Source organism: Nocardia niigatensis NBRC 100131 (genome assembly GCF_000308655.1).
In the GTDB taxonomy this organism is placed as follows: Bacteria; Actinomycetota; Actinomycetes; order Mycobacteriales; family Mycobacteriaceae; genus Nocardia; species Nocardia niigatensis.
The window spans coordinates 1-51,014 of sequence record NZ_BAGC01000047.1 but is presented as its reverse complement, the minus strand read 5'-3'; the positions used below and the strand labels follow the sequence as shown (position 1 = coordinate 51,014).

Sequence of the window (51,014 nt, the reverse complement as noted above, 5' to 3'; positions counted from 1 at the left end):
GGGGGCCGGAGCGACGACGGCGGCGGCCGCCTGGCTGTTGTTACCAATCTCGGCAGTGTTCTCCGGCGTGTAATCCGCCAGGAACTCGTGCCAGCTCTCATCGACGGACGAGGGGTCTTGCTTGTACTTCTGGTACATCTCGTCGACAAGCCACTGGTTCTGTCCGAACTGGTCTGTTGAGCTGCTCACAGCAGGTGTTCGCCTCATTTCGTTCTTCGCGCTGCGACGTTTGTGACGTGCCCGGCACGGGTAATCGGCGGATGCGCGCCGATGCGCCCCCACTGAGGATATGCCCACCCCTGTTCGCCGTCGGGCATGGCTACCATCGAGCGGACACATTCTCTCGTGACGACTCGTCCTCGCTCGAGAATATTCCTTCCGTCGCCTGCGCCGCAGCCCACAACCGGGAGTACGGGCCACGGGCCGCGAGTAGTTCGTCGTGAGCGCCGATTTCGCTGATCCGCCCGTGCTGCACCACCGCGATCCGATCGGCCTGCGCGGCGGTCGCCAACCGGTGGGCCACGATCACCGAGGTGCGACCGCGGGTCACCGATTCGCTCGCGACCAGGACCGATGCCTCGGCGGCCGGATCCAGGACGGCGGTGGCCTCGTCGAGCAGGAGCAGATCGGGGCGGACCAGTTCGGCGCGCGCCAGCGCGATGAGCTGCCGCTGCCCGGCCGACAGCCCGCGGCCGCGCTCACCTACCGGTTGCCGCATGCCCTGCGGCAGGGCCGCGATGGCGTCCAGCGCCCCGACCGCGGCCGCGGCCGCCTCGATTTCCGCGGGACTCGCAAATGGTTTGCCAAATGCAATGTTGCTGGCGATGTCGCCGGTGAACAGGTGAGCTTCCTGAGGAACCACACCGAGCCGCGCGCGGAACTCGGCGAGCCGATAGTCGCGAATGTCCACGCCGTCCACGCGAATTGCGCCGGCGCCATCCGGATCATGGTCGCTGTCATGCATTTCCGCTATGGATAACGGTGCGGCGCCGTCGGAAAGTTCGTGATTGCCGTCACCCGCGGTCCGTGGCATGTCATAGAGCCGGGCCAGCAGCTTCACGATGGTCGACTTGCCCGCGCCCGTCTCACCGACCAGCGCCAGGCTGCCGCCCGCCGGGATGGTCAGGCTGACGCCCTCGAGCGCCGGCCGCACCGCGCCCGGGTACTGGAAACGCACATTGTCGAAGACGACCTCCCCGCGCAGCCGCCCGTCGATGGGCACCGCGTCCGCGGGATCGGGGGCGATGGAGGAGCGGGTGCGCAGCAGCTCCCCGATGCGCCGCAACCCGACTCGCGCCTGCTGGTAGCCGTCGAACAACTGCGACAGCTGCATGATCGGCCCGAACAGCAGCTGCAGGTAGAGCACGAACGCCACCAGCGTGCCCGGCGTGGTGGACCCGTGCGCGACCGCCCACGCCCCGGTGAAGACCACCGACGCCAGCGCCAGATCCGCCCACATGCCGACGAAGGCGAAGAAGGTGGCGATGGCCCGCTGCGCCCGCAACCGGCTGACCCGGAAGTTGTCGGAGTAGCTGGCGAACCGACGCGCGGACTCGGCCTCGTGCCGATTGGCCTGCACCACGCGCAGTCCCGCCACATTCTCGGCGAAGTCGGCGTTCACGGTGGCCGAATGTTCGCGTGCCGCACTGTAGGCGGAGTCGGAGACCTTGCGGAACCACCAGGTGGCGAGCAGCAGCGGCGGCAGTGTCACGAACACCACGACCGCCAGCTGCACGTCGATCACCAGCAGCGCCACCGCGATACCGGCCACCGTCAGCAGCGCGACCAGCGCGTCCGGCAGCCCGGTCTGCATGAAGGTGGACAGCGCGTCGATGTCGGTGGTCATCCGGGTCATGATGCGGCCGGACAGTTCTCGCTCGTAGAAGTCGAGCCCGAGTCGCTGCAGGTGGGCGTAGCTGCGGACCCGCAGCCCGAACAGCACCCGCTCCCCGGCCCGGTTGCTCCAGACCAGGGACATCGAGGCGACCAGCCAGCCGAGCCCGACCAGCGCGGCTCCGATCGCGGTCGCCCGCACCAGCGCCCCGCCGTCGTGCTCGCCGACGCCCGAGTCCACCGCGTACCGCACCACGGACGGGAAGCCCACGCCCACCGCCGCATTCAGCGCGAGCAGCACCATGGTGCCGGCGACCAGCCACTTCACCAGCCCGAGCGCGTGCCGCAGCTGGAATCCCGGGTCCGGTTCGCGCAGCTCGGCCGCGTCCAGGCCCGGCTGCTCGGTGGCCGGCGGCAGCTTTCCGAGCACCCGGCGGACTTCCTCCGGGGTGTCCCGGTCGATCGAGTTCCGGCCGCCGGCAAGCGTTTCCGCGGTCGAATCGGTTGCCGCGGTGAGGTCACCGGCGATGACTCCGGGGCGCGTCCCGGATTCCGGTGCGGGCAGGCGGATCACGCGATCGGCGTGCGAGAGGGTGGATTCGCGGTGCGCCAGGATGAGGGTGGTGCGGCCGGAATCGGTGGGGAGGGAAGCGAAGATGGCGGCCTCGGTGACGGCGTCCACCGCGGAGGTGGCGTCGTCGAGGATGAGGACGCGCGGGTCGGCGAGCAGGGCGCGGGCCAGCGCGATGCGCTGGCGCTGGCCGCCGGAGAGGGTCAGGCCGCGCTCGCCGACCACGGTGTCGTAGCCGTCGGGCAGGGCGTTGATGAAGTCGTCGGCCGCGGCCTGTTTCGCGGCGGCCTGGATCTCGGCCTCGGTGGATTCGGGCCGGCCGAGGGCGATATTGGCGGCGATGGTGTCCGAGAGCAGGAAGGCCTCGTCGAAGACCACCCCGACCGCGGTGCGCAACTCGGCGGCGCGCAGCTCGGCGATATCGGCGCGGGAGTCCTTGCCGTACAGGGTGATCCGGCCCGAGTCGGGGGAGTAGAAGCGGGGCAGCAGCAGACTCAGGGTGGATTTGCCGGAGCCCGCCGGGCCGATCACGGCCACCGTCTCGCCGGGGGCGATGTTCAGGGTGAAGTCGTGCAGCACGGGCCGGTCGGGCTCGAAACCGAAGGTGAGAGCATCGATTTCGATGCCGAGCGGTCCCTCGGGCACCTCTGCCGTGTGCTCCGGATCGATCCGCTCGGGCGCGCTGTCGATGACCTGGTTCACCCGTTCGGCCGCCGCGCGCGTCAGCTGCGCCATGACCACCACGTAGGACACGATCCGGGTGGAGTTGGTCATCGTCGACACGTAGGCGACGAACGCCAGGAAGGTGCCGAGCCCGATGCTGCCGTGGAAGGCGAGCAGCCCGCCCGCCGCGATCACCGCGACCAGACCGGCCTGCGGAATCGACCCCAGGGTGGGGCTGAAGCGGGCGTCGATGCGGGCCGCGCGCATGCGCTCGGCGTACAGCCCGCGGCCGTGCCGCTCGAGCACGTCCACCATGCGGGCCTCCTGCCCGAAGCCCTTCACCACCCGCACGCCGGTCACCGTCTCCTCGACGTGCTGGGCCAGGTCGGCGGCGCGCTGCTGTGCGGACCAGGTGGCCGCGTACAGTCGCGGCCGCACCCGGTAGACCACCAGCCCCAGCACCGGCACCACCAGCAGCGCGGCCAGGGCCAGCGGCGGCGAGAGCCACAGCATGATGCCCGCGGCCAGCACGAATTGCAGTGCGGCGACCGCGGACCAGGGGCCCATGGCCAGCAGACCCTGCACCAGCGTCAGGTCGCTGATCGAGCGTGAGATGACCTGCCCGGTGCGCAGCCCGTCCTGTCCTGGACCGTCGAGTCGTTGCAGCGCGGACAGCAGATCCACCCGCAGTTCGTGCTGGACGTCGAGCGCGAGCCGCCCGGCGAGCATGCGCCGCCCGAAGGAGGCGCAGAAGCGGCTCACCGCGAGCACACCCAGCGCCGCGGCCATGGCCGCGATGATCCCCGTGTCGCCGGCGGTCGCGCCGTCGAGGGCCCGCTTGGCCAGCAGCGGCCCGGTCACCTCCACCACCGCGCCGAGCACGATGGCCAGTCCCAGCCCGGTCAGCACCCACGGGTGCTGCGCGCACCGTTCCCACAGCCTGCGCAGCCAGCCGCGCACCTGGTCTACATCCTTCGAAGTCATCGCGGAGAACAACTGTCTCCCCACCCCCACTTTGTTCCCGACGTGGTGCCCGCCTGTCCAGTGTGCCGTCGCCGACGCCCACCGCGCCGGGGCGGCTGTCCGACGGGCCGGGACGGCGGCTTGTGCGGCACGCCCCGCCGTGGTCGGCTGGAAGGGTCACAGTCCTTCGAAACGGAGCCGCTCCCATGCCGATTCAGCGTCTCAACCACGCCGTCCTGTTCGTCTCCGACGTGGAGCGCTCGGTCGCCTTCTACAGCGAGGTGCTGGGTTTCCGGCGGCTGCCCGGTGGTTTCCCGGGCGGGGCGTTCCTGCAGGCGGCCGGGTCGGCCAACGACCACGACCTGGGCCTGTTCCAGTCGCCGGACCCGTCGATCCCGCATCGCACCGGCCGGGTCGGCCTCTACCACCTGGCCTGGGAGGTGGACACGCTGAGCGAACTGCAGCGGGTGCGCGACGCCCTGGTCGCCGCGGGCGCGCTCACCGGGGCCTCCGACCACGCCTCGACCAAGGCGCTCTACGCCGCCGACCCAGACGGCATCGAATTCGAGGTCTGCTGGCTGGTTCCCGACGCCGCGGTGGAGGCCGAACTGGCCGCCATGACCGCGCCGAGCCTCCCGCTGGACCTGCCGGGCCTCATCGCGAAGTACGGCGCCGATACCCCGGGCGGCCCGCGCACCGATCACGAGGTGTGGCGGCGGTTGTTCGCCGGCCGCGACTGATCAGAGGTCGCGGCGGGTCAGCATCCACCAGGCGGCCGCGCCCGCTGCGGCGCTCCACAGCACCAGCAGCGCCATCGCCGCCGGGGTCGGCGCGATGAGCGCACTCTTGGCGTAGCGGCCGCCGCTGATCGCCCCGACCGTCGAGGACACCGGCAGAATGGCAGCCAGCCCGCCGAATCCGATGGCGCGCGCGGTGATCCAGATCAGCGGCTCCAGCACCGCCCAGCCCAGCACCGCGGCCAGCGCCTGGGTGGGGGAGCGCAGCACGACGCCCATGGCCGTGCCGATCACCGCCCAGCACACCGCCGCCAGCGCCACCCCGATCAGCACGCCGAAGAAGCCGCCGTCCATGGGCACCCGGGAACCGCCGGCCAGCCGCATGGCGGCCCCGCCCAGCACCTCCATCAGCAGCACGGTGCCGAGCGAGAACGCCGCCGCCACCGCGAGTTTCGCGCCGAGCAGCAGGGTGCGGTCGGGGGTGAACAGCGAGCTCATCGCCATCGATCCGGACTGGGACTCCGCGCCCGCGCCGATCGCCCCGAAAGCGGCCGCCGCCGCGACCGTGAGCACCAGCACCCAGGTGGTCAGCAGCGCCGCCCAGCCGGATCCGGAGCTGAAGCTCTGCGCGTGCTCGTCGCCGGGCTGGAAACCGGTGCCCAGGGCCAGGAACGCGATCACGCCCGCCGCGATGACCCCGCCGCCGATCAGCCAGTTCAACCGCACCGAAGTCACCTTCCGCACTTCGGAATTCGCGGCCCGGGCCACCACCGGCGGCACAGTGAGGATCATCGAATGTCCTTTCGTGGGAACGTCACGGGCCGGGCGGCTGTGCCCGTCTCAGGCCGGAGATCGTTGTGGCGCAACGACTTCACCGATAGGACCGGTAGGCGGCCGGACCCGGGTACGCGGGCGTCGGGGGCCCACTGTGGGTGAGGGCGGCCAGCACCTGATCGGGGTGAATGTGTTCGGGAGTGATCTCGGTGAGCTGCACCCGAGCCGTCGATGCGGCCGATTCCAGTTGCGAGAGCGAGGCTTCCGCGATGGCCAGGCGGCCGTCGGACCGCATGACCGCGTCGGTGAAACCCTGCGCGGCCAGCGTGGTGGCCAGCGCGATCGGACTGGACGCCTTGACCAGCAGCCGGTCCGGGTGACTGCGGCGCAGCCGCGCCGGACTGCCCTGATAGGCGATGCGGCCGCGATCCAGCACCATGAGCTCGTCTGCGATGGGCAGCACCGTGCTCAGCGTGCGCGAAGTGAGCAGCACGGTGCCGCCGCGGCGCGCGTGCCCGCGCAGATAGTCGTTGAGCCACGCGGTCTCCGCGATATCGAGCCCGGCGGCCGGATCGTCGAGCACCAGCAGCGGCGGCGCACCCAGCAGCGCGACGGCCAGCGCCAGCCGGGTCCGCATGCCCTCCGGCAGACTGCCGATGCGCTGGTCGGCGGCGTCGGTGAGCCGCACCAGCGCCAGCAGTTCCTCCGCCCGGGCATCGGAAACGCCTGCCGCGGCGGCATAGACACGCAGCTGCGCTGACACCCGGCGGGCCGGGTGCAGGCCGCGCGGAGTCAGCATGGCGCCCACCACCTGGCGTCCCGCCCGCACCCCGGAGCCCGGACCACCCACGCTCGCGGTGCCGGAGGTGGGGGTGAGCAGCCCGAGCAGGATGCGCAGCACCGTGGACTTGCCCGCGCCGTGCGGGCCCACCAGGGCCGCCACCGTGCCGGCGGGCACCACGAAACTCACGTCCTCGACCGCGGTGACACTGTCGAAGGTCTTGGTCAGGCCCCCGGCGGCGAAGGCGAGCGGCCGCGCGTTCATGGCCGCGTGTTCCAGACCGGCGCCTCCACCGCGGGCAGCGGATCGGCGTCGATGACCAGGGGCTGCGGCCAGGTCAGTGGCGGCGCGCCGAAGGCCTTGCGGGCGTTGTCGACCACGCCGCGGCCGATCGCCCGGTTGCCGAATCCGCCGATGGCCGCACCGATTCCGGCCGGTATCACCTTGCCGACCATGAGCGCGCCGCGTTTCGCGATGAACTGGATCATGAACCGTTTGAGCAGCGAATCGTTCATGGCGCTCAGGCCCGGGATCTTGCCCGCCAGCATCCCGCCCCAGTTCGCGGCCGAATGTCCGACGCTCTTCTGCACGATCTCCATGCCGCTCTCGCCGAGCACCACGGCCAGCACCAGAGCGCGACGGCGCTCCTTGTCGTCGGGCGCGACCCCGTGCACGGCCGCCACCGCGAGAGTGAACACCGCGGACGCCTCCAGGAAGAACGCGGTCTCCGCACTCATGGCCGCCACCGAGGCCACCGTTCCGACGCCCGGCACGGCCGCGGTCGCGCCGACCGCGGTACCCGAGGTGGTCACGGCGTTGAGATAGAGCTTCTCGATGCGCGCGATGATCTGACCGGGCGTCTCACCCGGATGCGCATCCCGCAGCTTGCCCACGTATCTCGTGACAGCCGGGGCCTGTACCTGGGACCCATTGTCGAGTAGCGAGACGATCGCCTTTTCGAGCCCGGTCTTGAACATCGGCGACAACCCCTTCTCCGTGCGGTCCTCCGACCGAAACCTTATGGCACCGGGACAACGATTCGCGAGATACACAGGTTCCGGACGGGAGGTTCCCGGTGCGGGCGCGATCGGCCTAGGGTGGACGACGTGGCAGGCGTGTCCGAAGGCGCGTCGGGAGTGCCCGACCCGCGATTGCGCGCGTATGTCCTCGGATACGAGGGCTATCTGCTGCGCGGCTTCGCGCCCGGCACGCACGTGGGGATGCCCGGGTCGATGCTGACTGTGATCGTCACCATCGACGAGCCGATCGCGGTGCCGGTGTCCTCACATCCGGAGCAGGCCGGCGGCCACTGGGACATGCTGGCCAGCGGGCTCACGGTGCGGCCGGCGGTGATCGCGCACAACGGGTTCCAGCACGGGGTGCAGCTGAACCTGACACCGCTGGGCTGCCGGGCGCTGTTCGGGATGCCCGCGGCGGCGCTCGGATCGTGGATCGTGGACCTGACCGACGTGCTCGGGCCGCGCGCGACGGAGCTGCGGGAACGGCTCTCGCTCGCGCCCGCATGGCCGCAGCGCTTCGCCGTCATCGACGAGATCCTGTTGCGTCACGTGGCACCCGTGCACTGGGACGCCGAACTGACCCGCGCCTGGAGCCTGCTGACCGGTCCCGACCCGGCGGTGCGGGTGGCCGCCGTCGCCGACGAGATCGGCTGGAGCCGAAGGCATCTCGGCACCCGGTTCAGCGCCGAATTCGGCATCACACCCAAGGATGCCGCCCGGGTGGCGCGCTTCGAACGCTCGCACCGGCTGCTGCGCGAACCGATCCTGCCGCCGCTCGCCGAGGTTGCGGCCACCGCCGGGTACTACGACCAGGCGCACATGGCCCGCGAATGGCGGGAACTGGCCGGCATGCCGCCGTCGGTGTGGCGGGAACGCGAGGAGTTCCCATTCGTCCAAGACCAGCAGGCCGCCGAGGTCGGAGGCTGGAACCCATGAGCGAAACGACAACTCCCGCCAAGACCGCCACCGTCGTCTGGCCGACCCTGGTCTACCGCGACGCCCCGGCCGCCATCGCATTCCTGGAGCGGGCCTTCGGCTTCCAGATCACCGCCCGCTACGACGAGGGCGACACCGTCGCCCACGCCGAACTCACCTGGCCGGGCGGCGGCGCCATCATGCTCGGCGGCGTCCGCGAGGGCATGGCGCTGTCCTGCCAGCCGCCCGGCGTCGGCTCGGTGTACATCGCCATCGACGACGCGGACACCCTCTACGCCCGGGCACAGGCCGCGGGCGCGACCATCACCCGCGAGCTGCGCGATGAAACCGATTACGAGTCACGGGGTTTCACCTGCCGCGACCCCGAAGGCGTCTACTGGAGCTTCGGCACCTACCGGGGCGCGGCGAGCGAATAGCCCGGTCAGGCCGGGGCGTGTCCGGCGGGCACGCGCTCGGCCCCGACCGGCGGAGGCGGCGGGGTGCCGTCGCCGAAGGGCCTGCCGCCCAAGGCTTCCCGGCCGTGCGGGGTGAGCCAGTTGCCGAGCTCGGGTCCCCTGGGGACCACGCGCGTCGGGTTGATGTCCGTGTGCACGATGTAGTAGTGCTGCTTGATCTGCACGAAGTCGATGGTGTCGCCGAAGCCGGGGGTCTGGTACAGGTCGCGGGCGTAGGCCCACAGCACCGGCATCTCGGTGAGCTTCTCCCGATTGCACTTGAAATGGCCGTGATAGACCGGGTCGAACCGGGCCAGCGTGGTGAACAGCCGCACGTCGGCCTCGGTGATGGTGTCGCCCACCAGATACCGCTGCGTCGACAGCCGCTCCGACAGCCAGTCGAGCGCGGTGAAGAGCCGGTCGTAGGCGGCGTCGTAGGCGTCCTGCCCGCCCGCGAACCCGCACCGGTACACGCCATTGTTGACCTCGGTGTAGACCCGGCGGTTCACCGAATCGATCTCCGCGCGAAGGTCTTCCGGATACAGGCGCGGCGCGCCCGGGCGGTGGTACTCGGCCCACTCGGTAGAGAAGTCGAGGGTCATCTGCGCGTAGTCGTTGGTGACGACCGCGCCGGTGCGCTCGTCCACGATGGCGGGCACCGTGATGCCGCGCGGATAGTCGGGGAAGCGCTCGAAGTAGGCGTCCTGCAGGAAGTGGATGCCCAGCACCGGATCGACCCCACCGGGATCCAGATCGAAGGTCCAGCTGCGCTTGTCGTGGGTGGGCCCGCACAGCCCCAGCGAGAGCACCGGTTCCAGCCCGAGCAGCCGCCGCACGATGAGCGTGCGATTGGCCCAGGGACACGCCCGTGCGGCCACCAGCCGGTACCGGCCGGGTTCGACGGGAAACCCGTCGCGCCCGTCCGCGGTGATCCGCGTCTCGATGTAGTTCGTGTCCCGCTTGAATTCGCCGGGTTCGACGTAGGTCCCCGGCTCGGATTTCGAGGTGGTCACTCGCTCAGGCTAGTTGTCTCGGCGAAATTTCCCGTCCGGTCTGTCGGAAAAGTAAGCGTCCGCATACATTCAGGGTCATGACTGACTCGAAGCCCACCCGCCTGGAGCGCATCGTCACCGACGGCGGCGCGGACGCGGCGATCCTCACCATCGACAATCCGCCGCTGAACCTCTTCGACAAGGCCCTGATGGACACGCTGGCCGCGGATCTCGAGGAGCTGTCGGCGAATCCGCCCCGCGCGCTGCTGATCCGCGCCGACGGCAAGCTGGTCTCCGGCGGCGTCGACGTGCACGTCTTCGAGGGATTGTCGGAGCAGGAGGGCGCGCATCTCTGGGAGACCCTGTTCGCGCGCATCATCCACCCGCTCGAGGCGCTGCCCTGCCCGGTCATCTTCGCCGCCCACTCGCTCACCCTGACCGCGGCCTTCGAGATGTCACTGGCCTGCGACATCATCCTGGCCGCGCCCAAGGCCAAGTTCGGCCTGGTGGAGACCGTGGTCGGGCTGACCCCGTCGATGGGCGGCCCGCAGCGGCTGGCCGAGCGCGCCGGCTCCGGCCGCGCCCGCGAGTTCGTCATGACCGGTGACACCTACTCCGCCGCGACCATGGCCGAGTGGGGCGTGGTCAATGCCGTGCATGAGGATGTCGACGGCGCGGCCCGGGCGCTGCTGGCCCGGCTCGCCGAGGGCCCGACCCGCGCGCACGCCGCCACCAAGGCGATCATCGAGGCCTGGCGCTCGGGCGGTGTGGCGCACGCGGATTCGGTGACTCCGGAGGTGTCCGGGCAACTTTTCGGCACTGCGGATCTGAAGGGCGCGGTGCGCAGCTTCCTCGAGGTCGGCCCCGGAAAGGCCACGTACACAGGCAAGTAGGCGCACTGCCCGAACCGAGGCCGATCGACTACTGCACGTCCGGGCGTGTCTTACTCCGCCCGGGCGTGTCAAGCCTGCTATCTGCGCTGGTGTGATATTGGTGGCAAGACGAGACCGCCCGGTGGGGATTCCCGGTGCGACTGTTCCGAACACGCCGAAAAATCGATATTTTCGCAGGCTCGGTCGGGGGAAGACGGGGTTGACCGGGCGGCGATCTGTTTCCGTGGTGTCAAAGCCTGACATCCGTTTGCCGACAATCCGCCCGCCGATGTGATCTGCATCATATAGTCACTCTTGCTTGGAGGGCTTCGAGGTACTCGGAGGGACGACGATGTCGCAGTTACTCGTGGAATACCCAGAGATGCGAAACGGCTGGTGCGACGACCCGCTTGCCCGCGCCGCCGACGGCATCCTGCGGTACGGCAACCTCACGCCCGCGCTCACCGAACTCCTCGACATCCAGGTCCACGCCTTCGCCGCCCGCGAGGCCGTGGTCGAGATCGGCGGCCCCCGGCTCACCTACCGCGAACTCTGGTACTCGGCCTCCCGCATCGCCGGCGGCCTGCAGGAACACGGCATCGGCTACGGCGACCGGGTGGCGGTCCGCATGCCGGTCGGCGTCCGCTGGGTGCAGGCGTTCCTGGGCGCGCTGCTCTCCGGCGCGGTGCCGGTCCTGGTCCACGACGGGCTGCCGGACGCGGTGGCGGACCGCGTGATTCACGACGCCTGCGCCGACTTCGTGCTCGACGGCGGCGGCAGCGCGGCGGGCTTCGGCGACGCGTTGCCCGACGGCGCGGCCTTCATCGACGACGGCGCGTCCCTCGGTGAGCTGGCGCTGCTCAGCTACACCAGCCCGGGCGCCGAGGCGGCCCCGCGCGGGGTCGAGCTGACCAACGAGAACCTGCTCTCCGCGGTCCGTTCCGTGGTCGGCGCGCTGGATCTGCCCACCGACGGCCTGCGCAATCTGGTGCTGCTGCCGCTCGCGCACGCCAGCGGTTGCGTCGACCAGCTCCTGCCCACCTTCGCGGTCGGCGGCACCGTGGTGCTCACCCCCGACCGGTCCGCGGTGCCGGAGGCCCTGGTCGCCGAACGCATCGACATGGTCGCCGCGACCCCGCGCATCTTCTCGGGCCTGCTGCCCGGCCTGGCCGGACTGCGGGTGGAGCGGGTGCGGCAGGTCTGCAGTGCCGGGCACCGCGCCGAACTGGCCGCGGCCGACCCGGCCACCTCCGAATCCGTCGGCGACAGCCTGCGCCAGGTCTTCCCGAAGGCCCGGCAGTGGTCGGTGTGGGGGGCTACTGAGACCTCCGGCATCGGCCTGGCCCGTGACGACACCGCCCGGGGTCAGGACGCGCTCGGCTTCGCCTTCGGCGGAACCGAACTGGCGCTGTGGGGTCCGCGCGCGGGCAACGGTCACGGCGAGCTGCTGTGCCGGGGGCCGAATGTCAGCCCCCGCTACTGGAACGACCCGCAGACCACCGAGTCCCGCTTCACCGGCTCGTGGTTCCACACCGGAAATCAGGTCAGCATCGACCGGAACGGTCTGGTCCGGCGTTCGGCAGCGGTCTGATTTCCGCCGAAGCGGTCAGGCGAGCATCCGGGCGCGCAGCGCTTCGCGCAGTTCCTGGGTGATGCCGATCTCGGCGAGGTAGCCGTCCAGGCCGCCGTACATGGCGTGCATCGAGGAGGTGGCCGACTCCAGGTAATCGGGGCGGACGCCGAGCAGATCGTCGGACAGTTCCTCGTTGGAGTCCTCGGTCATGAACGCGCGCAGCGTCGGGACCGCGTCATTGCTGAGCAGGTAGTCCTCGTAGATGTCCTCCTCGGTGACGTCGACCGCGCGCAGCAGGGTGGCCACGGCCCAGCCGGTGCGGTCCTTGCCCGCCGCGCAGTGCACCAGCGCGGTGCCCTTCAGCACGGAGTCGGCCAGCGATCGGATGGCGACGTGCGCCTCGGGGAGGGCGGGGAAGAGGCGGTAGACCTCGAGCATGTGCCCGGAGGCGGTGCTGTGGCGGCGCGCCTCGTGCGGCGGCGTCTCGCCGATGCGGGAGTCGAAGGGGGTGACGTTCAGTCGCACGCCGTCGGGGACGACGTCGTGGCCGATGAAATCGATCTCGGCGAACCCGCGCAGGTCGTGGACGTCGGTGACGCCCAGTCCGGTGAGGGTGCTCAGGCCCGCGTCGTCGAGCCGGCTGAGCTGAGCCGAACGCAGTAGCACTCCCTTCCGCACGGTCGAGCCGCCCGTGGTGCGGGCGCCGCCGAGGTCGCGGAAATTGAAGGTGCCGGAGATCAGGAATTGGTCGTGGCGCGCTGAAGTCACCCGCTCAGGCTATAGGTGGGCGGGTAACCGCATGGTGTCGAACAGTCGAGCGTTGTGAGTTCCGATCGCACGGTTGCGGGTTCCTGTCGAGCATTGTGGGTTCGCGCACACCCACTATGTTTCGCGGCGCACCGGCCGATAAAATACCGTGCGGTCCCAACCTTGGCTTTACCAGGCGATCGTCGAATTTGATCATTCCCATTCGATTGCGGGCCCGTTCCAATTGGGTAACAAAACAATCCTGAGGTACGGAATTGGCTATCAAAGCTGGTTGCGAGGCCAGAAAACGACGTACCATCGAAACCCGTTGAACGGGTACGTCGGCGTACAAGCCGGAGATCACTGCCGATCTGCAACACCCGTTGAGCGAGCCGCGCAGGCGAGGTGCGCGAGTTCTTTCGCCAAAGGGAGTCGTCGTTGAGCGCAAGTGGAGAAATCACCCAGGTCGGACTTCGTTCGGCCATGACCGAGGCCATCGAGACCGCGGCCGGGTCGCTCGATTTCAGGGGTAATCGCGCGCTTCGTATCCTGCTGCACGCGGGACTCAGCACGCTGTGGCCGATCTTGAAGTCCACGCCGGACCGTCAGCTGCGGGCCTACGAGTCGACGCTGGCGGTGCTGCGGCGGCGCTGGGAGAGGCAGACCGCCTGTGTGCCGGATCCGGACGCCACGGCCACCTTCCGGGAACTGGACGCGGCCGTGACCGATTTCCTGGATCTGTGTGCCCGCCGCTCGGGTACCCAGTGGCTGGAGCCGGTCGACGCCATCGCCGCCTATCTGCTGGCCGTCATTCAGGGCATGGTGCTGCGCTGGCTGGCCGACTGTGATGACGAGATCTCACTGGTGGTGCTGGACGACCTGGTCTCGTACCTGTCGACGAAGGCTGTCGACCTGCCCTGAAACTTAATGCTGGACGCATGACCAGGTTCGTGGTCGAATGATCTGGTGACCGATTCGTCGCCGATCAGCGGGCTGCACGCGGCCACCGCCGACCTCGAACCTCCGCTGGCCGCGGTCGATATGACCGCCCTGCGGGCCAATGCCGCCGATCTGGTGAGCCGCGCCGCCGGCGTGCCGATCCGGGTGGCCAGTAAGTCCGTGCGCTGCCGCGCTGTACTCGAGGAAGTCCTCGGACCCAAGCTCACCGCCTCCGGCGGCTTCGCGGGCATCATGGGTTACTCACTGCGCGAAGCCATCTGGCTGGTCCGGGAGGGCGCGCGCGATGTGCTGATGGGCTATCCCACCGTCGACCGCCACGCCCTGGCGGAACTCGCCTCCGACCAGGTACTGCTCGACGCCATCACCCTGATGGTCGACGACACCGCCCAGCTGGACCTGATCCGCGATGCCGTCGGCAGCGAAAAGGTCGCTCCCCGTGTGTGTCTGGATGTGGACGCCTCCCTGCGTATCGGCCCGCTGCACCTCGGCGTGCGTCGCTCGCCCGTCCGTACCGCCGAGCAGGCCGCCCGGCTGGCCACCGAAACCCGTTCCCGCGGTTTCCGGGTCGTCGGCCTGATGACCTATGAGGCCCAGATCGCGGGCCTGCCGGACACCAATCCGGCTGTGCGCCTGGTGAAGTGGGCCTCTGCCGCCGAGATCGGGAAGCGCCGCCGCCAGGTGCTGGACGCGGTGCGGTCGGCGGTCGGCGAGCTCGAGCTGGTCAACTCCGGCGGCACCGGGTCCATCGAGGTCAGCATCACCGACCCGGGTGTCACCGAGGTGACCGCGGGATCGGGCCTGTACCTGCCGACGCTGTTCGACGGCTACCGCAATCTGGCGCCGCGGCCGTCCATGTACTTCGCCACCCCCGTCCTGCGCCGTCCCGCACCGGGTATCGCCACCGTCTTCTCCGGCGGCTACATCGCCTCCGGGCCCACCGGGGCCTCGCGGGTGCCGAAACCGGTGTGGCCCTTGGGATTGAAGCTGATCGGGACCGAGGGCGCGGGCGAGGTGCAGACCCCGCTCGCCGGCGCCGACGGCCTGGAGATCGGCGACCGGGTGTGGTTCCGGCACGCCAAGGCGGGTGAGCTGTGCGAGCGCTTCACCGAGGTGCACCTGGTCGAGGAGGACGGCAGCCGCACCACGGTACCCACCTATCGCGGCGAGGGACACTGCTTCGGCTGAGCCGACAACCGGGCTAGACCCGGTCGAGCTGCAGGACCGCGGCCAGATCGGACAGTTCGGCCGTGGTGGCCGGGAGGTATTCGGTCAGCAGCGGTGAGCGCACGATGATCGCCGACCACATGGCCCGCGAGATCGCGCTGGTGAGCCAGTGCCGGGACAGCAGCGCGCCGATGCCGTGCGGGGCGTCCTCGGGCGCGGAGGTGGTCATGGAGACCAGCACCACCGCGGCCTCGCGACCCTGGAAATGGTCGGGCGTGCCGACCAGGACGTCCTCGATGCGCGCCCGCGACAGCAGGGTCCGGATCCGTGCCACCTGCGCGTGGTAGGGCGCCACCACCAGGATGTCGTGCGGGTGCAGGCGGCGGGTGAGCGCGCCGGTGTGCCAGGGCAATCCGAGCAGCGTGCGCACCTGGCGCACGATTTCCCGGGCCTCCTCGGCGGATTCGGTGCTGTTGCCGTGATGCTCCACCGGCACGGTGCGCACGCCGGGCGGAATGCCGTCGAGTTCCCGTGCGAGGGTGACGGTTTCATTCGAGCGCAGCCGGTTGTCGTAGCGCAGCCGCGACACCGGGCCGCACATGCGCGGGTGCATGCGCCAGGTGCGGTCCAGGAAGTAGCCGTAGGCGGCGGGCAGGGTGCGGTGCGCGCCGAGCAGCCGGCCCAGCACGGATTCGGCGATGGGCTCGGGATGGGCGCCGTGCCCCGACGGCGGCGCGGGGTCGCCGACCAGCAGCAGATTGCGGGCGCACACGGCCACCGCCACCGCCTCGGCCAGCGGGAACTTCCCGGCGTCCACGATGACCAGCAGGTCCAGGCTGTCGCGGGCGATGCGCTCGGGGTCGGTGAAGTCGCTCGAAAGCCCGCCCACCACACAGCCGTTCACGGCATTGTCGAGGAAGCGTGGATAGCGGTCGGCCTCGATGGGCAGCCATTCCGGCGCCACCGCCCGGCTGTCGGCCTTGGCGATCAGCTCCGGCAGCACACCCACCTGCACCACGGCGTCGAGCACGTGCTCGACCGCCCGGTGCGAGCGGGCCACCACGCCGACCCGCCACCGGTAGCGGGTGACGAGCCGCTCCACGGCCCGCGCGGTGGTCTCGGTCTTGCCGGTGCCGGGCGGACCCTGCACGGCCACATACGAATTGTCGAGATCGAGGACGGCCGCGGTGACGGCGGCGGCGTGGTCGCCGAACACCTCGGGCAGCGCCGCGCCCGCGCGCAGCCGGGGCGGGCGGCGGCACAGGATGTCGAAGACGGCGGTCTCGGGCACCTGGGGGAGGGTCACCAGCAGCTGATGTGCGGTGTCCTCCAAGGCTTCCGCGAGGTGGACGTCGTGGCCGGGCGGGCAGGGCGCGATGGCGGAGGGCAACTCGTCGTAGGGTTCGCAGCCCTCGGGCAGCATCTCCACGACCCGCACGACGTCCTCGAAGTTGGTGTCCAGCGCGCAGCCGAGCACGGTGGCGTGCGCGGTCGCGCGCAGGCCGGGGGTGACGGACATGCCGGGCGCGGGGCGGTCGTAGAGGGTGAGCACGGCGGTGCCCGGGGGCGGCGCGTTGCCGGTGCCCAGCCGTCCGACGAGGGTCAGGTAGCGCCGCATGGGCCGCTGCCCGGTGCGGTGCCAGTCGGTGTCCACCGAGCCGGAGTCGGCGACGAGAACGCCTGCGGTGTCGGCCCATTCGGCCACGGGGTGGTCGAGCCGGTCGTCGTGTGCCCAGCGCAGCGGCCGCCGCTCGCGGCGGTGATAGCCCAGCGCGGCCGCCGCGAGTCCGGCCGCCTCCTGGGCGGGGCCGCGCTCCGCGCCGTCGCTCTCCGCGAATTCCCGCAGGGCGGCCTCGATTTCGTCGGGACCGGTCTCGGCGTAGTCGTAGGACCAGCGCCGACTGGGCCGGACCTCGTGCGCGGCGGCCAAATCGAGCAGCCAATCCCGCAGTCGCAGTACGGCTTCCGCGCCGCCGTCGCTCTCCTCCTGATTGGGCGGCAGCTGGTGCAGGTCGTAGGAGCGCTCGCCGACCACCAGGGCCGCCCGCACCACCGGGTAGAGGTCGGCCAGGGCGGGCAGTAGCTCGGCCACCACGTCCTCGCCCTCGGAATCGCGTTCGCCGATGCTGTCCAGCAGGCCGCGCAGGTCGCCGCGATAGTGGTGGATCCGCAGATCCGGGTATTCGCGCTGGCGCTCGATCAGGAACTCCAGCAGCGTGTCCGCGTCGTCGCGACGGCGGGAACGGCTCCCGTGCCCCAGGGCGTCGGGGCCGTCGGCGCGAATTGTGAAGGTGCGCTCGGGTTTCGGCACGGCGGGAGCGGGCACGAACCCGAGCGCGACCGTGCTCACTCCGGGCCCCTGCTCGAAGGTGGCGACCGCGGCACTGCCGCGCTGCTCGGCGAACTGCTCGCCGTCGGCCGATTCCGTCGGCTCCGGCACGAATATTCCCGGCGTGGACGAGATTTCGGTGAGCCGGTGCAGCGGTGCGGTGGGGAAGTCCGCCCGCGCCTGGTCGGCTGGTTCGAGGGCGCTGATCTGCACGAGCACGTCGCCCGCGGTGCCTGTGACGCCGGACCCGGTGCGCGGAAGGGCGGCGGGGTCGGGGGGATTGACGGGGGTGACGGTGACGAACAGGTCGCCCCGGGTCGGCGCGGGCAGGGCGGCCAGCGCGGCCGGATCGATGAGGGCGTGCACCGGGCGGCCGGTGCGTTCGCGCAGGATCTGGACCTCGGCCTGGCGGCGCAGGGTGGTCAGGGTGGCGGCCGGGATGCCGGTGACGGCGGCGTCGGCGACGGCCAGCCGGTCCACCGTGGTGATCCCCGCGTCGCGCAGGTGGGCGCGGGTGGCCGGGCGCATTCCGGCAACGAGCAGCAGGTCCCGGCGGGTCTCGAGTTCGGTTGTGCAGGTGGGGCAGTGGCCGCAGGCCAGGAAGCGCCGGTCGCCCCACTGCACCGGCAGTAGCTCGCCGAGCTTGGTCTCGACGATGAGGTTCAGTCGCGCCCGCCGCGCCTGGTAGACCACCGCCATATCGGCGAGCGTATGGGTGACCGGGACGCCGTCCTCCCAGATCCTGGCCTGCGGTGCGGCCCGGAAACCGTTGCGCCGCAGGGCCTCCGCCGCCGCGGCCAGTTCCATCAGGGTCGCGACTCCGCCGCGCCGGCCGGCCACCCCGGCCACCAGGTAGTCGTGTCCCTCGGGGGCGTGATCGCGGACCAGCAACTCGCAATGCGCCACGAAATCCCCGTCGAACACCACACCGCCCGCGACCGCGTCGGCGTCCGCGCGCAGCGCCGTCAGTGTCTGCGTGTGCGCCTCCCGCAGCGCGGTCAGCGCCCGCTCGCGCAGGTCCTCGGAGACGAGCATGGTCGTCGCGAGGGCGTCGGCCGCGGGCCCGGGTAGGCGGATGCGGGTGACGCCCGGACCGTAACGGTCGCGGAGATCGGCGAGGCGGTGTTCGACCGCCGGGTCGGGGGTGCACGCGAGCGTGCCGGGCGACGGGAACTCGACCGGCGTCACCAGTCCCAGTTCGGCGTCGAGCGCGCGCAGCAGCGCGAACTCACAACGCGCCGCCGCCACCAGGTCTCCGGTGCTGCACACGACACGATCACCGAACAACATCAATCGCGGCCCTCCTGTGCCTCTCCTCCGCCGACACCCGCACCCGGCCGGGGGTCGTGATCACATGGCCGAGTCGGGCCATAGCGTAATGACTGCGGGCGGGGTGATGTGCTGCCAGGTCGCGGCCCGCGCGCCGGTCCGGGCCCGTCGTGACCTGCCCACGTCAGCGCGCGTTTGCGGGCGATGTTGGGAGACAACGCGACTCGCGCGCACCGGATTCGCCGCTGACGGCCCGAGGCCCGGTCGGGCCCCAGAAATCGCCTCGTGATTCCGGCGTGTCGCCAGCGGGGTGGCCGAGCGGACGGGCGGCCGTTCGTCAAGTCCGCTCGTTACTCGCCAGTCGCTTGTTTCGAGCAGCCCCGCGAACGGTCCGCGTCTGTCACAATCTGCCGATGCTTTACCTAGCGGGCGCTCGCGGCCGTCTTCACTACCGTCGATGGCAGCTGAACGATGCGCAGGCCGTCCTGGCGTTCTTACCCGGAATCGGGCAGCACAGCGCGCACTATCACAGATTCGCCCGGGCGCTCGCCGCCCAGGGCATCGAACTCTGGGCCCTGGACACCTCCGGGCACGGTCTCAGCGAGGGAGATCCCGAGCGTCCGGGAACGATCCACGAGCTGGCCGACGACGCCCGGTTGTTCCTGGAACAGGTGCACGCGCACGCCGATTCCACCCCGTTCCTGATGGGCCACTCACTGGGCGCGGCCACCACGCTGGCCGTGCTGCGCGACGCCCAGCCGGGCGACTACGCCGGGCTGGTGCTGTGCGGGACGCCCAAGGCGGTGCTGGAGGGCCGGTCCCCGAAGTCCGCCCGCGGCGCCGAGACCGCGAATCGTGCTCGCGCCGAGGGCGGTTCCCGCTCGCGCGCCGCACTGGCGACCGAGCAGGAGTCGGACTGGCCGGGACCCCGGCTGCCCGAGGGCCTGCCGGTGCTGGTCGTGCACGGCGCGGACGACCGCCGGGCGCCGGTGGAGCCGGTGCGCGAGTGGGCGGCCCAGGTCGGCGCCGGTTTCCACACCTACCCCAACGCCGGCCACGACCTGCTGCACGAGCCCGCGCACGCCGAGGTCACCAGGGAGATAGTCGATTTCGTGCATGCCCGCTCGCTGGTCTGAGAGATTCCGGCGGTAACGAGGTTCACTGATCCCGGGAAGCGGTAGGGCGCAACAGCTCCACCACCTCCTGGTCGGTGAGCTGATGGAAGTCCCGGTATGCCCCGCCCACACCGCCGAGAGCGCGCGGGACCAGCGGGCACACCACCTCGTCGGCGACCGCCTGGATCCGGTACAGGGCTTCGGCCGATGACACCGGCACCGCCACCACCAGCCGGCGTGGCTCGTGCAGTCGCGCGATCTCGCAGCCGGCCGCCATGGTCGCGCCGGTCGCCATGCCGTCATCGACGATGACCACGGTCCGGTCCTTGATGGCGATCGGCGGCTCGGCCCGCAGCGTCCGCCGCCGGCGCTCCAGCTCGGCCCGCTCGACGGTCTCGGTATCCGTCAACTGGTCCCGGGTCACGCCGGAATGCCGGATGACTTCGTAATTCAGCACCCGGACGTCGTCCTCGCCGATCGCCCCCATGGCAAGCTCCGGCCGCCACGGCACCCCGAGCTTGCGCACCAGCAGCACATCGAGGTCACCGCCGATCATCTCGTGCACCGCCACGGCCACGGGAACCCCGCCTCGGGGCAGCCCGAGCACCAGCGGATTCGCCGCGCGCAGGTGCCCCAGCACCTCACCCAGCGCGCGCCCCGCGGCCGCCCGATCCGAGTAGATCATCGCTCTGTCTATTCTGCCCCTCCGCTTCGCTCCGGGGCGGGTTCTGAGCGTCCCTACTCGCCGCGGATCGTGTACCGGCGCAGCGCGAGGCTCGGATTCGTGGCGCGGACCTCCGTGAGGTGCCGCAGGTCGATGTGGGCGGTGGCGATGCCCGGCTGATCGCCGAGTTCGGCCAGTACCGTGCCGGTGGGGGAGACGATCATGGAGGCGCCGGAGCCGCGCGGAGCGGCCTGGTCGGCGGCCGCGACGTACATGGTGTTCTCGATGGCCCGGGCGCGCAGCAGCGTGGTCCACTGATCGACCTTGCCGGATCCGGGAATCCACTGGGCGGGCAGCAGCAGCACGTGCGCGCCCGCGGCGGCCAGCCGCCGAATGCCTTCGGGGAAGCGCAGATCGAAGCAGGTCTGCAGCCCGAACACGACGCCGTCCACGGTGAAGGTCTGGGCCTGGTCCAGCGGGCCCGCGATGAGCAGATCGGATTCGCGGGAACCGAAAGCGTCGTACAGATGCACTTTCCGGTAGACGGCCGCGAATTCGGCGTCGGGGGAGGCCGCCACGAGGGTGTTGTAGATGTGCCCGGCGGGCTCGTCGGGACCACCGGTCTCGACCACGCCCGCGACCACGTGCACCCCGAATTCGGCTGCGATGCCCCGCAATCCGGTGACGAATGGTCCGGTGAGCGGTTCGGCGGCGGCCAGAACCCGATCGTCCAGGCGCTTGGTGGCGAACATCGAGTACTCGGGCGCCACCACGACCTTCGCTCCGAGTTCGCTGGCGGCCTTGACCTCCGCACGCAGGGCGGTGAGATTGGCCACGGTGTCGGTGTACGGATCGAACTGCACCACCGCCACATCCACGGATCCGGCCGGTTCGGTCCCGGTGGGCAGCTCGGCCGCGGCAGCCGTTTCGTGCACGGCCGTCACCACTGCTCCCGAGCTGCCCGCATCGGCGGTGGCCAGGGTTCCGGTGACGTAGTTGCGGGCGGGAGTGGGTTCGGAATTTCCGAGTCCGGATGCGGAACTCGAGGGCGTCGGGACGGCGGGCGCGGGCGGGTTGTCCGATTGCACGACCCCCAGGGTATTCACCCGATGGTCAAGCCCGCAGCTAGCAGGCAGTAAAATCCCTGGCAATGAGTACCTCACCGGCCGACAGCGTTCCCACTGACGACGAGAGGGACGTTTCCGGCCCGTCCTTCGCTGATCTGGGTATCGATGACCGCATCCTGCGGGCCATCGCCGATGTCGGCTACGAATCGCCGTCGCCCATCCAGGCGGCGACGATTCCGCCGTTGCTGGACGGCGCGGACGTGGTGGGCCTGGCCCAGACCGGTACCGGCAAGACCGCGGCCTTCGCCATCCCGATCCTCATGGGCATCGAGATGACCGGCAAGGCCCCGAGGGCGCTGGTGCTGGCCCCGACCCGCGAGCTGGCCATCCAGGTCGCCGAGGCGTTCGGCCGGTACGCGGTGCACATGCCCGGCCTGCACGTGCTGCCCATCTACGGCGGGCAGAACTACGCGGTGCAGCTGTCGGGCCTCAAGCGCGGTGCGCAGGTGGTCGTCGGCACACCGGGCCGCGTCATCGACCACCTCGAGCGCGGCACCCTCGACCTGTCGCAGTTGCAGTACCTGGTGCTCGACGAGGCCGACGAGATGCTCAAGATGGGCTTCCAGGACGATGTCGAGCGCATTCTCGCCGACACGCCCGACGAGAAGCAGGTCGCGCTGTTCTCCGCGACCATGCCGTCGGCGATCCGGAAGATCTCCAAGCAGTACCTGAAGAACCCGGTCGAGATCACCGTCAAGGCCAAGACCTCGACCAACACCAACATCACCCAGCGCTGGGTGCTGGTGTCCTACCAGCGCAAGCTGGACGCGCTGACCCGCATCCTCGAGGTCGAATCCTTCGAGGCCATGATCATTTTCGTGCGCACCAAGCAGGCCACCGAGGAGCTGGCCGAAAAGCTGCGCGCGCGTGGGTATTCCGCGGCCGCCATCAACGGCGACATCGCGCAGGCGCAGCGTGAGCGCACCATCGGCCAGCTCAAGTCCGGTGTGCTCGACATCCTGGTCGCCACCGACGTCGCCGCGCGCGGCCTGGACGTGGAACGCATCTCGCACGTCGTCAACTACGACATCCCGCACGACACCGAGTCCTACGTGCACCGCATCGGCCGCACCGGCCGCGCGGGCCGCTCCGGTGAGGCGCTGCTGTTCGTGGCCCCGCGCGAGCGCCGGCTGCTCGACGCCATCGAGCGCGCCACCCGCCAGCAGGTCACCGAGATGCAGCTGCCCAGCGTCGAGGACGTGAACGCCCAGCGCGTCACCAAGTTCCACGACGCCATCACCGAGAACCTGAACTCGGCGAACGTGCCGCTGTTCCGCAAGCTCATCGAAGAGTACGAGCGCGAGCACAACATCCCGCTGGTGGACATCGCCGCGGCGCTCGCGGTGGGCGGCCACGACGGCGACAACTTCTTCATGGAGCCCGACCCGGAGCCGGCGCCGCGCGAGCGCCGCGACCGGGAACGCGCGCCGCGCGCCTTCGACGAGCGCGGCCCGCGCGAGCGTCGCGAGCCGTCACGCCACCGTCAGACCGGCGCCGAGCTGGTCACCTACCGGATCTCGGTGGGCAAGCGGCACAAGGTCGCGCCCGGCGCGATCGTGGGCGCCATCGCCAATGAGGGCGGTCTGCGCCGCAGCGACTTCGGGCACATCAGCATCCGGCCCGACCACTCCCTCGTGGAGTTGCCGGCCGACCTGTCCACGGAAACGCTGAATGCTCTGAGCCGCACCCGGATCAGCGGTCAGCTCATCGACCTGCAGCTGGACCAGGGCCCGCCCGGAACCCGCCCCATGAGCCGCGCCCCGCGCCGCGAGGGCAAGCGCCCGGAAGCCCGGCGCAAGCCGCGGTTCTGAGCCTGCCGCTCGAAACGATCAACGCCCGCATCCGGGAAAGGATGCGGGCGTTGCGTTTTCGTGGGTGCGGCGGTGCCGTGGGTCAGTTGGTGCCGGGTGCGCCCGCGGGGGCTGCCGGGGCGGTGGCGTCCGGGGCGGTGGCGTCCGGGGTCTGCGCGGAGGTGGTCGGCGCGCCCGGCGCGGGCGAGGTGGTGGGGACCGCGGCGTCCGGGGTCGCCGGCTGGGCGGGTGGGGTGTCGGACACGGTGAAGAGGCCGACGGTCGGCATCACGACGCAGCGCGCGCCCGGGTAGTCGATGGTGCCCCACAGCGAGGCGACGACCGTGCCCGCGCCGGTGTCGACGGTCTTGGTCAGCGAGGGCAGGTTGTACTCGGTCCGGTCGTCGAGCGCGGTGATGCCGCTGCGGCCGTTGTTCACATTGAGCCAGGCCACGCTCAGGCCGGAGGCGGTCGGAAAACCGTTCTGCTGCACCATGACCTGGAAGCTGACGGTGCCGGGCGGCAGCGACGTCGCGGCGCCGGTGACGCCGGTGACGGCCAGCGCCGAGGACAGGCTGAAGGGCATGTTGAAGCCGCAGCCGAGGGTGGGCGCCAGGTACGAGAACGGCGTGAACTGAACGTTTTCCAGCTTCGCGGCCGCGATCAGCTGCGCGGACCGGGCGACGTCGGCGACGGCGGCCTGACCGGCGGCATTGTCACCGACGGCCTGGGTGAGCTGGTCGAGGCCGGCCGTGGCGGGCGTCGTCGGCTGGTCCGCGGTGGCCGCGCCGGTCGCGCCGAGGGTTGCCGTGGCCGTGAGGGCGGCGACCGCCAGGGCCCGCCGGGACAGAGTCCAACCGTTCACTCGTGCTGCTCCTGCGTCGGTCGTGGATTCCACGGCAACCTACCAGCTCCGCGTGGGCGTCGCCCCGGCGAGCGGTCCGGCGAGTGTGGTCCGGGTGACAAACAGCGCATTACCGGGGGGTAGGTTTTATGTCGACATCACAGCGACGCTCGGGAGAAGCAATGAAGCTGGCCCTATCACCCGATGAGGTGAAATTCCGGGATGACCTGCGCGAGATCTACCGGACCAAGATCCCGGCGGAGATCCGTGACCGCGTGAAGTACGGTCTCGAACTCTCTCGCGATGACATCGTCACCACCCACCGCATCCTCAACGAGAACGGCCTGGCCGTGCCCAAGTGGCCGGTGGCATGGGGCGGCCGCGACTGGTCGCCCATGCAGCTGCACATCTGGGAGGACGAGATGCAGCTGGCCTCCGTGCCGGAGCCGCTCACCTTCAACGCCCAGATGATCGGCCCGGTCATCGCCCAGTTCGGCTCCGAGGAGCTGAAGCAGCGCTTCCTGCCGCCCACCGCCAATCTCGACATCTGGTGGTGCCAGGGCTTTTCCGAGCCCGACGCCGGCTCGGACCTGGCCTCGCTGCGCACCACCGCGGTGCGCGACGGCGACTCCTACATCGTCAACGGCCAGAAGATCTGGACCACCCTGGCCCAGTACGCCGACTGGATCTTCTGCCTGGTGCGCACCGACCCGACCGTGAAGAAGCAGGCCGGCATCTCGATGCTGCTCTTCGACGTGAAGACCCCCGGAGTGACCATCCGGCCGATCAAGCTCATCGACGGCCACCACGAGGTCAACGAGGTCTTCTTCGAGAACGTCCGCGTCCCGGCCGATCAGCTGGTCGGCGAGGAGAACATGGGCTGGACCTACGCCAAGTTCCTGCTCGGCAACGAGCGCACCGGCATCACCGGCGTGGGCCGCACCAAGGTGAAGCTGGGCGTCGCGAAAGAGTATGCGGCGCAGATCCGTTCGGGCAACGGCACGCTGCTCGAGGATCCGGTGTTCGCCGCGCGCGTCGCCGAGATCGAGAACGAACTGCTGGCGCTGGAGCTCACCCTCATGCGCGTGGTCTCCAATTCCAATGACGGCAAGCCGAATCCGGCCTCCTCGGTGCTGAAACTGCGCGGATCGGAGCTACAGCAGGCCGCCACCGAACTGCTGCTGGACATCGCCGGGCCGGACGCGCTGCCGGTGGACGCCACGGACATCGCCTCGCCCGGCTGGGCGCAGCGCAGCGGTCCCGGCTATCTCAACTATCGCAAGACCACCATCTACGGAGGCTCCAGCGAGGTGCAGCGCACCATCATCGCCTCCACCATCCTCGGATTGTGAGCCGCCGCCATGGATTTCGAACTCACCGATGAGCAGGTCATGCTGCGTGACACGGTCCGGGACCTGCTGGGCCGCGCCTACGACCCGGAGACCCGCCTGAAGGTCACCGACACCGATCTCGGCTGGAGCCGCGATGTCTGGCGCCAGCTCGCCGAATTGGGCGTCCTCGGACTGCCTTTCGACGAGGAGGACGGCGGTGCGGGCGCCGGGCCGGTCGAGACCATGGTCGTCATGGAGGAGATCGGCCGCCGCAACGCGCCCGAGCCCTACCTCGACGCCGTGCTCGTGCCCGGCGGGCTGGTGGCCCGCGTGGGCACCGCCGAGCAGCGGCAGCGCGTGCTGCCCGCCCTGGCCGGCGGCGAGACCCTGCTGGCCTTCGCACACCAGGAGCCCGGCGCCCGGTGGCCCGCAACCGGATCGGCCACCACCGCCGTCCTCGACGGCGACAGCTACCGGATCACCGGCGTCAAGAACCCGGTCCCGCACGGCGACTGCGCCGACCAGCTGGTCGTCAGCGCCGCGCTCCCCGGCGGCGGCACCGGCCTGTTCCTGATCGCCGCCGACGCCGAGGGCGTCACCCGCACGCCCTTCCGCACCTTCGACGAGCGCCGCGGCGCACAGATCGAATTCGCCTCCGCCGCGGCCGAACTCCTCGGGGCCGGCGGCGACGCGCAGCCGGTGGTGGACTCGGTCGAGGTGGCGGCGCAGGCGAGCCTGTGCGCCGAATCCCTCGGCGCAATGGAGGAGGCGCTGCGGCTGACCGCCGAATACCTGAAGACGCGCAAGCAGTTCGGCGTCACGCTGTCGAAGTTCCAGACCCTCACCCAGCGGTCCGCCAACATGTACGTGTCGCTGGAACTGGCTCGCAGCATGAGCCTGTACGCCACGGCCGCCGTCGCCGACGGCTCCGCGGACCGGGTGGCGGCGTCGCGGGCCCGGCTCCAGGTCGGGCGCTCCGCCCGGCACATCGGCCAGGAGTCCATCCAGATGCACGGCGGCATCGGCATCACCACCGAATACCCGGTCAGCCACTACGTGGCCCGGCTCACCGCCATCGCCCGCACCCTGGGCGGCGATCTGGAGCACCTGCGCGTGCTCAGCGACCGCGTGGGCGACTACACGCTCGTGGAGTTCTGACCCGCACCACCCGACCACCGAAGCCGCGCCCCGCTCCACCCGGAGCGGGGCGCGGGCCGTTTCGACGGGGGTGCGAAGCTCGAATTTCGGTGTCGGGGAAGGGATCGGCGAGCGTAGGGTCGGGGCATGGGAGGAGAAGCAGTACGGCTGGACGGGAACACCGTGGTGTTGCCCGGTGGGGTGGGGGTGCGGTTCATCCGCACGCTGAGACTGCCCGAGCAGGGGACGCATCCGTTGCCGCCGGGGCTGGGGGAGTTCCCGGTCCGGCGGGTGGCGGACTACGCGGACTCGGTGCCCGAGGAGTGGAGCAGGCGGGGCGGCGTCATGCTGCCCATGTACCTGCGCGAGGCGATGTGGCTGTCGTTCTCCGCGAAAGAGCCTGCGGCGCTGCAGATCGGCGTGGGCAAGGTGTGCGCGGTCTCCGGCAAGCCCTGGAGTGATCGGCTCGCCCGCGACCCGCAGAACTACGTGGTGCTGCCCAGACAGCCCTGGCTGGACGGCATCAATTCCGGTACCGGCACCATCCGCCAATTCGTGGCGGTGCCACTGGGATTGGGTGCGACCGTCGAGGGCCAGGTCACCGGGGAGGAGACGCACGGCGGCATCCAGCTCCAGAACTTCGCGCTGAACGAGGTCGAGCTCGCGCGCTGGCGCAAAGCGATGGAAGCCGATCGCGAACGGGTGCGGGCGATCTCGTACGACGGCAGCGCCCCCAGCCTCACGCCGCTGCCGCCGGGCATGCCCGCCCCGGGCGGCGCTCCACCGACCGGTCACGGAGCCATGCCGCTGTCGCCGGCCGCGCAGGGCGGCACCGAGCACGGACTGTCCAGGCGGCGAGCCGCGCCCCGGAAGCAGGCCACCGCCATGGGACTCGGTGTCGGCGGCACCATGCGGCAGGAGATCTACAAAGACGAACGCCCCCTGGCGGATTGGGCCACCGACGCGTCCGGCCGCATCTTCGTCCATCTGGTGACGCCGCCCGACTGGCGGCGGATCACCGGTGAGGCCGCGCCGCCGTCCCCGGTCGACCGCAAGGCCTATACGGACGCGGGCCTACCCTGGTTCGACTACTTCGATTCGGACGCAACGGATCTGGCGCCCGCCGACGCGCTCACCGGCGTGGCTCCGGTCGGTGAGTGGCTGGGCGACGACCACGAGCCGTGGCTGCCTCCGGCCGCGGGCCAGGTACACCAGCTCGGCGACAAGAAGGGCACACCGGTCGCAGACGGCGACTGGTGAGTCGCTCGGCTATCCGTCGGAGTTGTTGTCCGCAGCCGGGTGATCCGTGGGCGCGAGCGTGGACGGCGGGACCGTGGTGGCCGGGAGATCGGTTGTGGTGCGCGGGCTTTCGGTGGTGGCCGGCCGCGTGGTGGTGGGACGCGACGGGGTGGAGCGGCTGCTCGCCCCGGGGTCCGCGGCCGGATCCTGCGGGGTGGCGCTGATCGTGGAAATGGGTGCGCGCCGGGAGGGCTGGTCGGCGGCCACCCGCCAGGTCGGGGACGGCGGGATGACGACGGCCGGAGTGGTCGAGGAGCCGCTCTTGATCGTCGAAGTCGCCGGTGCCGCTTGGAGATCGGCGTTCAGCGGCGGCGGCGCGACGTAGGTGTCGTTGTGGCCGATGCCGCAGGCGCCCAGGAGAATGAGCCCGGCCGACACCGCGCCGACCGCCGCGGCGGCACCCGCCACGGGCTTCGGCAGGTGACGCAGCGGGGTGAGGCCGCGCTCGTCCGCGCCGGCGTTGCTGCCGTCCATTGGTGGCACTCCTGATTCGTGTCGAGTGGGCTCACCCTAACGGAGGCCGCCGGGCGGGGCCAGGCGGGTGGTCGGTTCGCTGGCCCACTGGCGCAAGCGATTCCGCAGGGCTCGGAAATATCTCAAACAGCGATGATTCAGATATCGAATTAGTAAAGTCGTCGCGTTTTGCATACGTGTCGTATGGACTTTCCGTTGCAGAGCCGTAATGTGTGTCCAAAGTTACACGTGAGACGCTCGAAATTAGCCGAGGGGCACGCGGAAGAATCGCGAGACCCCGGCGAGCGTCATCGAGGAGTGGATGATGGGTGCATTCTCGGCATCTCCGCTGCGCGCATCGATGCGCGCGGGAGACCCCGCGGCCCCCGGGCTGCGGATGTCGGCAATCCTGGCCCGCGTCGTCGCCTGGCTGATCTTCCTGGGAGGGCTCACCGGCGCGGTACTCGGCATCGCCGGGCTACGCGTCGAAATCACCGTCGCCGGACTGATTCTCGCTTGCACCGCGGGTTTGGTTTTGCTCAAACTGCGGGCCGACGCGCACGCTGGCTAATTCTCCGCAAATTATTCATTTGCGACAATTACCCATTCAAATGCTTCGGCTTTGGAACGTGCGCCCTCAACCGTCCGGGATCGATTGGGTTCACTGAGTTCCGTCAGCAACTCTTCGGAAATCCTCGCCAGGTCCGACAATACGGACGGGGTAAACCATTCCGGGCGGGTGGCGAACAGCAGATCCTCGCTCGAGGTGTTGCCGGAGGCGCCCGGCGCGAACGGGCAGCCGCCCAGTCCGCCGAGCGAACCGTCCACTACGGCCGCGCCCGCGTCCAGGGCCGCCAGCGAATTCGCGACACCCATGCCCCAGGTGTCGTGGCCGTGGAAGACGATGCGGTGCCGCGCCGTTCCCCAATGCCCGGTCGTGGCCACCGCACCGATGAGCGCGCCGACCTGACCCGGATGCGCCTGGCCGAGGGTATCGGCCACCACGATGTCCGCGGACCCCTCGGTGCGCGGATCGGTAGCGATGGAGAGCACTCGCGCGGGATCCACCGGACCGTCGAACGGGCAGGTGAAAGCCGTTGCCAGGCAGAGCTGAATGCGCCCGCCCGCCTCCGCCGCGAGCCGGATCGCCTCCGGCATGGCAGCCAGGCTGTCCTCGGTGGTGCGGCCGATATTGGCCTTGTTGTGCGCATCCGACACCGAGAAGCAGTACTGGAAGTTGCGCACGCCCGCCTCCGCGGCCCGGGCCACGTGCCGGGGCGTGGCCACCCAGACCCAGCAGCGCTCCAGTTCCGCGGGCGTGAGCGCGGCGACCAGATCGAGGGTATTGGCCATGGGCGGCACCAGATCCGGCCGCGCCATGGAGCCGATCTCCAGTTCGGGCACTCCCAGCGCCAACAGCTGCCGCGCGATCTGGACCTTGCGGTCGGTGGGCAGCACCTTGCCGGTGAGCTGCAGGCCGTCGCGCAGCGTCACATCCCGCAGGATCATGAGTTCGCCTCCAAGGCATCGATATCGGCGTCGGTCAGGCCGAGCAGACCGGAGAGCACCTCGCGCGTGTGCTCGCCGAGATCCGGGCCGACAGTGCGGATGGGCAGCGAGCGGCCGCCGATCACCGGGACGATGCCCGGGAAGCCGACCTCCTTGAGCTCGGGCTCGCCCACGTCCACCCGGAAGGGCTGAATCATATTGCGGGCCCGGTACTGCTCGTCGGTGACGATGTCGGCGGCGGTGTAGATGGGCCCGCACGGAATGGCGGCCGCCTCCAGCACCCGCAACGCCTCCGCGCGGGTGCGAACCCGCGTCCACTCGGCGATCGAGGCGTCGAGCCGCTCGCGGTGCCGCCAGCGTCCGGCGTTGTCCTGCAGTTCCGGATCGGCGGCCAGGTCCGGGCGATCGATGACCTGCATGTACCGCTGGAAGATGGCATCGCCGTTGCCGCCGATGATGATGCTGGTGCCGTCGCTGCACGGATAGGCGTTGCTGGGCGCGATGCCCTCCATGCGCCCGCCGACGCGCTCGCGATTGATGCCGTAGGCCAGATAATCGGGAACCAGGGATTCCATGACCGACAGGATGGATTCGTTGAGCGCCACGTCGATGATGCGCTGCTCCAAGGGAACCCGCTGCACTCGCTCGCGCTGGAACAGCGCCATGACGGTGCCGAAGGCGGCATAGATCCCCGCGATGGAATCGCCGATGGACACGCCGACTCGCACCGGCGGCCGGTCCGGATCGCCCACGAGTTCGCGCAGCCCGCCGACCGCCTCGGCCACCGCCGCGAAGCCGGGCCGCTGCGCGAGCGGACCGGTCTGCCCGTACGCGGAGATCCGGGTGATCACCAGATTCGGATTGGCCTCATTGAGCACCTCGGGCCCGAGCCCCCACTTCTCGAGCATGCCGGGCCGGAAGTTCTCCAGCAGCACATCGCACTGCTCGATCAGATCCAGCACGATCTTGCGCCCGGCATCGGTGCGCAGATCCAGCGTGATCGACTTCTTGTTCCGGTTGACCGTCCGGTACAGCATCGAGGTGTCGCCCCCGTAGAGCCGCCAATTCCGTAGCTCATCACCGGTTTTCGGCCGCTCGACCTTGATCACCTCGGCCCCGAAATCCCCGAGGATCCGCCCGGCCGTCGGCGCCGCGACATAGTTCCCGAGCTCCAGCACCCGCACGCCATCCAGCGGCCGAATATCCGTGTCCATCTGCCCTCCGCTTCGCACCTGGCGGGTTCGCGGCCCTGAGGTCTCGTTCTTCCCTCTTCCGCTCCTCCGCTTCGCTCCCCCCGCTCCAAGGCGGAGGTCGATCAAGCCGCGGTCCAGAACGAGACGGGCCGCGAACCATTATGGTGCAGCACCCGGCGATGGCCGTCTGAGGGTTTCGGGGCTCGGCCGGTCCGGGCTGCGGAAACGACAAAGGCCGGTGCTGCGGGCGAGCGGGGTGGTGCCCGCCGCACCGGCCGGCCGGCGATCACGGCGCAACGACGTCGTGATCGACGGCATCGAGTTGTGTCGGTCCGCAAGGGCAGCGTGGGTGAGTGGCGGCACTCGCGCCTGCCCGAATTGCGGTGTTTCGCGCCGGGATTCAGGCGGCGCGGGGTGCGACCTCCTCGATGATCGAGTAGTGCTCGGCGTCGCCGGTGATGATGGTGCTGGGCTCGCCGTGCACGTCGACCGGCACGTCGCCGGCCAGGGTGATGCGGGTGAGGCGGCGGGGCTGGCCGTCGTAGTCGTCGATCGCGTAGTGCTGGGTGGCGCGGTTGTCCCAGATCGCGACGTCGCCGGGCCGCCAGTTCCAGCGGGTGGTGTTCTCCAGCCGGGTGACGCGGTTCTGCAGCAGCTGGAACAGGGCCTGCGATTCGGCGGCGGAGAAGCCCACGAAGTTCTTGACGAAGTGCCCGAGCAGCAGCGCGCGTTCGCCGGTGACGGGGTGCACGCGCACGACCGGGTGCTCGGTCTCGTAGTAGGTGGACTCGAATTCCTCGCGGTAGGCCTTGATATTGGCGGTCACCTCGGCGTTCTCGCCGCGCGCCACCTCGGTCCGGTCCGCGGCGTAGTCGTAGGCATTGGTGTGCCGTGCGCGCAGGTTCTCCACCAGCGCCTTCAACGGCGCGGGCAGCGAGTCGTATGCCGCGACCGTCGAGGCCCAGGTGGTGGAGCCGCCGTAGCTCGGCAGGTGCACCGCGCGCAGGATGGATGCCTTCGGAATCCGGTCCACGAAGGTGACATCGGTGTGCCAGCTGTTGGCGCGGCCGTACTCGGAGTCGATGGGCAGCGTCTTGACGCCCTTGGAAGTGACGGTCGGGTGCGGGGTGGTGGGCGCGCCCAGCAGTCGCGCGAACTCGTACTGCCCGTCCTCGGTCAGGTGCTCCTGCCCGCGGAAGAAGATCACCCTGTGCCGGTGCAGCGCGTCCTGGATGCCCTGGACGGTCGCCGAACCGAGGTCGCCGCTCAGCCGCACGCCGTCGATGCGCGCACCGATCTTGCTGCCCAGTTGCACGACCGTGAGGTTGGATGTTGCGTAATCGACGGACATGCAATGCCTTTCGCCCGATGGAGTCCGGCCCGGATCCGAGCCGCGACCAGCACACCATCGGGGCGTCCGGCGAAACAGGTTCAGGATCAGCCGGATCGAAAAGGCAGGTACGGAACCGGCTACGACCCCAGGTGTTCCCGCAGGTAGGCCAGGTCGTCGGCGACGCCTTCGGCGGGGGTCTCCAGGATGACCGGCGCGCCGGCGGTGCGGCACACCTCGGCCAGCAGCTGCGGGTCGATGGTGCCGTCGGCGAAGTTGGCGTGCCGGTCGGCGCCCGAATCGAAGGCGTCCCGCGAGGAGTTCAGGTGGACCAGGTCGATGCGCCCGGTGATCGCCTTGATCCGATCGACGACTCCGACCAGTTCCTCGCCGCCCGCCCAGGCGTGGCAGGTGTCGAGGCAGAAGCCGGCCCCGAAGTCGCCGACCGCCTCCCATAGCCGCCCGATATTGTCGAAATACCGTGCCATGGCGTGGTTTCCGCCGGCCGTGTTCTCGATGAGGATGGGCACCGCGAAGCCGCCCTTGTCCTGCTGGCGCTCGAAGAGTTTGCGCCAGTTGGCGAATCCCTCCGCCATCTCCGCGTCGGAGCGCACGTGACCGCCGTGTACGACCAGCCCGAAGGCGCCCAGCTCGGCCGCGGCCCTGGCCTGCTGCGCCACCGCGTTGCGCGAGGGCATGCGCAGCCGGTTGTTCAGGCTGGCCACATTGATCTGATAGGACGAGTGCACCACCAGGTCGATGTCGCTGGCCTTGATCTCCTCGGCCCGCGGGTGGGGTTGGGGCTTGTCCCAGCTCTGCGGATCCACCACGAACATCTGGATGACGTCGGCCCCGAGCTTCTCGCCGAAGCCGATCGGGTCGCTGTCCATTCGGACGTGAGCTCCAATGCGCATGCGGCCAGCGTATCCCCGCCCCCCGACACCGCATGCCGGGTCACCAGGGACGACAAGCAAACGTTGAGTGTTGCGTAAGCGGGCTGCGCGTAGATAGTTCGGTAGGCCGCGAATCGGCTACAGTTTCGGTGTTTTCGGATCGGCCCGAACGATCACGCCGATCGTCTGTGGTACCTCGCGCGCTGGTGGGTCCCGGCTCGTGGAATGGGAAGTGGGAGATCGTCATGCTGTCCAACGGTGACGTTTTTGCTGGGTATGTCATCGAACGGCAGCTCGGCCGGGGTGGCATGGGTTCGGTGTACCTGGCCAAGCATCCGCGGCTGCCGCGGATGACGGCGCTCAAGCTGCTGAATCGGGAGATGGTCTTCGACAAGGAGGTCCGCGCCCGCTTCGAGCGCGAGGCCGACCTGGTCGCGCAACTGGATCACCACAATATCGTCACCGTCTACGACCGCGGGCTCGAGGACGGCCAGCTGTGGATCTCCATGCAGTACATCGATGGCATCGACGCCGCCAGTGTGACTCCGCAGACGCTGCCGCCCGAGCGGGCCGTGCAGATCGTCGCCGAGATGGCCGACGCCCTCGACTACGCGCACCGCAACGAGGTACTGCACCGGGACGTGAAGCCGGCCAATATCCTGCTGGCCCGCTCCACCGGCGGCAAGGGCGAGCGGGTGTACCTGACCGACTTCGGTATCGCGCGGCTGCGCGACGACAGCGGTCACCTCACCCAGACCGGCACCTTCACCGCGACCCTGGCCTACGCCTCGCCCGAGCAGCTGACCGGATCCGCGCTCGACGGCCGCTCCGACCAGTATTCGCTGGCCTGCACCCTGTTCTGGCTGTTCACCGGGTCCGGCCCGTTCTCGGCCACCAATCCGGCGGCGGTCATCCAGGGGCATCTGCAGAATCCGCCGCCGCCGCTGGGCAACGCGCGCGCCGGACTGCCGCAGAGCCTGGACATGGTGATCGCCAAGGCCATGGCCAAGCGTCCGGAGGATCGCTTCCCGAGTTGCAGTGACTTCGCGGCCGCAGCTCGCAGCGCCCTGGCCAATCCGAGCGCGCCCGCCATGCCTCTGGTGCAGCGCACCTCGCCGCCGATGCCGGTCATGCCGCACACCGCCGGGCCGAATCCGGTCGCGCCGCACCTGACCGGTGGCGCGATGCCGACCGGTATGCCCATGTATACGGGCGGCGCCATGCCGACCGGCGGCCCGATGTCGACGGGCAATCCGGTGACCGCGGGCCCGCACCTGACCGGTATGCCGATGACCGGCGCGCCCATGCCGACCGCGGGGCCGCGCCCGCAGACCGCGCCGCCGTCCCCGGCCGTGCCGTATCCGACTCCGACACAGGTCAATCCCGCTCCGCCGAAGCCGGTCACCGGCAACTACACCGGGCGCGGGACCAATCAGTACACGCAGCCGCCGGCCCCGTCCTACAACTATCCGAGCCCGGGCCGCCCGGCCCCGCAGCGTCCGCCCGTCGCCCCGGTTGGCGCGCATCGGCCGCCGGTGAAGTCCAATACCGGGCTCATCATCGGCATCGTGCTGGCGGTCGTGGTGCTGCTCGTCGTGGTGGTCGCGGTGCTCGCGGCGGCGGGCGGCAAGGCGAGCAACACCAAGGCCGGTGGCGCGCCGGGCAGTGTCGCGAACACGTCGGCGGGCGCGGCGCCCGCCGGCGACAAGCAGGTCGACTGGTCGGTGGTGGCCAAGGATTTCCCGAAACTGCTGCCCGCCGTCAAGACCGGCGGCAAGGGCTACAACGGTGCGACCTGCTGGGTCGCCGACTCGCCGGTCTCCTCCGACGCCACCGACGGCACCCCCGACTTCGGCGACTGGAAAGTGCAGTGGCGCTGCTACGGCGGCAACAACAACAGCGACCCCTTCTACCGCATCTTCGCCTACTCCTCGGCCGCCACGGCGCAGACCGTCCTGAGCGATCTGACCCCGGACGCCAAGTCGCAGGACGCCAACGGCGGCAAGACCTACACCAACTACCAGCTCACCGATGACAGTCACCCGCGGATCGTGACCGCCTTCACCGGCGACGCGGGCCGCGGCCAGTACCTGATGTACACGGACGGCCTCACGGGCAGTTTCGACCCCGTCCTGAAGTGGTGGAAGAGCGCCCCCATCAACTGACCTGGGGTATTCGAAACGCCGCGACGATCACGCTAGGGTCGGCGCGGTATCTGGTTCGCGGCCCGAGCACAGGTCTATGGAGCGCTCGTTCGCAGCGAAGCGGAGGCAAATTGTTTCAGAAAGGGAAGCTGTGCTGCGCGCTGGGGAAGTGTTCGCGGGATACGAGATCGAACGCGAACTCGGCCGCGGCGGCATGGGGTCGGTGTATCTGGCCCGGCACCCCCGGCTGCCTCGGCTGATCGCGCTGAAGCTGCTGAGCCGGGACGTGTTCGGCGATATCGAGGTACGGCGGCGGTTCGAGCGGGAGGGCGATCTGGTCGCCCGGCTGGATCACCCCAATATCGTGCCGGTCTACGACCGCGGCATCGATGACGCGCAGCCCTGGATCGCCATGCGCTACATCGACGGCCCCGACGCGTCCCAGCTGGAGGCGGCGAATCTGCCGCCGCGCCAGGCCATCCGGATAATCGCCGAGACCGCGCGGGCCCTGGATTTCGCGCATCGCCGCGGCGTGCTGCACCGGGATGTGAAGCCCGCCAACATCCTGCTCGAACGCCTGGACGGCGAGGAGCGAGTCTTCCTGGCGGACTTCGGTATTGCCCGCCTGCGTGACGACGCCACCAAGCTCACCCAGACCGGCTCGTTCACCGCGACGCTCACCTACGCCTCCCCGGAACAGCTCTCCGGTCAGCCGCTGGATCCGCGCTCGGATCAGTATTCGCTGGCCTGCACGCTGTTCCGGTTGCTCACCGGCGACGTGCCGTTCGCCGCCGAGCATCCGGTGGGCATCATCCACGGTCACCTCAATCAGGCGCCGCCGGCGGTGAGCACGCTGCGGCCGGGACTGCCGCAGTCCCTGGACGCGGTGCTGGCCCGCGCCCTCGCGAAACACCCGGAGGGACGGTTCGATTCGTGCGGCGAGTTCGCCGCCGCGGCCCAGCAGGCGCTGGAGAATCCGGCCGGGGCAACCGTGGTGGCGCACTCGCCGTTCGTGCCGCAATCCGGCGTATCACCGGTGGCGCCAGGGCAATTCGGCGCCACCGCGACGACTCCGTACGGTGTCGATCCGAATTCCGCTCCCGGACAGCAGCCGCCCGCGACCATGCGCTATACCGGCCAGGCCCCGGTGCCCGCGCCGCCCGCGCCGCGGCCGGTGCCGCCGCGCAAGAAGCGCTCGAAGCTGCGGGGTTGTCTGCTGGGGGCGGCGGCCGTCGTGGTGTTGCCGCTGGTGGCGGTCGGCGGCTGTCTGGCCGCGCTGGACCGGAGCGGGACCTCTCACACCCCGGCGACCACCTCCGAGGCGCCCGCGCCGACCACCGAGGAGGAGGTGAGCCCGACCGAGACCACCGACCCCGCCGCCGGCATCCCGGAGCATTCGGGCACCGACGCGCAGGTACTCAGCCGGCGTTTCCCGCAGATGCTCCCGCAGTCCGACCCGAACGCCGACTCGAACTCGGGCACCGGCTATCAGGGCGCGGCCTGCTCGACCTATCAGCATTCCTCGCCGCCGCCCGACACCGGATCCGGCGATCCCGACCTGGGCAACTGGGCGGTGGCCTGGAACTGCGCGGGCGGCGTCGGCCACCCGAGCTACCGCTTCGTCATGTATCGCTCGGCCGCCGAGGCCGAGGACGCCCTGAACGCGCTGTCGGGCTTCTCCAAGTCCGACGTCAAGGTGCACGGCAACCTGTACACGAACTACCAGCTCAGCGACAGCGCCCTGCTGCGTCCACGTCTGGTGACGGAGTTCCACTCCCAGGACAGCAAGCACGCCTTCCTGATGTACAGCACCGGTTTCCTGGCCACCGACGACCAGCTGCTGGACTGGTGGCGCGCCGCCCCCATCAATTGAGGGCTGTTCGACCGCGGCGTTTGTGTGAAGTCTGTGAGGACATCGTCATCGGGGTGATCCCGGATGGCGTCCATCCCTGAACCTCGACACACTGGACATCATGACTTCGAACGTCTCGGAATCCGCCACGCTCGAGCAGGGCACGGCCACGGTCGCCGCCCGAGCGACCGATCTGGTGAAGGTCTACGGATCGGGCGACACACAGGTTCGTGCGCTGGCCGGGGTGACGGCCGAGTTCGCGAAGGGCGAGTTCACCGCGATCATGGGCCCCTCGGGCTCGGGCAAGTCGACCCTGATGCACTGCCTGGCCGGGCTGGACGCGGCGACCGGGGGCGCGGTCCACATCGGTGACACCGATCTGACCCGGCTCTCGGACAAGCAGATGACCAAGCTGCGGCGTGACCGCATCGGCTTCGTCTTCCAGGCGTTCAATCTGGTCCCCACGCTGACCGCGCTGGAGAACATCACGCTGCCGCTGGACATCGCGGGCCGCAAGGCCGACGAGGAGTGGCTGTCCACGGTGGTCAAGCGGCTGGGCCTGGGCGACCGCCTCACCCACCGGCCCGCCGAGCTCTCGGGCGGCCAGCAGCAGCGCGTGGCGTGCGCCCGCGCGCTGGCGGGCAAGCCGGACATCATCTTCGGGGACGAGCCGACCGGCAACCTGGACTCGCACTCCTCCGGCGAGGTGCTGAACATCCTGCGCGCGGCGGTCAACGAGTTCGGGCGGACGGTGGTCATCGTGACCCACGATCCGCGCGCGGCCTCCTACGCCGATCGCGTGGTCTTCCTGGCGGACGGGCAGATCGTGGACGAATTGCGTGAGCCGACGGCCGATTCCGTGCTCGACAAGATGAAGTCGCTGGAGACTCTCTGATGGCTGCCTCCCCGATGCGCAAGGTCGCCTTGCGCAATCTCGCCGCGCACAAGGTGCGCCTGGTGCTGACCGTGCTGTCGGTGGTGCTCGGAACCGCCTTCATCTCCGGGTCTTTCATCTTCACCGACACGCTGCAGAGCACGTTCGACGGCATCTTCGCCTCCCAGGCCAAGGGCGTGGACGTGCGGGTGCAGCCCAAGGAGCAGCAGTCGCTCGGCGTGCCGAATGACGTGGTGGACAAGCTCTCCCACCTGGACGGGGTCAAGACCGTCGCGCCCAGCGTGAACGGCCCGGTGGTGCTGCTGAAGGACGGGCACGCCGTACAGACCGGTGGCGCACCGAGTTTCGGGCAGTCGTATCTGCCGCCGGGCAAGTCGGTGGCCGAGCCGGACAAGTTCATCGACGGCGTGCCGCCCGCCCAGCCGGGACAGGTCGCCATCAACACGGGCGGCGCCGAGCGGGCCGGTCTGAAGGTGGGCGACCACACCACGGTGCTGGTGCCGTCCAAGGGCAATATCGACGTCACCGTCTCCGGCATCTACACCATCGACGCCTCCAGTACCGGCGGGTTCATCTCGCTGCAGTTCGAGGATTCGCAGGCCCGCCAGCTGTTCACCGACGGCCTGCACGTGGCGTACGTGGACATCGCGGCCCAGCCGGGGGTGAAGGCCGACGATCTGCGCGATCAGATCAAGGCCGCGCTGCCCGACTACAAGGTGCAGGACGCCCAGCAGGTGCGCGACGACTTCAAGGCGCAGCTCGGCAACGCGCTGAAGTTCATCAACTACTTCCTGCTGGCGTTCGGGTCCATCGCGCTGCTGGTGGGCACGTTCATCATCTACAACACCTTCTCCATGCTGGTGGCGCAGCGGCTGCGCGAACTGGCGCTGCTGCGCGCGGTCGGCGCGAGCCGCGGGCAGATCTCGCGGTCGGTGGTGGGGGAGTCGCTGATCGTCGGATTGCTCGGCAGCGCACTGGGTCTGGCGGCGGGCGTCGGCCTGGCGTTCGGCCTGTCCGGGCTGCTGAACGCGTTCAAACTGGGCCTGCCCACCGGCACCATGTCGCTGGAACCGCGCACGGTGGTGGTGGCGCTCGGGGTCGGCACCGTGGTGACGGTGTTGAGCGCGTACGCGCCGGCGCGGCGGGCGGCCAAGGTGCCGCCGGTGGAAGCCATGCGCTCGGAGTCGAATTCGGCCGGTGACTCGTTGCGGGTGCGCACCATCATCGGCGCGGTGCTGGCGGTGGCCGGTGCGGTGCTGGTGGTGCTGGGTGCGCGCGGCACCGGCGGCAACGCGGCCGCGGTGGTCGGAATCGGCGCCGCCGCACTGATCTTCGCGGTGCTGTTCGCGTCTCCGGCGCTGTCGCGGCCGGTGCTGACCGGGCTGGGTGTGCTGGTGCGGCCGTTCGGTCCGGTCGGAAGGATGGCGCGCAACAACGCGATTCGCAATCCGCGGCGGACCGCGGCGACGGCGTTCGCCCTGACCCTGGGTCTGATGCTGGTGTCCGCCATCGGCATGCTCGGGTCCTCGGCGAAGGCCAGTGTCAGCGACCTGGTCGACAAGGGTGTGAAGGCGGACTACATTCTGGCCGGGCCGCCCGGCGGGATCATCGGCGTCCCGCTGGCCGCCACCGCCACCATCGAGCAGGTGCCGCAGGTCAAGGATGTGGTGGCCTTCCACGGTATCGCGCTGAAGGTCGACGGCAAGCAGGTGATCGGCACCGCACCCGAGGGCCAGATGGCCAAGGTGCTCAACTACACCATGCGGCAGGGCACCGATCAGCTCGGCGACAACGACATCATGGTGTCGGAAACCTATGCCGCCGACCATGATTGGAAGCTCGGCGAGAGCGTCGAGATCACCAGCATGGACTACAAGAAGTTCAAGGTCACCGTCGCGGGCATCTACAAGGACACCCAGCTGCTGCAGAACCTGGTCACCCCCATGGCCTTGTACGAGCAAACGGTCCCGGTCAGCTACCGGTCCAGCTTCCTGGTCCTGGTCGCCGCCCAGCCCGGCGCCGACCTCCCGGTCATGCGGAAGAACCTGGAGAAGGCCACCGAACAGTACGTGATCGTTCAGGTCCAGGACCGCAACGAATTCAAGGGCGCGCAGGGCAAGCAGATCGACACGCTCCTGGCCATTCTCTACGGCCTGCTGGCGCTGGCGGTGGTGATCGCCATTCTCGGCATCGTCAATACGCTGGCGTTGTCGGTGGTGGAACGCCGCCGGGAGATCGGCATGCTCCGGGCGGTGGGTATGCAGCGAACGCAGGTTCGCCGCAGCATCTACCTCGAGTCCATGCTGATCGCGATCTTCGGCGCGGTGGTGGGCGTCATCCTGGGTATCGCGCTCGGGGTGGGCTTCCTGAAAACCCTTGCCGACCTCGGCATCGCCACCATCGCGGTGCCGTGGACCCAGATCGTGCTGATGCTGCTCGCCTCCGGTGTGGTCGGTGTGCTGGCAGCGCTGTGGCCCGCGGTGCGAGCCGCCCGGACGCCGCCGCTGGCGGCGATCGCGGATCTGTAGGCGTCTGGCAGCGCCACTTCGGCCGGGCATGAGCGCCATCGAGTCTGGACGGATCATCACCGACGCTTGGCTGGGGTCGTCCTGGTTCAACACAAGTCGGAGTTGCGTTGAGGTTCGGCTCTGCGGTCCGGCGGTGCTGATCCGCGGCAGCAAGTATCTGCGTGAACCCGCAAGCGATCCCGCTGCCCAGCCGATCATCTGCGTCTCCGGGGCGGAGTGGGATGCATTCTTGGGCAGGGCTCGGGCGGGTGTATTCGACCTTTGAATCGGAGGGTGCGGAATGCCTTGTCGCCGAGGGCATTGTCCGGCTGGGCAGTTCGCGGAGGCGGGAGTGACGACCGCATGACGGGGGCGGCCCGGTCCGAATGGCCGGGCCGCATGGTCCGTGGCATGGTCAAGCGCCGAAGTCGGTGCGGTGGTCGGTGGCCCACTCGGCGAGCGTGCGGCCCGGCTTGCCGGTCACGACGGTGGCGGGGCGGACCCGGTCCGGGGTGGTGAGGGTGTCGCTCCAGTAGGCGAGGAGCATTTTCATGATCGGCTCGGGGATGAATTGCGAGGTCTCGGTGCGGAATTCGTCGGCGGTGATTTCGACGAGGGGGATCTCGCGGCCGAGGGCGGCGCTGAGGGTGGCCACCTGTTCGGTGCGGGTGAGGGCCTCGGGGCCGGTGATCGGGATGATCCGGCCGAGGTGGTCGTCGGAGAGCAGGGTCTCGGCGGCCGCGTCGGCGACATCGTGTTCGTGGATCGGGGCCTGGGCCGAGGAGAGGTAGGGGGCGCGGATCGGGGCGCCCGAGCTGATCTGCCAGCGCCACTCGAGGAGGTTGTTGGCGAAGGTGCCGGGGCGCAGGATGGTCCACTCGTCGGTGCGGTCGGTGACGGCGGCCTCGACGGCGCTGTGGTGCAACTGGCTCGCCGAGCCGTGGTCGCGGGGGAACTCCATGGCCGCGGCCAGTGAGGACAGGACCGTGAAGCGGCGCACGCCGGCGGCGACCGCCGCGTCCAGGAACACGTCGATCCCGCGGGCCGGGAAGACGAAGGCGCGATCGACGCCCTCGAACACCTGGGGGCCGAGCGTCGAGGCGTCGGTGAGATCGCCCGCGACGACCTCGACGCCCGCGGGCAGGTTCGCGTCCTCGGGCTTGCGGGTCAGCGCGCGGACCGTGGCGCCGCGAGCGAGAAGGGTGGCGACCAGGTGGCGGCCGACGCCGCCGGTGGCTCCGGTGACGAGAACGGTCGGGCGGGCGGGGCGGATGTCTGTGCTGCTCATGACATAGATATTTCCGGTAAAGCCCAGGTCACCACATCACGAGAATTCGTTATTTCCTGGGTTCAGAGGGCGATGCGGACGAGCTTGGCATTCAAGGCGTTGTCGGGCGTCAGCGCGTCCGCGAAGGCCAGGGTGACCACCGTGTCCGGGTGCTGCGGGGCGTCGGCCTTGGACTTGCTGCTCTTGATGATCACCGCGATCACGATGATGACGATGACCAGCACCGTGACGATGGCGGCGATCAGCCAGGCCGTCGTGTTCGAATTGCGTTGCGGGGGAGTGTAGCTCGGTGGCGGGTTGGTTCGCGGGGCGTAGGACTGCGGCTGGTTGTACAACGGGGCCGGGGCGATCGCCGGATTCGAGAAGGTCTGCGGCGCGGGCTGATTCGGGTACGCCGGGGTCGATACCTGCTGATTCGGGATCGGCTGGTTGGGGAAGGACGGGTTCGACGGGGGCGGGACCGGGTACGCGGGGCCCGGGCTGGGATAGGACGGGGCCTGGTTCGGGTACGACGGGCCCGGGCCCACAAGCGGGCGCGGCGTCGACGGCGTCGGGTTCGGCGGCTGCTGGATCACCGGCTGCGGGCGCACCGGCGTCGGCGGGCGCGGGGCGACGACCGGCTGCGGATGCGCGGGGGTCGGCGGGCGCGGCGGCGCGGAGGTGCGCGGGGCCTGGAGGGCGCGCTCGGCGGCGGTGGCGAATTCGACGCACGAGCGGTAGCGGTCGGCCGGGCGCTTGGCGAGCGCCTTGGTGAGAACCGCGTCGATGGTGCGCGGCAGGGTCTGGCGGAGCGGGCTCGCGGGCGGCGGCGGCTGCTGGAGATGGCCGCGGATGACCGCCGCGGGACTGGTGCCCTCGAACGGGACTGTGCCGGTGAGCAGTTGGAACAGCGTGCAGGCCAGCGAGTACTGGTCCGACCGGCCGTCGAGGGACGCGCCGGTCAGCTGCTCGGGGGAGGCGTAGGCCAGCGTGGCGGTGACCGTGCCGGTCTGGGTGAGATGGCCGGTGTCGTCGCGCAGGCGGGCGATACCGAAGTCGGTGAGGTAGACGCGTTCGCCCGAACCGGTTTTCGACGACGAACGGGCCAGCAGGATATTGGCGGGCTTCACGTCTCGGTGCAGCACGCCCAGCCCGTGCGCGTAGTCGAGCGCTTTGGCGGTCTCGCCGATGATCTGGGCCGCGCGCAGCGGCGGCAGCGTGCCGGGCGTGATCGAGGAGGCGTTGATGCCGTCGATGTACTGCATGGAGATCCACAGCTGTTCGCCCTCGTCACCGCGGTCGTACACGGTGACGATATTCGGGTGGTCCAGCCGGGCGACCAGGTCGGCCTCGCGGATGAAGCGGGCGCGAATCTCGTCGTCGGCGAACATCTCCTGATTCAGCAGCTTCAGCGCGGTCATCCGCGGCAGCCGCGGGTGCTTGGCCAGATACACCGAGCCCATGCCGCCGCGACCGAGCTCGCGTTCGATGACGTAATCGGCGAAGACATCACCAGAGCGCAAAATCGAGCCCCCGTTCTGTATCTAATTCGCCCTCCGCTTCGCTATGGGCGGGTTCGCGGCCCTGGAGGTCTCGTTCTTCCCTCCTCCGCTCCTCCGCTTCACTCCCCCGCTTCGTCAGTCCAGAACGAGACGGGCCGCGAACCATTGGGCACTTCTATCCTCGAGGCGCACCGCGTGGCAGGGTGCTTCCACGTGGTGCGTGCCCATTATGTCTGTCCGCTCAGCGCGTTGTGTGCCCACATCCCAACATCGCCGCGATCCAGCGCCACCGCGAGCAGGTCCGGGAAACGGTCGGGGGTGCAGGCGAAAGCGGGTACACCCAGGGCGGTCAGGGCCGCCGCATTGTCGCGGTCGTAGGCGGGGGCGCCCTCGTCGGACAACGCCAGCAGCACCACCACCTGAATCCCGGCCTCCTTCATGGCGCGAACGCGCCGCAGCATCTCCGCGCGGACGCCGCCCTCGTACAGGTCGGAGATCAGCACGAACAGCGTGTCGGCCGGTCGGGTGATGAGCGACTGCGAGTACGCGATGGCGCGGTTGATATCGGTGCCGCCGCCGAGCTGCGTGCCGAACAGCACCTCCACCGGGTCCGCCAGCTTCTCGGTGAGATCCACGACGGCCGTATCGAAGACCACCAGTGAAGTGCGCAGCGACCGCATGGACGCCAGCACCGCGCCGAACACCGACGCGTACACCACGCTCGACGCCATGGATCCGGACTGGTCGATGGCCAGCACCACATCCCGCTTGACCGCCTGCGCCTTGCGCCCGTACCCGACCAGCCGCTCGGGCACCACGGTCCGATGCTCGGGCAGATAGTTGGCCAGGTTCTTGCGAATGGTCCGGTCCCAGTCGATGTCTCGCAGTTTCGGCCGCGACACGCGCGCCGCCCGATTCAGCGCCCCGCCGACCGCGGCCACGGTCGCCGCCGCGATCCGTCGCTCGATGTCCTTCACCACCTTCTCGACCACCATGCGGGCGGTGGCCTTGGTGGTCTCCGGCATCACCCGGTTCAGGCTCAGCAGCGTCCCCACCAGGTGCACGTCCGGCTCGACCGCCTCCAGCAGCTCCGGCTCGAGCAGCAATTCGGTGAGGTTCAGCCGGTCCACCGCGTCCCGCTGCAGCACCTCCACCACCGTCGACGGGAAGTAGCGGCGGATATCGCCCAGCCATCGCGACACCTGCGGTGCGGAACCCCCGAGCCCGCCCGAACGCCGCCCGCTCGCGCCCTGCCCACCGGCATCGTAGAGCGCCCCCAGCGCCCGATCCATCGCCTGATCGTCGGCGCTCCCCAGCCCGCCCCCGAGCCCGGCCTCGCCGGCGCTGCCCAGCACCAGCCGCCACCGCCGCGCCTGTGCTTCGTCGATCTCGGTCATGACAATCCCTTCGAACTGTTCAACTCGTAACGTTGTGACCGCCGCGAACACCATTGCGCCCCAGCCGATTCGCCCGTACGGTCGGCGACGTTGCCCGAGCCGTGCTCCCGGCCGGGGTGGGAACGTTCGGCAACGCCCCGGATTCGATGTGCAGTCATCCCGCCACTCCGAGGATCTCGGCCGCCCCGCGCATGGCGAGCTCGCCGCGGTCGGTGTCGTAGTCGGTGCTGCGGGCATCCGAAGCCGTTGGCGCGCCGTGCCGTACGGCCTGGCCGATGGCCTGCCGTTCGCCGGATTCGAACGCGCCGAAGGTCCGGCGCAGCAGGGGCAGGGTGGCGACGAATTGCGCCTCGTCGAGCCCGCACAGCCAATCATCGATGAGCGACAACAGGTTTCGGTCGTGGACCAGGAGCAGCCCGCGCCCGCCCAGGAAGCCGTCGATCCAGGCCGCTTTGTCGGGAGCGGTGCGCCCGACCGAGAGCGCCGCGGATAGTCGGCGCCCGGATTCCGCGCCGTCGATGCGCTCGGCATCGCAGAGCAGGCGCACGGCCCGCCCGACGATCCCGCCATTGACCTCGTCCCGATCGGCGAGGGTCGCCAGGGTGGACAGCCAAGTGCCGGTGGCCCATTCGTCGTCGCGCGCCGACAGCGCCAGGTGCACGGCGTCGATCTGGGTGCGCAGCGCGGCGGACGCATCGGTATCGAGTCCGGTGACCGCGCCCGGCAGACCGGTGCAGCTGCGGAGCAGCAGGCTGTCCGCGACCCGGGTGAGCGCCACGCTGTCGGTGCCGCGCACATCGCCGTAGCGCATGATCCGCAGCAATCCGGGTAGCGCCGCCATCAGGTGGGTGACGTCGTGATCCAGCGCCGCAACCGATTCCAGCCGGGCGATCAGTCCGTCGGTCGCGCCGCCCAGATCGGCGAGCAGCGCCTCCTCGAGCGCGGCCGCCACCTTCCCGACGGTGACGTCCGGATCCCGCGCCGTATCAAGGATTTTCGCCTCGGCGGCCGACTGCAGCGTGGTACCCCACCGCGACGCCTCGACGATCGCGATCGCCAGCTCCGGCCGCCACCGCAGCGTCCAGGTCTCCCGGAAGGTGCCGATATTGCGCACCTGGCTGTCGGTGAGCCGCCCCCACCCGATGCCCAGCAGCCGGAGCCGGTGCAGCAGCCGCGATCTCGCCAGCCCGCCGTCGGTCCGCAGGTCCAGGTCCACCGTGCGTTCCAGGGCCTGCTGTTTCAATCGCAGCGTCTTGATCTGAGCCCGCAGGTCCGCCTCCAGCGGTACGGTCGGCGTCCCCTCCGGCACCGTCCCCAGGGCCTCACCCACCACCAGTTCGGTGCTGACCAGCCGCAGCATTGTCTCGTCGCCGTCGCACAGCACGGCCCGGGTGGCCTCGGTGACCTCCGACAGCCCGGCCAGCGGCCGCTCCCGCAGCGTCGCGAGAGTCTCGGCCAGCCGGACGGATTCGATGATGTGCGCGCTCGACACCGGCAGATCGTGGGCCCGCAGCGTGCCCGCCACTTTGGTCAGCCACCGCGCGATGGGCTGCTCGGTCTCGGTGAACAGGTGGTGGTACCAGCCCGGCGAGGTGATGCCCGCGCCGTATCCGGACGAGCTGGCCAGCCGCGAATGCGTCCATGGCACCCAGGTCAGCGTGGCCTTGCTCTTCGGCATGCCCTTGAGGGTCCGCGCGTCGGGCGCGGCCGGGCCCAGCTTGCCCTCCAGCGCCGGCGCGTGCCACGCGCCGCATACCACCGCCAGCCGTCGTGCCCCGTTCTTCAACGCCTTTCGCATGATCTGCCGCATGTGCGCCTCACGCCGCAGCGTGTGCGCGTCCACGGTGATCCGCACCGATTCGACCGCGAGCGGTTCGTCCTCGGAATCGGATTCCTGGCCGGCGGGCTCGCCGTCCGGGTGCTCGGCGTGCTCCCGCAGGGCGGCCATGGCCTCGTTGACGGCCGTGAAGATGTCGGCGTCCGAGGCGGATTCGACAATGGCGTCCCACCAGCGTTCGGCGTCGTCGTATCCGGCGGCGGCCGCCAGGATGGCCAGCGGATCGGTCCGATCTCCGGTCTCGTCCGTCGCCGCGAGCGCCACACTCGCGGGCAGATCGCAGAACCCCACGGTCACACCGTTGTCCACCGCATACCGCAGCGCCACCCACTCCGGTGAGAAGGTCGCGAAGGGCCAGAACGCGGCTTTGGCCGGGCTGTCGGGCTGATAGGCGAGCAGCGCCACCGGCGGCGACATCCCCTCGGCCGCAAGGCAACCGAGGAGTGGATCGGCGTCGGAGGGCCCCTCGATGAGGATGGCGTCCGGCCGGAACCGCGCCAGCGCCAGCGCCAGCGAGCGTGCCGAACCCGGCCCATGATGGCGGATCCCGAAGACCCGCGTCTCGGCCGCGCCCGCGGACTCGGCCGGCACCACCGGCTCGGCCGGCACCGCCGCGGCGGTGGTCATTCCTGCACCTCGCGGCAGGCCCGGTAGAAGTCCGACCACTCGGGCCGCTGGCGCACCACGGCCTCCAGGTATTCGGTCCACACCACCTGGTCGGCGACCGGATCCTTGACCACCGCGCCCAGCACCGCGCCCGCGATATCGGCGGGCCGCAGCACGCCGTCGCCGAAGTGCGCGGCCAGCGCCATGCCATTGGTGATCACCGAGATCGCCTCGGCCGTCGACAGCGTGCCGGTCGGAGACTTGAGCTTGGTGCGCCCGTCCTGGGTCATGCCCGAGCGTAGTTCGCGGAACACCCGCACCACGCGCCGGATCTCCTCGGCCGCCGCGGGCACGGCGGGCAATTCCAGTGCGGCGCCGAGCTGTTCGACGCGGCGGGTCACGATGGAGACCTCCTCGTCCTCACCGGCCGGGAGCGGCAGCACGACGGTATTGAACCGGCGGCGCAGCGCGGAGGAGAGCTCGTTGACGCCGCGGTCGCGGTCATTGGCGGTGGCGATCACATTGAAGCCCTTGGCCGCCTGCACCTCCGTGCCCAGTTCCGGCACCGGCAGCGTCTTCTCCGACAGCACCGTGATCAGCGCGTCCTGCACATCCGAGGGGATGCGGGTGAGCTCCTCGAGCCGTGCGATGGACCCCGCGCGCATGGCGGTCATGATCGGCGAGGGCACCAGCGCGGCCTCGCTCGGCCCCTCGGCCAGCAGCCGGGCGTAGTTCCAGCCGTAGCGGATCGCCTCCTCCGCGGTGCCGGAGGTGCCCTGCACCAGCAGCGTGGAATGTCCGGCGATGGCGGCCGAAAGATGCTCCGAAACCCACGTTTTCGCCGTTCCGGGCACACCGATCAGCAGCAGCGCGCGATCGGTGGCGAGGGTGGCGACGGCGACCTCCATGAGCCGGCGCGGGCCCACGTACTTGGGGCTGATCACGGTGCCGTCGGACAGGGTGCCGCCCAGCAGATAGGTGACCACCGCCCACGGCGACAGCTGCCAGGACGGCGGGCGCGGGCGATCGTCGGCGGCGGCGAGGGCCTTCAGTTCGTCGGCGAAGGCCTGTTCGGCGTGCGGGCGCAGCAGGGCTTCCCGTTCTTGAGTCATGGTCACTGCAACTCCTCGAGCATCGTCGTGCGTTCAATGAGGTCGTGGGCGAGCTGGTCGAAAGCCTGCTCCCAGTAGGGATCCGCGCACCGGCGCGCGATGCCGGACACCATGCCCGCCACCGCGACCGGGAAATGAGCGGACGCCGCGCGGAACAGCGTCCGGTAGGAGCCGGGCACCAGGCTGGGCGCGCCCGGCCGGTCGGCGCACAGCTGGGCGCGCTCGGTGAGCAGCCGCAGCACGTGCTCGGCCATCGGGCCGGGCCACGGATGCGGCATGGCGCGCACCATGGATTCGATCTCCGCCAGCCAGCTGGAATCCAGACCGCGCAGGTAGCGCACCTGGTCGGCCTCGGGCTGCAGCGCGAACAGTTCGCGCAGCTTGTCGCTGTCGGTATCGCGGGCGTCGGTGCCGGCGATCGCGCCGAACAGCGCCCGCGCCCACTCCGGATTCCGTTGCGCCAGCGCCGCATCCGACCAGCCGGCGAGCATGGGGCCGCGCACGCCCTCGGCCATGGCCACCCGCACCGCCCGCTCGGCCGGGCCGAGCAGGCGCTCCCAGTGCCGCAGCGGCGTGGCGGCCACCACCCGGTGCAGCCATTCGGTGGACAGGTCGGGCGCCCCGTCGCCGCGATAGGCGGTGTAGCCGAAGGAATCTCCGACGCCGTCGCGCCGGGCCGCCTCGTCGAGGACGCCCGGGCCGGTGGTGACCAGCTGCGGGCGCACCGGCCGGGAACCGAAACTCAGCCAGGCCGTCGCCCGGTGGGTCATCCGCCGCGCGAAGGCCGAATCCGGCAGCCGCCCCAGCAGATCCGCGGCCAGCCGGCGCACCTCCGCGCGCCGATCGTCGAGCGCGGTCTCCAGTAGTGCCTCGTCGTCGAGCGTGAGCCCGTCCGCCAGCACGGCCAGCAGTTCCGCCTTCCCGGGCCCGGACTCGGTGTCCCAGGATCCGGCCAACGCCGCCCGCGCGGCCGCCGGATCCCGCTGCCGCAATTGCGACAGCCAGCTGCGCCGTTCCGCCGCGCGGCCGTGCGACCACACGCTCTGATCCTCGGCGGCGGCCCGCACCAGCGACCGCCAGCCCGGATGCTGCGCCGCCAGCCAGCGTCCGCGCGCACCCGCCAGCCGCAGCAGCGGCTCGCGATGCGGCGCCAGCGCTTTGGCGCGCTCGAGCAGCACACTGACCAGCCCGTCCGGGGCCCGGAAGTTTCGCGGTCCGGCCAGCGCGAACCATTCGTCGAGGAACGGTGAATTGTCGGTCAGCATGCCGATCAGCCGCGCCCCCGCCGCGACCGGCAGCAACCGCCGCTCATCGTCGGCCGCGGCTTCGGTGCGCTCCGCCGACGTGGCCGAGACGCCGCCGCGGGCGAAACAATCCTGCAGCGCAATGGATTCCAGCAGCACAGCGGCCGGATCCCCGGTCAATCCGGTCGACGCGGCGCGCGCCGGCGCCGCCAATCCCGACGGATCGGCATGCCGTCGCGCCGTGCCGACGAGCGCCGCGGAGATCAGCTCGGCACTCCCGGCATCCTCCACCCCACCCCGCACCGGCATCGGATTCCCGTGCGCCACTCCGACATCCACCATGGACCCGGCCGCCAGCGCCGCCACCGGCACCAGCCCGTCCACCGTCCACTCCCCGAGCACGGTGACCGGATGCCCGCCGGACAGCCCCAGCAGCCGCCAGGGCTCACCCTCGACGATCGACACCGGCAGCGCATCCCCGCCGGATTCCACGATGTACCAGCCCTTTTCACCCCGAACCGGCACCACCTCGGCCAGCAACACGGGCCAGGACCGCAGGAAGGGATCGGCCCCGAGCGCCCGCGCCTGCTCGCCGAGAGCGGCGGCGATGGTGCCGGGGCGACCTGCCGCCCGCGCCGTATCGGCGCTCGGTCCAGGTTCGGCCGAAGCGCCGCTCCCCGCAGCGAGATTACCGGTCAGGGGACCGGCGGTAGCCAGCGGAATGGTCGTGAAGGGTTCGGGGATGTCTTCGTGGCGGTCGCCCCAGAGGGCGCGCAGGGGTGCGGCGCTCGGATAGAAGTGGAGGTCGGCGTCGATCTGGAAGCCGGGGGCCGGGGTGTCATTGGGGAAGGCGGGGCTGCCGTAGTGGTGGTCGACGAGCAGAGCCCAGCGGCCGGAGGTGCGGCCGCGCAACCAGACTCGGCGGGTGTAGAGGCCGTCCTCGGTGGTGATCCGGGTGCCCAGGACATGCCAGGTGTCGCGGACCGCGGGTTCGGCACGGACGGTGTCGGCCGGGGTCGGGTAGCCGATGTGGGTGCGCACGCTGGCGCGCAGGCCGGGGGAGAGGGTGTCGAGACGGGTATGCGCGGTGGCCAGCAGGTGCAGGCGGGCGTATTCGCGCAGCAGTAGCCGGGGCCAATCGGCATGGGTGGTGGCGAGTGGCAACTGGCGCAGGGTCGCGGCGATTCCGGGAGCCTGCGCGTCGACCATGCGGGCCGCCACGGTGTCGAAGGCCCGGATGGACCGGTCCGACTGCGCGAGGCCGGTGCGCACCTGATCGGTGAGCCAGATGTCCAGATCGGCCAGTCCCGAGGTGACCCGGGCGCGGCGCTGATCGGCGGCGGCCCCGG

At 70.2% G+C, this 51,014-nt stretch carries 40 protein-coding genes; 18 read left to right on the top strand and 22 right to left on the bottom strand.

What is annotated here, in order from left to right; genetic code table 11:
* Positions 1–189, bottom strand: a 189-nt coding sequence (locus ON33_RS22830; RefSeq protein WP_040861098.1) for a 2-oxoglutarate dehydrogenase E1 subunit family protein, incomplete at its 3' end; no start/stop codon positions are given.
* A gap of 130 nt (positions 190–319) precedes the next feature.
* Positions 320–4,051, bottom strand: coding sequence for an ABC transporter ATP-binding protein (locus ON33_RS22825; RefSeq protein ID WP_040861107.1), 3,732 nt, complete (start codon positions 4,049–4,051; stop codon positions 320–322).
* Between the two features lie 185 nt (positions 4,052–4,236).
* On the opposite strand from ON33_RS22825, the gene ON33_RS22820 reads away from it, so the two are divergent.
* On the top strand, positions 4,237–4,770 hold the full coding sequence (locus tag ON33_RS22820) for a VOC family protein (protein ID WP_040861097.1): 534 nt from the start codon (positions 4,237–4,239) through the stop codon (positions 4,768–4,770).
* Here the strand turns inward: ON33_RS22820 and ON33_RS22815 are convergent, their stop codons facing one another.
* From ON33_RS22815 to ON33_RS22805, 3 genes are all read right to left on the bottom strand, one after another.
* Complete coding sequence (locus ON33_RS22815; RefSeq protein ID WP_063711061.1) at positions 4,771–5,559, bottom strand: hypothetical protein; 789 nt, start codon at positions 5,557–5,559, stop codon at positions 4,771–4,773.
* Between the two features lie 79 nt (positions 5,560–5,638).
* Positions 5,639–6,586, bottom strand: coding sequence for an ABC transporter ATP-binding protein (locus ON33_RS44055; RefSeq protein WP_040861095.1), 948 nt, complete (start codon positions 6,584–6,586; stop codon positions 5,639–5,641).
* The gene (locus ON33_RS22805; protein WP_040861094.1) at positions 6,583–7,299 is read right to left on the bottom strand and encodes a hypothetical protein; all 717 of its coding nucleotides are present in this window, start codon (positions 7,297–7,299) and stop codon (positions 6,583–6,585) included. The genes ON33_RS44055 and ON33_RS22805 overlap by 4 nt, the downstream gene beginning before the upstream one ends.
* Positions 7,300–7,428: 129 nt before the next feature.
* Here ON33_RS22805 and ON33_RS22800 point away from each other — a divergent pair, with 129 nt between their 5' ends.
* Both ON33_RS22800 and ON33_RS22795 read left to right on the top strand, forming a co-directional pair.
* On the top strand, positions 7,429–8,277 hold the full coding sequence (locus ON33_RS22800) for a helix-turn-helix domain-containing protein (RefSeq protein ID WP_040861106.1): 849 nt from the start codon (positions 7,429–7,431) through the stop codon (positions 8,275–8,277).
* Positions 8,274–8,693, top strand: a complete 420-nt coding sequence (locus ON33_RS22795; RefSeq protein ID WP_040861093.1) for a VOC family protein — start codon at positions 8,274–8,276, stop codon at positions 8,691–8,693. The genes ON33_RS22800 and ON33_RS22795 overlap by 4 nt, the downstream gene beginning before the upstream one ends.
* A 5-nt stretch (positions 8,694–8,698) precedes the next feature.
* On the opposite strand, the gene ON33_RS22790 is transcribed toward ON33_RS22795, so the two are convergent.
* On the bottom strand, positions 8,699–9,724 hold the full coding sequence (locus ON33_RS22790) for a glutathione S-transferase family protein (protein ID WP_040861092.1): 1,026 nt from the start codon (positions 9,722–9,724) through the stop codon (positions 8,699–8,701).
* Positions 9,725–9,801: 77 nt separating this feature from the next.
* On the opposite strand from ON33_RS22790, the gene ON33_RS22785 reads away from it, so the two are divergent.
* The gene (locus tag ON33_RS22785; protein ID WP_040861091.1) at positions 9,802–10,596 is read left to right on the top strand and encodes an enoyl-CoA hydratase/isomerase family protein; all 795 of its coding nucleotides are present in this window, start codon (positions 9,802–9,804) and stop codon (positions 10,594–10,596) included.
* A gap of 331 nt (positions 10,597–10,927) precedes the next feature.
* Positions 10,928–12,166, top strand: a complete 1,239-nt coding sequence (locus tag ON33_RS22780) for a class I adenylate-forming enzyme family protein (RefSeq protein WP_040861090.1) — start codon at positions 10,928–10,930, stop codon at positions 12,164–12,166.
* Positions 12,167–12,181: 15 nt separating this feature from the next.
* Here ON33_RS22780 and ON33_RS22775 read toward each other — a convergent pair whose 3' ends face one another.
* Complete coding sequence (locus ON33_RS22775; protein ID WP_040861089.1) at positions 12,182–12,916, bottom strand: tyrosine-protein phosphatase; 735 nt, start codon at positions 12,914–12,916, stop codon at positions 12,182–12,184.
* A 417-nt stretch (positions 12,917–13,333) separates the two neighbouring features.
* Between ON33_RS22775 and ON33_RS22770 the strand changes: the two genes are divergently transcribed.
* Both ON33_RS22770 and ON33_RS22765 read left to right on the top strand, forming a co-directional pair.
* Positions 13,334–13,816, top strand: a complete 483-nt coding sequence (locus ON33_RS22770) for a hypothetical protein (protein WP_040861088.1) — start codon at positions 13,334–13,336, stop codon at positions 13,814–13,816.
* 45 nt (positions 13,817–13,861) lie between these two features.
* Positions 13,862–15,040, top strand: a complete 1,179-nt coding sequence (locus ON33_RS22765; protein WP_040861087.1) for an amino acid deaminase/aldolase — start codon at positions 13,862–13,864, stop codon at positions 15,038–15,040.
* Between the two features lie 13 nt (positions 15,041–15,053).
* On the opposite strand, the gene ON33_RS22760 is transcribed toward ON33_RS22765, so the two are convergent.
* Positions 15,054–18,638 carry a bifunctional RecB family nuclease/DEAD/DEAH box helicase gene (locus tag ON33_RS22760; RefSeq protein ID WP_063711060.1) on the bottom strand — a complete coding sequence of 1,195 codons (3,585 nt, stop codon included), beginning with the start codon at positions 18,636–18,638 and terminating at the stop codon, positions 15,054–15,056.
* 392 nt (positions 18,639–19,030) lie between these two features.
* Here ON33_RS22760 and ON33_RS22755 point away from each other — a divergent pair, with 392 nt between their 5' ends.
* Positions 19,031–19,753 (top strand): alpha/beta hydrolase, encoded by a 723-nt coding sequence (locus ON33_RS22755; RefSeq protein WP_040861085.1) that lies wholly within the window; start codon positions 19,031–19,033, stop codon positions 19,751–19,753.
* A 22-nt stretch (positions 19,754–19,775) separates the two neighbouring features.
* Here ON33_RS22755 and ON33_RS22750 read toward each other — a convergent pair whose 3' ends face one another.
* Entirely contained in the window at positions 19,776–20,417 is a 642-nt protein-coding gene (locus ON33_RS22750; RefSeq protein WP_040861084.1) for a phosphoribosyltransferase, read from the bottom strand.
* Positions 20,418–20,470: 53 nt separating this feature from the next.
* Complete coding sequence (locus ON33_RS22745; protein WP_051152664.1) at positions 20,471–21,304, bottom strand: carbon-nitrogen hydrolase family protein; 834 nt, start codon at positions 21,302–21,304, stop codon at positions 20,471–20,473.
* A gap of 242 nt (positions 21,305–21,546) precedes the next feature.
* On the opposite strand from ON33_RS22745, the gene ON33_RS22740 reads away from it, so the two are divergent.
* Positions 21,547–23,334 (top strand): DEAD/DEAH box helicase, encoded by a 1,788-nt coding sequence (locus tag ON33_RS22740; RefSeq protein WP_040861083.1) that lies wholly within the window; start codon positions 21,547–21,549, stop codon positions 23,332–23,334.
* An 82-nt stretch (positions 23,335–23,416) separates the two neighbouring features.
* Here ON33_RS22740 and ON33_RS22735 read toward each other — a convergent pair whose 3' ends face one another.
* Positions 23,417–24,178: a hypothetical protein gene (locus ON33_RS22735; protein ID WP_051152660.1), complete on the bottom strand. Its 762-nt coding sequence runs from the start codon at positions 24,176–24,178 to the stop codon at positions 23,417–23,419.
* 161 nt (positions 24,179–24,339) lie between these two features.
* Here ON33_RS22735 and ON33_RS22730 point away from each other — a divergent pair, with 161 nt between their 5' ends.
* The 3 genes from ON33_RS22730 to ON33_RS22720 all read left to right on the top strand — a co-directional run bounded on the left by ON33_RS22730 (position 24,340) and on the right by ON33_RS22720 (position 27,885).
* On the top strand, positions 24,340–25,509 hold the full coding sequence (locus ON33_RS22730) for an acyl-CoA dehydrogenase family protein (RefSeq protein ID WP_040861082.1): 1,170 nt from the start codon (positions 24,340–24,342) through the stop codon (positions 25,507–25,509).
* A 9-nt stretch (positions 25,510–25,518) separates the two neighbouring features.
* Positions 25,519–26,646: an acyl-CoA dehydrogenase family protein gene (locus ON33_RS22725; protein ID WP_040861081.1), complete on the top strand. Its 1,128-nt coding sequence runs from the start codon at positions 25,519–25,521 to the stop codon at positions 26,644–26,646.
* A 126-nt stretch (positions 26,647–26,772) separates the two neighbouring features.
* Positions 26,773–27,885 carry a hypothetical protein gene (locus tag ON33_RS22720; protein WP_040861080.1) on the top strand — a complete coding sequence of 371 codons (1,113 nt, stop codon included), beginning with the start codon at positions 26,773–26,775 and terminating at the stop codon, positions 27,883–27,885.
* A 9-nt stretch (positions 27,886–27,894) separates the two neighbouring features.
* Here the strand turns inward: ON33_RS22720 and ON33_RS38440 are convergent, their stop codons facing one another.
* On the bottom strand, positions 27,895–28,398 hold the full coding sequence (locus ON33_RS38440; protein ID WP_051152659.1) for a hypothetical protein: 504 nt from the start codon (positions 28,396–28,398) through the stop codon (positions 27,895–27,897).
* 304 nt (positions 28,399–28,702) lie between these two features.
* Here ON33_RS38440 and ON33_RS40620 point away from each other — a divergent pair, with 304 nt between their 5' ends.
* Positions 28,703–28,948, top strand: a complete 246-nt coding sequence (locus tag ON33_RS40620) for a hypothetical protein (RefSeq protein WP_157184677.1) — start codon at positions 28,703–28,705, stop codon at positions 28,946–28,948.
* Positions 28,949–28,959: 11 nt separating this feature from the next.
* Here the strand turns inward: ON33_RS40620 and ON33_RS22710 are convergent, their stop codons facing one another.
* The 4 genes from ON33_RS22710 to ON33_RS22695 all read right to left on the bottom strand — a co-directional run bounded on the left by ON33_RS22710 (position 28,960) and on the right by ON33_RS22695 (position 33,323).
* Positions 28,960–29,886 carry a hydroxymethylglutaryl-CoA lyase-like TIM-barrel protein gene (locus ON33_RS22710; protein WP_040861079.1) on the bottom strand — a complete coding sequence of 309 codons (927 nt, stop codon included), beginning with the start codon at positions 29,884–29,886 and terminating at the stop codon, positions 28,960–28,962.
* Positions 29,883–31,100, bottom strand: a complete 1,218-nt coding sequence (locus ON33_RS22705) for a CaiB/BaiF CoA transferase family protein (protein ID WP_040861078.1) — start codon at positions 31,098–31,100, stop codon at positions 29,883–29,885. Before ON33_RS22705 ends, ON33_RS22710 begins: the two co-directional genes overlap by 4 nt.
* Before the next feature lie 379 nt (positions 31,101–31,479).
* Entirely contained in the window at positions 31,480–32,430 is a 951-nt protein-coding gene (locus ON33_RS22700; RefSeq protein WP_040861077.1) for a TauD/TfdA dioxygenase family protein, read from the bottom strand.
* Between the two features lie 119 nt (positions 32,431–32,549).
* Entirely contained in the window at positions 32,550–33,323 is a 774-nt protein-coding gene (locus tag ON33_RS22695; protein ID WP_040861076.1) for a deoxyribonuclease IV, read from the bottom strand.
* A gap of 224 nt (positions 33,324–33,547) precedes the next feature.
* On the opposite strand from ON33_RS22695, the gene ON33_RS22690 reads away from it, so the two are divergent.
* The 5 genes from ON33_RS22690 (at position 33,548) to ON33_RS22670 (ending at position 40,986) form a co-directional block, all read left to right on the top strand.
* A complete protein-coding gene (locus tag ON33_RS22690; protein WP_040861102.1) occupies positions 33,548–35,467 on the top strand; it encodes a serine/threonine-protein kinase in 1,920 nt (639 codons plus the stop codon).
* Positions 35,468–35,597: 130 nt separating this feature from the next.
* Positions 35,598–37,319 (top strand): serine/threonine-protein kinase, encoded by a 1,722-nt coding sequence (locus ON33_RS22685; RefSeq protein WP_040861075.1) that lies wholly within the window; start codon positions 35,598–35,600, stop codon positions 37,317–37,319.
* A 100-nt stretch (positions 37,320–37,419) separates the two neighbouring features.
* Positions 37,420–38,193: an ABC transporter ATP-binding protein gene (locus ON33_RS22680; protein WP_040861074.1), complete on the top strand. Its 774-nt coding sequence runs from the start codon at positions 37,420–37,422 to the stop codon at positions 38,191–38,193.
* Entirely contained in the window at positions 38,193–40,721 is a 2,529-nt protein-coding gene (locus ON33_RS22675) for an ABC transporter permease (RefSeq protein WP_040861073.1), read from the top strand. Before ON33_RS22680 ends, ON33_RS22675 begins: the two co-directional genes overlap by 1 nt.
* A 28-nt stretch (positions 40,722–40,749) precedes the next feature.
* A complete protein-coding gene (locus tag ON33_RS22670; protein WP_051152657.1) occupies positions 40,750–40,986 on the top strand; it encodes a DUF397 domain-containing protein in 237 nt (78 codons plus the stop codon).
* A 129-nt stretch (positions 40,987–41,115) separates the two neighbouring features.
* Here the strand turns inward: ON33_RS22670 and ON33_RS22665 are convergent, their stop codons facing one another.
* The 6 genes from ON33_RS22665 to ON33_RS22640 form a co-directional block, all read right to left on the bottom strand.
* Positions 41,116–41,988: an SDR family oxidoreductase gene (locus tag ON33_RS22665; RefSeq protein ID WP_040861072.1), complete on the bottom strand. Its 873-nt coding sequence runs from the start codon at positions 41,986–41,988 to the stop codon at positions 41,116–41,118.
* Between the two features lie 62 nt (positions 41,989–42,050).
* Positions 42,051–43,490 (bottom strand): serine/threonine-protein kinase, encoded by a 1,440-nt coding sequence (locus ON33_RS39870; protein WP_245550668.1) that lies wholly within the window; start codon positions 43,488–43,490, stop codon positions 42,051–42,053.
* Between the two features lie 206 nt (positions 43,491–43,696).
* Positions 43,697–44,866: a VWA domain-containing protein gene (locus ON33_RS22655; protein ID WP_040861071.1), complete on the bottom strand. Its 1,170-nt coding sequence runs from the start codon at positions 44,864–44,866 to the stop codon at positions 43,697–43,699.
* A gap of 154 nt (positions 44,867–45,020) precedes the next feature.
* A complete protein-coding gene (locus ON33_RS22650) occupies positions 45,021–47,330 on the bottom strand; it encodes a DUF5682 family protein (RefSeq protein ID WP_051152656.1) in 2,310 nt (769 codons plus the stop codon).
* The gene (locus tag ON33_RS22645) at positions 47,327–48,421 is read right to left on the bottom strand and encodes an ATP-binding protein (protein WP_040861070.1); all 1,095 of its coding nucleotides are present in this window, start codon (positions 48,419–48,421) and stop codon (positions 47,327–47,329) included. The genes ON33_RS22650 and ON33_RS22645 overlap by 4 nt, the downstream gene beginning before the upstream one ends.
* Before the next feature lie 2 nt (positions 48,422–48,423).
* On the bottom strand, positions 48,424–51,014 hold a 2,591-nt coding region (locus ON33_RS22640; protein ID WP_040861069.1), incomplete at its 5' end, for a DUF5691 domain-containing protein.

Bases quoted from the DNA above. Each gene is read 5' to 3' on its own strand.
- ON33_RS22760 (WP_063711060.1), bottom strand. From the start codon at position 18,638: ATGTTGTTCGGTGATCGTGTCGTGTGCAGCACCGGAGACCTGGTGGCG.
- ON33_RS22680 (WP_040861074.1), top strand. From the start codon at position 37,420: ATGACTTCGAACGTCTCGGAATCCGCCACGCTCGAGCAGGGCACGGCC.
- ON33_RS22780 (WP_040861090.1), top strand. From the start codon at position 10,928: ATGTCGCAGTTACTCGTGGAATACCCAGAGATGCGAAACGGCTGGTGC.
- ON33_RS22720 (WP_040861080.1), top strand. From the start codon at position 26,773: ATGGGAGGAGAAGCAGTACGGCTGGACGGGAACACCGTGGTGTTGCCC.
- ON33_RS22645 (WP_040861070.1), bottom strand. From the start codon at position 48,421: ATGACTCAAGAACGGGAAGCCCTGCTGCGCCCGCACGCCGAACAGGCC.
- ON33_RS22730 (WP_040861082.1), top strand. From the start codon at position 24,340: ATGAAGCTGGCCCTATCACCCGATGAGGTGAAATTCCGGGATGACCTG.
- ON33_RS22795 (WP_040861093.1), top strand. From the start codon at position 8,274: ATGAGCGAAACGACAACTCCCGCCAAGACCGCCACCGTCGTCTGGCCG.
- ON33_RS22725 (WP_040861081.1), top strand. From the start codon at position 25,519: ATGGATTTCGAACTCACCGATGAGCAGGTCATGCTGCGTGACACGGTC.
- ON33_RS22785 (WP_040861091.1), top strand. From the start codon at position 9,802: ATGACTGACTCGAAGCCCACCCGCCTGGAGCGCATCGTCACCGACGGC.
- ON33_RS22710 (WP_040861079.1), bottom strand. From the start codon at position 29,886: ATGATCCTGCGGGATGTGACGCTGCGCGACGGCCTGCAGCTCACCGGC.
- ON33_RS22820 (WP_040861097.1), top strand. From the start codon at position 4,237: ATGCCGATTCAGCGTCTCAACCACGCCGTCCTGTTCGTCTCCGACGTG.
- ON33_RS40620 (WP_157184677.1), top strand. From the start codon at position 28,703: ATGGGTGCATTCTCGGCATCTCCGCTGCGCGCATCGATGCGCGCGGGA.
- ON33_RS22690 (WP_040861102.1), top strand. From the start codon at position 33,548: ATGCTGTCCAACGGTGACGTTTTTGCTGGGTATGTCATCGAACGGCAG.
- ON33_RS22755 (WP_040861085.1), top strand. From the start codon at position 19,031: ATGCTTTACCTAGCGGGCGCTCGCGGCCGTCTTCACTACCGTCGATGG.
- ON33_RS22675 (WP_040861073.1), top strand. From the start codon at position 38,193: ATGGCTGCCTCCCCGATGCGCAAGGTCGCCTTGCGCAATCTCGCCGCG.
- ON33_RS22665 (WP_040861072.1), bottom strand. From the start codon at position 41,988: ATGAGCAGCACAGACATCCGCCCCGCCCGCCCGACCGTTCTCGTCACC.
- ON33_RS22815 (WP_063711061.1), bottom strand. From the start codon at position 5,559: ATGATCCTCACTGTGCCGCCGGTGGTGGCCCGGGCCGCGAATTCCGAA.
- ON33_RS38440 (WP_051152659.1), bottom strand. From the start codon at position 28,398: ATGGACGGCAGCAACGCCGGCGCGGACGAGCGCGGCCTCACCCCGCTG.
- ON33_RS22650 (WP_051152656.1), bottom strand. From the start codon at position 47,330: ATGACCACCGCCGCGGCGGTGCCGGCCGAGCCGGTGGTGCCGGCCGAG.
- ON33_RS22700 (WP_040861077.1), bottom strand. From the start codon at position 32,430: ATGTCCGTCGATTACGCAACATCCAACCTCACGGTCGTGCAACTGGGC.
- ON33_RS22740 (WP_040861083.1), top strand. From the start codon at position 21,547: ATGAGTACCTCACCGGCCGACAGCGTTCCCACTGACGACGAGAGGGAC.
- ON33_RS44055 (WP_040861095.1), bottom strand. From the start codon at position 6,586: ATGAACGCGCGGCCGCTCGCCTTCGCCGCCGGGGGCCTGACCAAGACC.
- ON33_RS22825 (WP_040861107.1), bottom strand. From the start codon at position 4,051: ATGACTTCGAAGGATGTAGACCAGGTGCGCGGCTGGCTGCGCAGGCTG.
- ON33_RS22805 (WP_040861094.1), bottom strand. From the start codon at position 7,299: ATGTTCAAGACCGGGCTCGAAAAGGCGATCGTCTCGCTACTCGACAAT.
- ON33_RS22670 (WP_051152657.1), top strand. From the start codon at position 40,750: ATGAGCGCCATCGAGTCTGGACGGATCATCACCGACGCTTGGCTGGGG.
- ON33_RS22750 (WP_040861084.1), bottom strand. From the start codon at position 20,417: ATGATCTACTCGGATCGGGCGGCCGCGGGGCGCGCGCTGGGTGAGGTG.
- ON33_RS22655 (WP_040861071.1), bottom strand. From the start codon at position 44,866: ATGACCGAGATCGACGAAGCACAGGCGCGGCGGTGGCGGCTGGTGCTG.
- ON33_RS22705 (WP_040861078.1), bottom strand. From the start codon at position 31,100: ATGGACACGGATATTCGGCCGCTGGATGGCGTGCGGGTGCTGGAGCTC.
- ON33_RS22695 (WP_040861076.1), bottom strand. From the start codon at position 33,323: ATGCGCATTGGAGCTCACGTCCGAATGGACAGCGACCCGATCGGCTTC.